At 70.5% G+C, this 57671-nt stretch carries 45 protein-coding genes (2 of these 45 cut by a window edge); 28 read left to right on the top strand and 17 right to left on the bottom strand.

Going from position 1 to position 57671, the window contains the following annotated elements:
* On the top strand, nt 1-523 hold the 3' portion of the coding sequence (locus K5L01_RS12845) for a calcium-binding protein (protein ID WP_250064926.1). The gene continues 278 nt to the left of window position 1, outside the view; the window shows 523 of its 801 coding nt (coding positions 279-801); its start codon lies beyond the left edge, outside the window; it ends in the stop codon at nt 521-523.
* A 36-nt stretch (nt 524-559) separates the two neighbouring features.
* Here K5L01_RS12845 and K5L01_RS12840 read toward each other — a convergent pair whose 3' ends face one another.
* The 6 genes from K5L01_RS12840 to rpsU form a co-directional block, all read right to left on the bottom strand.
* Complete coding sequence (locus K5L01_RS12840) at nt 560-1537, bottom strand: bile acid:sodium symporter family protein (protein ID WP_250064925.1); 978 nt, start codon at nt 1535-1537, stop codon at nt 560-562.
* Between the two features lie 33 nt (nt 1538-1570).
* Nucleotides 1571-2068, bottom strand: a complete 498-nt coding sequence (locus K5L01_RS12835; protein WP_250064923.1) for a protein tyrosine phosphatase family protein — start codon at nt 2066-2068, stop codon at nt 1571-1573.
* Between the two features lie 20 nt (nt 2069-2088).
* The gene (gene dnaG, locus K5L01_RS12830; protein WP_250064921.1) at nt 2089-3819 is read right to left on the bottom strand and encodes a DNA primase; all 1731 of its coding nucleotides are present in this window, start codon (nt 3817-3819) and stop codon (nt 2089-2091) included.
* 186 nt (nt 3820-4005) lie between these two features.
* A complete protein-coding gene (locus K5L01_RS12825; RefSeq protein ID WP_425603890.1) occupies nt 4006-4875 on the bottom strand; it encodes a YihY/virulence factor BrkB family protein in 870 nt (289 codons plus the stop codon).
* An 82-nt stretch (nt 4876-4957) separates the two neighbouring features.
* Nucleotides 4958-5404 carry a GatB/YqeY domain-containing protein gene (locus K5L01_RS12820; protein ID WP_250064920.1) on the bottom strand — a complete coding sequence of 149 codons (447 nt, stop codon included), beginning with the start codon at nt 5402-5404 and terminating at the stop codon, nt 4958-4960.
* 146 nt (nt 5405-5550) lie between these two features.
* Nucleotides 5551-5766, bottom strand: a complete 216-nt coding sequence (gene rpsU / locus K5L01_RS12815; protein WP_003465342.1) for a 30S ribosomal protein S21 — start codon at nt 5764-5766, stop codon at nt 5551-5553.
* 201 nt (nt 5767-5967) lie between these two features.
* Between rpsU and tsaD the strand changes: the two genes are divergently transcribed.
* From tsaD to K5L01_RS12795, 4 genes are all read left to right on the top strand, one after another.
* Nucleotides 5968-7005 carry a tRNA (adenosine(37)-N6)-threonylcarbamoyltransferase complex transferase subunit TsaD gene (tsaD, locus tag K5L01_RS12810; RefSeq protein WP_250064918.1) on the top strand — a complete coding sequence of 346 codons (1038 nt, stop codon included), beginning with the start codon at nt 5968-5970 and terminating at the stop codon, nt 7003-7005.
* A gap of 88 nt (nt 7006-7093) precedes the next feature.
* On the top strand, nt 7094-7450 hold the full coding sequence (gene folB, locus K5L01_RS12805) for a dihydroneopterin aldolase (RefSeq protein WP_250064916.1): 357 nt from the start codon (nt 7094-7096) through the stop codon (nt 7448-7450).
* A gap of 25 nt (nt 7451-7475) precedes the next feature.
* Nucleotides 7476-8744 (top strand): mechanosensitive ion channel family protein, encoded by a 1269-nt coding sequence (locus K5L01_RS12800; protein WP_250064915.1) that lies wholly within the window; start codon nt 7476-7478, stop codon nt 8742-8744.
* Between the two features lie 94 nt (nt 8745-8838).
* Nucleotides 8839-11013, top strand: coding sequence for a glycoside hydrolase family 3 N-terminal domain-containing protein (locus tag K5L01_RS12795; RefSeq protein ID WP_250064913.1), 2175 nt, complete (start codon nt 8839-8841; stop codon nt 11011-11013).
* A 39-nt stretch (nt 11014-11052) separates the two neighbouring features.
* On the opposite strand, the gene K5L01_RS12790 is transcribed toward K5L01_RS12795, so the two are convergent.
* The 6 genes from K5L01_RS12790 to K5L01_RS12765 all read right to left on the bottom strand — a co-directional run bounded on the left by K5L01_RS12790 (nt 11053) and on the right by K5L01_RS12765 (nt 18291).
* The gene (locus K5L01_RS12790; RefSeq protein WP_250064910.1) at nt 11053-12198 is read right to left on the bottom strand and encodes a PQQ-dependent sugar dehydrogenase; all 1146 of its coding nucleotides are present in this window, start codon (nt 12196-12198) and stop codon (nt 11053-11055) included.
* Between the two features lie 110 nt (nt 12199-12308).
* Nucleotides 12309-13601 (bottom strand): APC family permease, encoded by a 1293-nt coding sequence (locus K5L01_RS12785; protein WP_250064909.1) that lies wholly within the window; start codon nt 13599-13601, stop codon nt 12309-12311.
* Nucleotides 13598-14344 (bottom strand): L,D-transpeptidase family protein, encoded by a 747-nt coding sequence (locus K5L01_RS12780; protein WP_425603895.1) that lies wholly within the window; start codon nt 14342-14344, stop codon nt 13598-13600. Before K5L01_RS12780 ends, K5L01_RS12785 begins: the two co-directional genes overlap by 4 nt.
* 56 nt (nt 14345-14400) lie before the next feature.
* Nucleotides 14401-15255, bottom strand: coding sequence for a MurR/RpiR family transcriptional regulator (locus tag K5L01_RS12775; protein WP_250064905.1), 855 nt, complete (start codon nt 15253-15255; stop codon nt 14401-14403).
* A 502-nt stretch (nt 15256-15757) separates the two neighbouring features.
* Nucleotides 15758-16855, bottom strand: a complete 1098-nt coding sequence (locus tag K5L01_RS12770; RefSeq protein WP_250064903.1) for a dipeptide epimerase — start codon at nt 16853-16855, stop codon at nt 15758-15760.
* Nucleotides 16852-18291 (bottom strand): C40 family peptidase, encoded by a 1440-nt coding sequence (locus K5L01_RS12765; protein WP_250064901.1) that lies wholly within the window; start codon nt 18289-18291, stop codon nt 16852-16854. Before K5L01_RS12765 ends, K5L01_RS12770 begins: the two co-directional genes overlap by 4 nt.
* 182 nt (nt 18292-18473) lie before the next feature.
* Here K5L01_RS12765 and K5L01_RS12760 point away from each other — a divergent pair, with 182 nt between their 5' ends.
* The 15 genes from K5L01_RS12760 to K5L01_RS12690 all read left to right on the top strand — a co-directional run bounded on the left by K5L01_RS12760 (nt 18474) and on the right by K5L01_RS12690 (nt 39135).
* A complete protein-coding gene (locus K5L01_RS12760) occupies nt 18474-19901 on the top strand; it encodes a transglutaminase-like domain-containing protein (protein WP_250064900.1) in 1428 nt (475 codons plus the stop codon).
* Between the two features lie 51 nt (nt 19902-19952).
* Nucleotides 19953-22967 carry a TonB-dependent receptor gene (locus tag K5L01_RS12755; RefSeq protein ID WP_250064899.1) on the top strand — a complete coding sequence of 1005 codons (3015 nt, stop codon included), beginning with the start codon at nt 19953-19955 and terminating at the stop codon, nt 22965-22967.
* Between the two features lie 91 nt (nt 22968-23058).
* A complete protein-coding gene (gene lysA, locus K5L01_RS12750) occupies nt 23059-24339 on the top strand; it encodes a diaminopimelate decarboxylase (protein ID WP_250064898.1) in 1281 nt (426 codons plus the stop codon).
* Nucleotides 24336-25091, top strand: a complete 756-nt coding sequence (locus tag K5L01_RS12745) for an N-acetylmuramoyl-L-alanine amidase (protein ID WP_250064897.1) — start codon at nt 24336-24338, stop codon at nt 25089-25091. The genes lysA and K5L01_RS12745 overlap by 4 nt, the downstream gene beginning before the upstream one ends.
* Before the next feature lie 150 nt (nt 25092-25241).
* Entirely contained in the window at nt 25242-26801 is a 1560-nt protein-coding gene (locus tag K5L01_RS12740) for a serine hydrolase domain-containing protein (protein ID WP_250064895.1), read from the top strand.
* 531 nt (nt 26802-27332) lie between these two features.
* Complete coding sequence (locus K5L01_RS12735; protein WP_250064894.1) at nt 27333-30230, top strand: TonB-dependent receptor plug domain-containing protein; 2898 nt, start codon at nt 27333-27335, stop codon at nt 30228-30230.
* Between the two features lie 134 nt (nt 30231-30364).
* On the top strand, nt 30365-31099 hold the full coding sequence (locus K5L01_RS12730) for an N-acetylmuramoyl-L-alanine amidase (protein WP_250064892.1): 735 nt from the start codon (nt 30365-30367) through the stop codon (nt 31097-31099).
* Nucleotides 31100-31124: 25 nt separating this feature from the next.
* Complete coding sequence (locus K5L01_RS12725) at nt 31125-33188, top strand: hypothetical protein (RefSeq protein ID WP_250064890.1); 2064 nt, start codon at nt 31125-31127, stop codon at nt 33186-33188.
* A 71-nt stretch (nt 33189-33259) separates the two neighbouring features.
* Complete coding sequence (locus K5L01_RS12720; protein ID WP_250064888.1) at nt 33260-33964, top strand: M15 family metallopeptidase; 705 nt, start codon at nt 33260-33262, stop codon at nt 33962-33964.
* 672 nt (nt 33965-34636) lie between these two features.
* The gene (locus K5L01_RS12715) at nt 34637-35017 is read left to right on the top strand and encodes a hypothetical protein (protein WP_250064887.1); all 381 of its coding nucleotides are present in this window, start codon (nt 34637-34639) and stop codon (nt 35015-35017) included.
* A gap of 222 nt (nt 35018-35239) precedes the next feature.
* Nucleotides 35240-35572: an EF-hand domain-containing protein gene (locus tag K5L01_RS12710; RefSeq protein ID WP_250064885.1), complete on the top strand. Its 333-nt coding sequence runs from the start codon at nt 35240-35242 to the stop codon at nt 35570-35572.
* Nucleotides 35573-35704: 132 nt separating this feature from the next.
* Entirely contained in the window at nt 35705-36460 is a 756-nt protein-coding gene (locus K5L01_RS12705; RefSeq protein WP_250064883.1) for an HAD family hydrolase, read from the top strand.
* Nucleotides 36457-37011, top strand: coding sequence for a hypothetical protein (locus K5L01_RS12700; protein WP_250064881.1), 555 nt, complete (start codon nt 36457-36459; stop codon nt 37009-37011). The genes K5L01_RS12705 and K5L01_RS12700 overlap by 4 nt, the downstream gene beginning before the upstream one ends.
* Before the next feature lie 117 nt (nt 37012-37128).
* Complete coding sequence (gene hglS, locus K5L01_RS12695; protein ID WP_250064879.1) at nt 37129-38493, top strand: 2-oxoadipate dioxygenase/decarboxylase HglS; 1365 nt, start codon at nt 37129-37131, stop codon at nt 38491-38493.
* A 456-nt stretch (nt 38494-38949) separates the two neighbouring features.
* On the top strand, nt 38950-39135 hold the full coding sequence (locus K5L01_RS12690; protein ID WP_250064878.1) for a hypothetical protein: 186 nt from the start codon (nt 38950-38952) through the stop codon (nt 39133-39135).
* A 71-nt stretch (nt 39136-39206) separates the two neighbouring features.
* On the opposite strand, the gene K5L01_RS12685 is transcribed toward K5L01_RS12690, so the two are convergent.
* The 3 genes from K5L01_RS12685 to K5L01_RS12675 all read right to left on the bottom strand — a co-directional run bounded on the left by K5L01_RS12685 (nt 39207) and on the right by K5L01_RS12675 (nt 46825).
* Nucleotides 39207-42323, bottom strand: a complete 3117-nt coding sequence (locus tag K5L01_RS12685) for an efflux RND transporter permease subunit (protein WP_250064877.1) — start codon at nt 42321-42323, stop codon at nt 39207-39209.
* Complete coding sequence (locus K5L01_RS12680) at nt 42320-45556, bottom strand: efflux RND transporter permease subunit (RefSeq protein ID WP_250064876.1); 3237 nt, start codon at nt 45554-45556, stop codon at nt 42320-42322. Before K5L01_RS12680 ends, K5L01_RS12685 begins: the two co-directional genes overlap by 4 nt.
* A gap of 63 nt (nt 45557-45619) precedes the next feature.
* Nucleotides 45620-46825: an efflux RND transporter periplasmic adaptor subunit gene (locus tag K5L01_RS12675; RefSeq protein WP_250064875.1), complete on the bottom strand. Its 1206-nt coding sequence runs from the start codon at nt 46823-46825 to the stop codon at nt 45620-45622.
* Between the two features lie 221 nt (nt 46826-47046).
* Here K5L01_RS12675 and K5L01_RS12670 point away from each other — a divergent pair, with 221 nt between their 5' ends.
* A complete protein-coding gene (locus tag K5L01_RS12670) occupies nt 47047-48363 on the top strand; it encodes a M20 family metallopeptidase (protein ID WP_250064991.1) in 1317 nt (438 codons plus the stop codon).
* Here K5L01_RS12670 and K5L01_RS12665 read toward each other — a convergent pair.
* On the bottom strand, nt 48350-48745 hold the full coding sequence (locus K5L01_RS12665) for a protease inhibitor I42 family protein (RefSeq protein ID WP_250064874.1): 396 nt from the start codon (nt 48743-48745) through the stop codon (nt 48350-48352). The two genes, K5L01_RS12670 and K5L01_RS12665, sit on opposite strands and share 14 nt — an antisense overlap.
* 54 nt (nt 48746-48799) lie before the next feature.
* Between K5L01_RS12665 and queF the strand changes: the two genes are divergently transcribed.
* The 3 genes from queF to K5L01_RS12650 all read left to right on the top strand — a co-directional run bounded on the left by queF (nt 48800) and on the right by K5L01_RS12650 (nt 50541).
* A complete protein-coding gene (gene queF / locus K5L01_RS12660) occupies nt 48800-49612 on the top strand; it encodes an NADPH-dependent 7-cyano-7-deazaguanine reductase QueF (RefSeq protein ID WP_250064872.1) in 813 nt (270 codons plus the stop codon).
* 102 nt (nt 49613-49714) lie between these two features.
* Nucleotides 49715-50014 carry a LysM peptidoglycan-binding domain-containing protein gene (locus K5L01_RS12655; RefSeq protein ID WP_250064870.1) on the top strand — a complete coding sequence of 100 codons (300 nt, stop codon included), beginning with the start codon at nt 49715-49717 and terminating at the stop codon, nt 50012-50014.
* A 44-nt stretch (nt 50015-50058) separates the two neighbouring features.
* On the top strand, nt 50059-50541 hold the full coding sequence (locus K5L01_RS12650; RefSeq protein ID WP_250064868.1) for a hypothetical protein: 483 nt from the start codon (nt 50059-50061) through the stop codon (nt 50539-50541).
* 112 nt (nt 50542-50653) lie between these two features.
* Here K5L01_RS12650 and soxR read toward each other — a convergent pair whose 3' ends face one another.
* A complete protein-coding gene (gene soxR, locus K5L01_RS12645) occupies nt 50654-51115 on the bottom strand; it encodes a redox-sensitive transcriptional activator SoxR (protein WP_250064866.1) in 462 nt (153 codons plus the stop codon).
* A 119-nt stretch (nt 51116-51234) separates the two neighbouring features.
* Between soxR and K5L01_RS12640 the strand changes: the two genes are divergently transcribed.
* From K5L01_RS12640 to K5L01_RS12625, 4 genes are all read left to right on the top strand, one after another.
* A complete protein-coding gene (locus tag K5L01_RS12640) occupies nt 51235-51651 on the top strand; it encodes a DoxX family membrane protein (protein ID WP_250064863.1) in 417 nt (138 codons plus the stop codon).
* 12 nt (nt 51652-51663) lie between these two features.
* Nucleotides 51664-52755, top strand: coding sequence for an efflux RND transporter periplasmic adaptor subunit (locus tag K5L01_RS12635; RefSeq protein WP_250064861.1), 1092 nt, complete (start codon nt 51664-51666; stop codon nt 52753-52755).
* Entirely contained in the window at nt 52752-55838 is a 3087-nt protein-coding gene (locus K5L01_RS12630; protein WP_250064859.1) for a MexW/MexI family multidrug efflux RND transporter permease subunit, read from the top strand. Before K5L01_RS12635 ends, K5L01_RS12630 begins: the two co-directional genes overlap by 4 nt.
* 197 nt (nt 55839-56035) lie before the next feature.
* On the top strand, nt 56036-57671 hold the 5' portion of the coding sequence (locus K5L01_RS12625) for an NADP-dependent isocitrate dehydrogenase (RefSeq protein WP_250064857.1). 590 nt of this gene lie beyond the right edge of the window; the window shows 1636 of its 2226 coding nt (coding positions 1-1636); it begins with the start codon at nt 56036-56038; its stop codon lies off the right edge, out of view.

Here is a 57671-nt window from a genome sequence, read left to right as displayed (position 1 = left end):
GCGCACCGCGCTGCGAGGCACGGCGTACTGGAATGTCCGCGGCCGGTGGCATGACGGCCGTCGCAACGAGGACGTGCTCGACCTGGTCGAGGCGGCACGCGCGCTGCGTGCGCGGGGGCGCGATGTGCAGGCATTCGGTTTCGACCGCGTGCTGCCGGCTGCACTGGCCGGCACCGGCGCACGCGACCGGGCGATGGCCGGCAAGGTCCGCGCACGCGCACGGGCCTTGCCGGGAAACGGGCGGCTGCTGGTGCTGACCGGCAACCTGCATGGCATGCGCACGCAGCCGGAATGGCTTGCGTATCCACCGATGACGGCGCTGCTGATCTACAACATCCACATCGAAGCGCGCAGCGGAGAGAGTTGGGCATGCACCGCCGCGCAGCGGTGCGGTGCGCGGCCGGTGGGCAACGGCGGTGCGGGATCGTCCCGGCGGGATACCGCCGACGACCGCAGCTACGACCTGTCGGTCTGGCTGCCGGTGTTCAGCGTGGCCCGGCTCCTGGACGGCGGCCCGGGCTGATGCCCGGCCGGCGAGCCGGGCGCGCGGGGTCCGGCGTCATGCTCCACTGCCGCGGCGGGCGTAGCGTTGCGCCAGCATCGCGCAGACGATCAGCTGGATCTGGTGGTAGATCATGATCGGCAGCACGATCGCACCCAGGCTGCCGCCGGCGAACAGCACCTTGGCGATCGGAACCCCGGTGGCCAGGCTTTTCTTGGAGCCGCAGAAGACGATGGGGATTTCATCCTCGCGGCTGAAGCCCAGGCGCCGCGCGAGCCAGGTGATGCCCGGCATGGCGATGGCCAGCAGGACCGCCGCCACCAGCGCCGCGGCCAGCAGCGAAGCGACCGGGGTCTTGCTCCACAGGCCCTCGTTGACGGATTCGCCGAAGGCGCCGTAGACCACCAGCAGCACCGTGCCCTGGTCGGTGTAGCGCAGCAGCGCGCGCTGTTTCTCCACCCAGGCGGCGATCCACGGCCGCAGCAGGTGCCCGGCGACGAACGGCACCAGCAGCTGCAGCATGATCGCGCCGACCGCGTGCAGCGGATCGGCCATGCCGCCCTGGCTGCCGGCAAGCAGCCCCATCAGCAGCGGGGTCAGGAACACGCCGAGGATGCTCGACAGCGAGGCCGCGCAGACCGCCGCCGGCACATTGCCACCGGCCATCGAGGTGAAGGCGATGGAGGACTGCACGGTGGACGGCAGCGCGCACAGGAACAGCACGCCGAGATACAGGTCCGGTGTCAGCATCCACCCGGCCACCGGCTTGAAGGCCAGGCCCAGCAGCGGGAACAGCACGAACGTGCAGGCGAGGATCACCAGGTGCAGCCGCCAGTGCAGCATGCCGGCGATGATCGATTCGCGCGGCAGGCGTGCGCCGTGCAGGAAGAACAGCGCGGCGATGGCCAGGTCGGTGAAGCGGTCCAGCCCGTGCGCGGCCGCACCGGTCATCGGCAGGAGCGAGGCCACGGCCACGGTGGCCAGCAGGGCGAGGGTGAAGTTGTCCGGTCGCAGGCGCGACCACCAGCGGTTCATCGGTGGGGGATCCTTGTTCGGGCAGGGCGGTGTTCAGGGGGTCGGCGACGCCTCCAGCGCGGCGCGCACGGCCGGTTCCAGCGAGGTCAGGCCGGCATCGCGGCCCAGCTGCAGGGCCGCGTCGGGCGCGACGCCCTCCAGGCGCGCGCGCAGCAGTGCCAGCAGCGCGCCGGCGCGGTTGCCCGAGGCGCAGTGCAGCAGCGTGCGGCCGCCGTCCTGCTTCAGGATGCGGTCCAGCGCGCGCGCATTGGCCTCGGTGAGGTCGTCGGCGCCACCGATGGGCAGGCGCACATAGCGCAGGCCCAGCTGCTCGGCCGCGGCGGCTTCGTCGTAACCGCGGTCTTCCTGCGGCATGCGCAGGTCGATCACGGTGGTGATGCCGGACTGCGCGGCATCGTGCAGCTGCTGCGCGCTGGGCTGGCCGGCCGTGAACAGGTCCGGCAGCGGTTGCCTGAAGGCCGGTCCGCCCGCGCCGGCGGGTCCGGCCCAGGCCAGCAGCAGGAAGACCAGGGGTGTGGTGAATCCACGCATCGTGCCTCTCCTTCCGTCCATCAACGCATCGCCGCGCGCGCCCTGAGCAGTTCACGCAGCTCGTACTTGTCGGTCTCGTCCAGGCCCTGCTGCCGCTGTTTGGCCTGCAGCTCGTCCAGGCGCTGCTGCAACAGCTGCTTCTCCAGCTGGACGATGGCGTCGTGCAGCTCTTGGGTCCAGCTGGCCTCGTCGCCGGGCAGGGCGACCGCGGCCAGGCGGTGCAGCGCCGCCTGTTCCTCGCGGCCGTCGAAGTGCTGCAGCAGCGTGCCGGTGGCGATGTCCGGGCGCTGCCGCACCAGCTCCAGCAGCTCCAGCAGCAGCTCGATGCCGGGCAGGCGCAGGCCGGCGATGGCGTGGTGGCCCTCCAGCTGCAGCGCCAGGGACGGCTGCTGCAGCAGGAGGGCGATGGCGGCCCGCACCAGGCTGCGTTTCTGTACCGGAACGGCCGCCGCCCGCGGGCGGTGGCCGGGGCCGGCTGCCGGCCCGGCCAGGCGGCCGACGCCGGTCAGGCGCTGCAGCTCCTGCTTCATCAGGTCGCCGAAGGCGCCGTCGGGGATCTGCGCCAGCATCGGTCGCGCCCGCTCGGCCAGGCGCGCCTTGCCGTCGAGCGTGGCGAGGTTGACCTCGCCGCCCAGCTCGTCGAAGAAGAACTGCGACAGCGGGGTGGCCTGTGCGAGGCGCGTATCGAAGCCGTCCGCGCCCTCCTTGCGCACGATGCTGTCCGGATCCTCGCCGTCGGGCAGGAACAGGAAGAACGCCTGGCGTCCGTCCTTCATGCGCGGCAGCACCGATTCCAGCGCGCGCCACGCGGCCCGGCGCCCGGCGGCATCGCCGTCGAAGCAGAAGTACACGTCCGGTGCGTTGCGGAACAGCAGCTCGGCATGGTCGGGCGTGGTCGCCGTGCCCAGTGTCGCCACCGCCTGGGTGACCCCGAACTGGAACAGGCTGACCACGTCCATGTAGCCCTCGACCACGATCAGGCGCTCGATCTTCTGGTTGGCCTGGCGCACCTGCCACAGGCCGTACAGTTCGCGGCCCTTGTGGAACAGCGCGGTCTCGGGCGAATTGAGGTACTTGGGGCCGTCGTCCTTCTGCAGTACCCGGCCGCCGAAGGCGATGACCCGGCCACGGCGGTCGAAGATCGGGAACATCACCCGGTCGCGGAACTTGTCGTAGACGTGGCCGCGGTCGTTCTTGGAGAACAGGCCGACCCGGTCGAGCAGCTTCATGCGCCGCTCGTCCTTGCCCAGCGCGTCCTTCAGCGCGCTGAAACCGTCCGGCGCGTAGCCGATGGAGAAACGGATGCGGGTATCGGCATCCACGCCGCGTCCGTCCAGGTAGGCCAGCGCCTTGGCGTTGCCCTCCAGGTGCTTCTGGAAGAAGCGGCTGGCGGCATCCAGCGCCGAGTACTGGTCACGGCTGTCGTCCTGCTGCTGCGCGCTGCGTGCCGGTGCCGTGCGCGGGACGTCCATGCCGGCGCGGCTGGCCAGCTCCTCGACCGCGTCCAGGAACTCGAGGCGGTCGTAGTTCATCAGGAAGCTGATCGCGGTGCCGTGCGCGCCGCAGCCGAAGCAGTGGTAGAACTGCTTGGTCGGGGAGACCGTGAACGAGGCCGAGCGTTCGTCGTGGAACGGGCAGCGTGCGGCGTACTCCTTGCCCTGGCGCTTGAGCGGCACGCGCGTGCCGACCACTTCGACGATGTCGGAGCGGGCGAGCAGCTCATCAATGAAGGCGTCCGGGATCCTGGCCATTTCAGTCGTCTGTTCCGCCAGCGCCGGCGGCCGGCGCGCGGATGCGGGCCGCGCGCGCGCCGGGCCCCGGCAGGGGTGCGATCAAGGTGGGGTGCGTCGGGAGCGGGGGCTTGGCGGACGCATAGGATGCCATGCGCGCCGCCTGCATGTAGGCGGCGTGCCGTGTCATGCCGGCGGCCGGGGCACTCAGGGTGCCGGCGCGGGCACGTCCGGGCCGGCGCGCTCGTCGATGACCGCGGTGACCAGCGCGCCGCTGAAGAACACCACGCTGGCGTAGTAGATCCACACCAGCATGATCACCAGGGTGCCCATCGAGCCGTAGGCGCTGCCGGGCGCGGCATTGGCGATGTACAGGCCGATGCCGTAGCGCCCCAGGGTGAACAGCACCGCGGTGATCGCCCCGCCGCCCAGCGCCTGGCGCCAGGCCACCGGGCGGTCCGGCAGGTAGTGGTAGAGGAAGGCGAAGCCCAGCGCGTACAGCACCAGGGTGGACAGGTACCCCACCGCCGGTAGCAGCGAAGGCAGGTGCGCGAACACCACCTGCAGCGCGGTGGTGGCGACCATCGACACGATCAGCAGGAAGCCCAGCGCCAGCACCACGCCGGCGGAGAAGATGCGCTTGCGGAGCCAGCCGATGGCGCCGTCGAAGCGCTGCAGGTCGGTGCGGAAGATGCGGTTCAATGCGCCCTGCAGCTGCGCGAACACCACGGTCGCACCGATGAACAGCAGCAACAGGCTCCATACCCCGGCAAGCGAGCCCAGGTCGGGCTGGGCGCTGGCGTTGGCGATCACCGTGCGTGCCACCTCGGCGACGCTGCTGCCGGCCAGGTCGGCGATCTGGCCGATCAGCGCCTGCTGCGCGGGCGGGTACAGCGAGGCGGTGAGCCACAGCAGCAGCACCAGCAGCGGTGCCAGCGACAACAGGGTGTAGAACGCCAGCGACGCCGCCTGGGTCATCACGTCCGCTTCGACGAAGCGCCGGACCAGGGTGGCGGGAAGGCTGTGCTGCAGCCGCTCCAGGCGCTGCTTCAGGGCATCGGACGACGGTAGGGCCATGGCTGCAGGATCGCACACCCTTCCCGGCGGTGGCCGTGACGGGGCGGGCCCCGGCGCGGGTGGCCGGGGGGCGGGGCGGAGATCAGCCGGCCAGGGCCTGCTTGACCAGCCGGGACACCAGGCCCATGTCGGCCTGGCCGGCGAGTGCCGGCTTGAGCACGCCCATCAGCTTGCCCATGTCGGCGGCACTGGCGGCGCCGGTCTCGGCGATGGCCGCGGCGATCGCCGCGCTGATCGCCGCTTCGTCCATCTTGGCCGGCAGGTAGCGCTCGATCACCCCGATCTCCGCGCGCTCGATCGCGGCCAGGTCCTCGCGGTTGGCGGCCGCGTACTGGGTCACCGAGTCCTTGCGCTGCTTGACCATCTTGTCCAGGACCGCGATGACCGCGGTGTCGTCCAGCTCGATGCGCTCGTCCACTTCCCGCTGCTTGATCGCCGCATTGATCAGGCGGATCACGCCCAGCGAGTGCTTGTCGCCGCCCTTCATGGCGGCCTTCATGTCGTCGGTCAGTTGCTGTTTCAGGCTCATGGGATCACCTCTTGCGGGATCGGGTAGGGGCGTGCGCGGCGCATTCCGTCGCCGGGTGGGAACGCAAAAAGCCGGCTCCGCTTGCGCGTGCCGGCTCCTGCTCCGCCGCGGAGGGCCGTGGCCCCCCGTTCAGCGTTTGCGTCCGATCAGTACAGGCGCTGACGCTTGGTGACGTCGCGCGAGGTGCGGCGCAGCTGGCGCTTCACCGCAGCAGCGGCCTTGCGCTTGCGTTCCTGGGTCGGCTTTTCGTAGAACTCGCGCTTGCGGGTCTCGGCCAGCACGCCGGCCTTTTCGCAGGTGCGCTTGAAGCGGCGGAGCGCAAACTCGAAAGGTTCGTTCTCGCGGACTTTGACGCTGGGCATGGAATCTCCGGGACACAGTGAGACCGGGTCACGCCCGGTGAGCCGCGCATTATATCGCCTCCACGGGAGCGCGCAAGGGGGCAATACCTGTCCTGTCCCGGGCAGGCCGGCCAAGGCGGGACGCCGGGCGCCCAGTGCAGGGCCCAATGTGTGCGCCCGGGCGGGTTCGTAAACCGCCGGCGAGGGGTTCACAATGGCGGGATGAAAGTCCTCGGCATCGAATCCTCCTGCGACGAGACCGGCGTGGCGGTCTACGACACCGGCCTGTCCGGCGCGGCGGCGCTGCGCGCGCACGCGGTGTACAGCCAGATCGCGCTGCACGCCGAATATGGCGGCGTGGTCCCGGAACTGGCCAGCCGCGACCACGTGCGCAAGACCCTGCCGTTGATCCGCCAGACCCTGGACGAGGCCGGTATCGCGGTCGGCGACATCGACGGCGTGGCCTACACCGCCGGCCCCGGGCTGGTGGGGGCGCTGCTGGTCGGCGCCGGGGTCGCGCGTGCGCTGGCCTGGGGCCTGGATGTCCCGGCGATCGCCGTGCACCACATGGAAGGGCACCTGCTCGCGCCGCTGATGGAGGACGACCCGCCGGCGCCGCCGTTCGTGGCGCTGCTGGTCTCCGGCGGCCACACCCAGTTGGTCGCGGTGGAGGCCATCGGCAGCTACCGGCTGCTGGGCGAGACCCTGGACGATGCGGCCGGCGAGGCCTTCGACAAGACCGCCAAGCTGATGGGCCTGCCGTATCCGGGCGGCCCGCAGCTGGCCCGGCTGGCCGAGAGCGGGACGCCGGGGCGGTTCCGGTTCGCGCGGCCGATGACCGACCGGCCGGGCCTGGACTTCAGCTTCTCCGGGCTCAAGACCCAGGTGCTGCTGGCCTGGCGCGACAGCGACCAGAGCGCGCAGACCCGCGCCGACATCGCCCGCGGCTTCGAGGATGCGGTGGTGGATACCCTGGCCATCAAGTGCGAGCGCGCGCTGGATGCGGCCGGCTCCCGGGTGCTGGTGGTCGCCGGCGGTGTCGGCGCCAACACGCGCCTGCGTGCCCGGCTGCAGGAGGCCGCGCGGCAGCGTGGCGGCCGCGTGTGTTTCCCGCGTCCGGCCCTGTGCACCGACAACGGCGCGATGATCGCGTTCGCCGGCGCGCTGCGGCTGCAGGCCGGCCAGCACAGTCCCGCGCAGGTGACGGTCACGCCGCGCTGGGACATGGCGACGCTGCCGCCGCTGCGTGCCGCCTCCTGACCGGCGCGGCGCCCGCAGCGTGCGCGCGTGCACGGCAGGCTCGCCGGCGGGTCGTTACCATGTCCCCACATCCACCGTGACGGACGCAATGGACAAGGTATTCATCGAGGGGCTGGAGATCGACGCCCTGATCGGCATCTACGACTGGGAGCGGCGTATCCGCCAGACCCTGGTGTTCGATCTGGAAATGGGCTTCGACAACCGCCGGCCCGCGGAAACCGACGACATCGCCGACACGCTCAACTACAAGGCGGTCAGCAAGCGCCTGCAGGACTATGTGCGCGGCTCCGATTTCGGCCTGGTGGAAACCCTGGCCGAGCGCTGCGCGCGGATCGTGCTCGACGAGTTCGATGTGCAGTGGCTGCGCCTGAAGCTGAGCAAGCCCGGCGCGGTGCGCGGCGCGCGTGCGGTGGGCGTGGTGATCGAGCGCACGCGCGCACCCTGAGAACACAACGTAAGGAGGCAAACGGATGCTGGCAGCGGTAACCACGGCACCTTGGCTGAACCACCTGCAGGCCACCCTGCAGTCCTACCCCCTGGCCTATACCGGCCTGGCCCTGGCGGTCCTGCTGCTGGCGGCGATCCTCGCCAACTGGGTCACCAAGCGGGTCCTGCTGCGCGGGCTGCGGCGGCTGCTGAGCCACCTGCCCGGTGCCGAGACCGGCCGCGGCAGCCACCTGATGCGGGTGATCTCGCGGCTGTCCAACGTGGTCCCCAGCCAGGTGATCGCCGCCGGCATCAAGGTGGTGCCTGACCTCCCGCCGGGCCTGGTGGGGTTCGTCGTCGGCGCCTGCCAGGCATGGGCGGTGCTGACCGTGACCCTGGCGGTGGCGCATGCGCTGGACGCGGCCAACGTGCTGTACGAACGCCGCCCCGACGCGCGCAACAAGCCGATCAAGGGCTACCTGCAGGTCGCCAAGATCGTGATCTTCGTGATCGCCGCGCTGTCCATCGTCGCCACCCTGGCCGGCGTGGACCTGCGCTACCTGGTCACCGGCCTGGGCGCGGCCACCGCGGTGCTGATGCTGGTGTTCCAGGACACGATCCTGTCGCTGGTGGCCAGCGTGCAGATCAGCGGCGACGGCCGCATCCGCATCGGCGACTGGATCGAGATGCCCAGCCAGGACGCGGACGGCGACGTGATCGACATCGCCCTGCACACGGTGACGGTGCAGAACTGGGACAAGACCATCACCACCATCCCGACCAAGAAGTTGGTCACCGAGGCGTTCAAGAACTGGCGCGGGATGCAGGAGGCCGGCGGCCGCCGGATCAAGCGCTCGCTGTACGTGGACCAGCACAGCGTGCGCTTCCTGGACGCGGCGGGCCTGGAACGCCTGGGACGCTTCGGCCTGCTCGACGACTACCTGGCTGGAAAGCGCAACGAGCTGGAGCAGTGGAACAACCAGGTCGCGCGGTCGCACCCGGAGGAGGTCAATGCCCGCCGCATGACCAACTTCGGCACCTTCCGCGCCTATGTGGAGCGCTACCTGCGCAGTCATCCCGGCATCCACCAGGACATGACCCTGCTGGTGCGGCAGATGGCGCCGACCCCGCAGGGGCTGCCGCTGGAGCTCTACTGCTTCACCCGCTCCATCGCGTGGGACGACTACGAGGCGGTGCAGTCGGACGTGTTCGACCACCTGCTGGCGATCCTTCCCGAGTTCGAACTGCGGGTGTTCCAGGAGTCCAGCGACGCGATGCTGATGGCCGTGCGCGGGGCCAACGCCGCCGGCTAGCCCGGCGGCGCGCGATCCTGCCGTCGCGCTTCACGGCGCCGACGGTAGAATCCGCGCGTTCAATCGCGTTCGCAGACCCAAGGACAGACAGACGGTGGCAGCCGACCGTATCGAAGCGTTGATCGCGCGGATGACGCTGGAGGAGAAGGCCGGGCAGCTGGGCGTGTTCGCCGACATGGTGCGGCCGTTCGCGCCGGACGTGAATCCCGACGCCAACGTGCGCAATGCCGGCCAGGTGCTGGAGCAGGTGCGCGCCGGCCGCGTGGGCACGCTGTTCAACGGCGTGGGGGCGGCGGCGGGCCGCGAGATCCAGCGTGTGGCGGTGGAGGAAAGCCGCCTGGGCATTCCGGTGCTGCTCGCCGCCGACGTCATCCACGGCATGCGCACGGTGTTCCCGATCCCGCTGGGGGAGGCGGCGAGCTTCGAGCCGGCGCTGGCCGAGCGCAGCGCCCGGGCCACCGCCATCGAGGCGACCGCGGCGGGCCTCCACTGGACGTTCGCGCCCGCGGTGGACATCGCCCGCGACCAGCGCTGGGGGCGGGGCGCGGAATCGTCCGGCGAGGACGTCACCCTGGGCTGCGCGTTCGCCGCGGCGCGGGTGCGCGGCTTCCAGGGCGACGACCTGCGCGCGCACGATGCGCTGCTGGCCACGCCCAAGCACTTCGCCGCCTACGGCGCGGTCGCCGCCGGGCTGGAGTACGCGCAGGTGGACCTGTCGCCGCAGACCCTGCACGACGTCCACCTGGCCCCGTTCAGGGCGGCGCTGGCGGCCGGCGCGCGGACGCTGATGACCGCCTTCAACGACATCAACGGGGTGCCCGCCAGCGCCAACCGCTGGCTGCTGACCGACCTGCTGCGCGGGCAATGGGCATTCGACGGCGTGGTGGTGTCCGACTACACCGCCGACATGGAGCTGATCGCGCACGGCTATGCCGCCGACGAGCGGGATGCCACCGCCAAGGCCTTCCTGGCCGGGCTCGACCTGAGCATGCAGAGCGGCTTCTATGGCGCGCACCTGCCGGGGCTGGTGGAAAGCGGGCAGGTGCCGATGGCGGTGCTGGACGCATCGGTGCGCCGCCTCCTGCGGTTGAAGGAGGCCATCGGCCTGTTCGACGACCCCTACCGCTCGCTGGACCCGGCGCGCGAGGCCGACACGGCGCACCTGCCCGCGCACGATGCGCTGGCCCGCGATGCCGCACGGCGGTCGATCGTGCTGCTGAAGAACGAAGGCGCGCTGCTGCCGCTGCGCAGGGGCGGGCAGAAGATCGCGCTGATCGGTCCGTTCGCGCAGGACCGCGACAACCTCGAAGGCTGCTGGACGCTGTTCGGCGACAAGACGCGCTACGTGACGCTGGAAGCCGGCGTGCGTGCGGCGCTGGAGGCCGCCGCGTTGCTGGAGGTGGTGCCGGGCTGTGCGCTGGAAGCGCCGCTGGACGGCGGCATCGAGGCGGCGGTGGCCGCGGCGCGGCGTGCCGACGTGGCGGTGCTGGCGCTGGGCGAACCGCAGCGCTACAGCGGCGAGGCGCAGTCGCGGCTGGAGATCGTGCTGCCGGCCGCGCAGCAGGCCCTGGCCGAGGCGGTCGCCGCCACCGGTGCGCCGCTGGTGGTGCTGTTGCGCAACGGCCGCGCGCTGGCGCTGCACGGAGCGGTGCGCGATGCCGCGGCGATCGCGGTCACCTGGTACCTGGGCACCCAGACCGGGCATGCGGTCGCCGACGTCCTGTTCGGCGCCTACAGCCCGTCGGCGCGCCTGCCGGTGAGCTTTCCGCAGCACTCCGGGCAACAGCCGTTCTTCTACAACCGCCCCCGCAGCGGCCGCCCGGAACTGCCCGGCATGGCCGAGTTCAAGTCGCGCTGGCGCGAGATTTCCGATGCCCCGCTGTACCCGTTCGGGCATGGCCTGGGCTATGCCCGCTTCGCCTACGCCGCGCCGCGGCTGAACACCCCACAGCTGGCATGGGACGGGACGCTGGTGGTCACCACCCGCGTCGCCAACACCGGCGCGGTGGCCGGCGAAGAGGTGGTGCAGCTGTACGTGCACGATCGCGTTGCCAGCCGGGTGCGCCCGGTGCGCGAACTCAAGGCGTTCGCCAAGATCGCGCTGGCGCCGGGCGAGGCCCGCGACGTGGTGTTCCACATCGACCGCGGGCACCTGGCCTTCAGCGGCGCCGATGGCGCGTACCGGGCCGAGCCGGGCGTGTTCGATCTGTGGGTGGCGCCGTCGTCGGCCACCGGCGAGCCGGTGGACTTCGAGCTGCTGCCCGCCTGAGCCGGCGCGGGCAGCGGGGGCCGCCCGCCCGCGGCGCGGTCAGGGCGCCGGGGTCAGCTTGAGCAACCGCGCGCCGCTGCCGTCCTCCAGCAGCCACAGGGCGCCGTCGGCGTCCTCCGCCACCGCACGGATGCGCTTGCCCATGTCGAAGCGCTCGGCTTCATGCGCGCGTTCGCCCTCCAGCGCCACCCGCACCAGCGATTGCGAGGAGAGGCCGCCGATGAAGGCGTCGCCCTTCCACTGCGGGAACAGCGCGCCGCGGTAGACGATCAGGCTGGAAGGCGAGATCACCGGGGTCCAGCTCACCGCCGGCGCGATGAATTCCGGCCGGGTGGCATGGTCGGGAATCGGCCGGCCGTCGTAATGGTCGCCATTGGAGACCAGCGGGTAGCCGTAGTTGCCGCCGCGCCGGATCAGGTTCAGCTCGTCGCCGCCCTTCGGCCCCATCTCGTTCTCCCACAGCCGGCCATCGGCATCGAAGGCCAGCCCGAGGATGTTGCGGTGGCCCAGCGACCACACCTGGTCGGCCGGCGGGCCGTCGGCGGCGAACGGGTTGTCGGCCGGCACGCTGCCGTCGTCGTTCAGGCGCACGAGCTTGCCGAGGTTGCCGCCCATGTCCTGCGCGGGGTCGAACTTCTGGCGTTCGCTGGAGCTGATCCACAGCTTGCCGTCGGGCCCGAACAGCAGGCGGTGGCCGTAGTGGCCGTCGCCTTCGACCTTGGGCGTCTGCCGCCAGATGACCTGCGGATCGACCAGGCGTCCGCCGCCATCGGCGTCCAGCACCAGCCGCGCGCGCGCGACCGCGGCGCCGCGCGTACGGCCATCGCCGGCCTCCGCATAGCTGTAGTAGACCAGCCCGTTGTCGGCGAAGCCGGGGTGCAGGGCGATGTCGCCGAAGCCGCCCTGGCCGCCATAGGCCACGCCGGGTACCCCGGTGATCTCGCCGCGCACGCCGCTGGCGGGATCGAGATGGATCAGCCGGCCGGCCTTCTCGGTGACCAGGAGGCTGCGGTCGGGCAGGAACGCCAGCGCCCAGGGCTCGTCGAAGCGGGCGGCTTCCATGGCCGTGAACGGCCAGTCGGCCGGTCCGACCGCGGCCGGCGCCGCTGGGCCGGCCGCGCAGGCCGCGGTGGACAGGACGGGCGCCAGGCCCAGGGCCAGGCGGAGCAGCAGTGCACGGGACATGGCGTCCTCCTCGGTGGCAGGTACCGGAGGAGGTATAGCAGAGCCCGGCGTCCGCGGCACGAGCGGCGTGCCCGTCCCCGCACCGCCGGGGTGCGGGGACGAGCGGGGGCTCAGTGCTTGCGCGGGAACAGGTAGATCACGCCACCCACCAGGAAGGCGACCCCGGCCGCCGCCAGGTTCTGCCAGCTGGCGCTGGCGAACAGGGCCAGGCACAGCAGCAGTGCCAGCGCCGGAATCAGCGCACCGCCGGGCAGGCGCAGTGCGCCGGGGCGGTCGCCATAGCGCCGGGCCAGCACCAGCACCGCCGCGGCGGTACCGATGTAGGCGAACAGGCGGGTGGTCATCGACAGCAGCGCCAGCTGCACGAACGAGCCCGACAGCGCCAGCCCCAGCGCGATCACGCCCTGGCAGACGATCGCCGCGGCCGGCGTGCGGAAGCGTGGGTGCACGTTGGCCAGCACCTTCGGGCCGTAGCCGTCCACCGCCAGCGCGAACAGGAAGCGCGGGCCCATCATCATCGTGTTGCTGTTGGTGCCGAGGATGGAGATGGTGGCGCCGACGGTGAGGATCAGGGCCAGCGCTTCGCCGCCGAAGCGCGCGGCGGCATCGGCGAGCGGCGCCGCCGAGTCGGCCAGCCCCGGCAGCGTGCCCTGGGCCACCAGCTGCACCGCGGCGTAGATCACGGTGACGCTGACGATCATGGTGATCAGCGCGAAGGGAATGTCGCGCCGCGGGTTGCGGTACTCGCCGGCGGCGGCCGGGATGTTCTCGAAGCCGGCGTAGGCGTAGAGCAGCAGCAGCGCCGCCTCGCCCATGCGCCGCAGGTCGCCCGGATCCGGGCGCTCGCCGGAGAACGCCAGCGACCAGTCGATGTACAGCGAGCCGATCAGCACGAACAGCAGCAGGGGCAGCAGCTTGCCGATCACCAGCACGACGCCGGTGCGCGCGGCCGAACGCACGCCGACCACATTGACCGCGGTAAGGAACCCCAGCGACACGACGATCACCGCCACCCGGCCGAGGCCCTCGCCGGCCAGCGGCCAGAAGCGCGCCATGGCATCGGCCAAGGCGTTGCTCAGGGCAGCCGCGGAGCTGATCCGGGTCAGCCAGATCATCCAGCCGACCTGGAAGCCGGAGAACGGGCCGAACGCCTCGCGGGTATAGAGGTAGCTGCCGCCGGGCTGATCGAAATAACTGGCCGCCTGCGCGTAGCAGAGCACCAGCAGCGCCACTACGAGGCCGGCCAGCACCACGCCCCACAGGCTCAGCGGGCCGAGCAGGGCGACGGTGGCGGCGGGCAGCAGGTAGATGCCGCTGCCGATCACGTCGTTGATCGACAGTCCGACGATCTGCCAGCGGCTGACCGCGCGGACCAGCGTCGGGTCGTTGCCCTGCGCGCTCATGGGGCGGCTCCGGCGGTGGCGGGCAGTCCCCAGCTCTGCTGCAGGCGCCGGTATTCCGCCTCCGGCAGCAGTACGAACAACGGGTGCACGGCAGGGTCGAGCCAGGCGAGCAGGGCGGTCATGTGCCCGGGCTCCATGGCGGTGCAGCCGGCGGTGGCTTCGCCGGGCTGCCGCCACAGGTGGGCGAAGATGCAGCTGCCCTGGCCGGGCACGGCCTGCGGGTTGTGCTCGATCACGAAGCCTTCGCGGTAGCGGCGGTCGCCGTCGTTGTGCAGGTCCAGGCGCATCGGCTCGGTGGAGCCGGCCACCGCCTCGCTGCCGACCGCTTCGGCATCGACGATGCGGTTGTACAGCGGCGAATCGGGAACATCCATGCAGTAGTTCGATGCCAGCATCGGCCGGTACGGCAGCGCGCCGCCGATCCGCGAGGCATAGCCGAACGCCTCGCCGATGCCGAACACGCCGGCCGGGCTGCGGCCATCGCCTTCGCGCTTGTGCGGACCGTCCTGCTGCGACGGGTGCAGGCCCAGGCCCCAGGCGCTGCCGTTGCGGCCCAGCGCGACGTCGAAGCCGTCGCCGTGCGGGCGCCAGCCGCCATCGCCGCGCTCGTAGGCCTGCAGGTGCCCGGCGGGCGCATCCCACGACGGCGCGGTGACCACCACCAGTTGCCGGGCTTCATCCACCGGCGTGGCGGCGAGCGCGGCCGTGGTCCAGAACGTGGCTAGGACGGCCAGCGACGACAGCAGCCGCTGGGCGGGAGGACGAAACGGGAATGGCATGGTGGGGTTGGCTCCGGCAATCAGTTGTCGATCAGTTGCTGGATGCGTTCCTGGTTCATCGCCAGCTGGCGTTGACGGTCGGAATTGGCATGGCACAGCAGCACGAATACGAAGTCCAGCAGGTACTGCAACGAACAACGGTACAGCAGTTGCGCCACCGGCGGCTGCGGGTCCTGCGCGCAGATCACCAGCGACGCATCGGCATGCGCGCGCAGCGGATTGGCGGTGTGACGGGTGATGGACACCACCTTGCCGCCCATTTCCTGGAACTGCCGCGAGAGCTGCCACAGCTGCGGCAACTTGCCGAATTCGGAGAACACCAGCAGCACGTCGCCGGGCCGCGCCGCCGACAGGTTGGCGGTGATCAGGATCGGATCGGCGTGCTGCACGGTGAGGATGCCGAGCAGTGCCAGGCGCATCGCGAATTCGCGCGCGTACAGGCCGTCGTCGCCGAGCCCGTAGACGAACACCTTGGGGGCGGCGTCGACCAGCGCGATCACCGCCTCGACCTCCTCCTGCGGATTGGCGACGCGGGTTTCCTCTTCGGCCGCCGCCTTGCTGCGGCGCAGGCTCTCGGCCACCTGCAGGTAGCCGTGGGGATCGCTTTCCGGCGGCCACTCGGCGACGTCGCCGTTGCCGTTGGTGGCCACCGCGACCGCCGCGCCGACCGAGTACTTCAGGTCGGGATAGCCGCGGAAACCCAGCTTCTGGCTGAACTTGACCACGCTCGACTGGCTGATGCCCAAGGCGTTGGCCAGCTGCTGGGACGAGTAGTCGCGCAGCAGGTGAGCGTTGTCGAGGATGAAGTCGGCGATGCGCCGTTCGATCGCCGACATCTGTTCGCGCTCGGAGCGGATTTTTACCAGCGGTGGCATGGGGGTGCGGTCGGCTGCGGAGGGGAGACTCTAAAAGGATTTTCCCGAAGCGGTAAGACCCCCGTTGCGGGGCCGCGCCGTGTGCGGATGCAGCATCGGTGGGAGCGGCGTGGCCCCCCTGGGCATCGCGGGTCGGCTGCCGTCGGGCGGCGTTCGGCAGGGCGGCGGCGCGCACCGGCCATCGTTTCCCCTGCAACAGAAGGGCGACGGTAGAGTCCGTCCTCCGATGCGGGCACCGGCCCTGGCGTGATCGTCGCGGCACGGCGGCCGGCGCGTGCGCGGACGGCCGGAAACGCCGGCGGGCGGGGATGCCGCGGGCGCGGGAAAATGCGCACCGCGGCGGTCGGTGCGATGGCATGGGGCAGGGGTGCGGCAAGCTGCCTGTAGCGCCGGCAGGCGGCGGTGCACGCGCGCAGCAGGCGGAGGAGCGGCCGCGGCGGGGACGCGCGCGGGGCTTGCCGGAGGACGGCGACAACCGCATCGGTTGCCGCCGCCCGGGGGCTCACAGCTTGATCATCTCCAGCCCATGCACCTCGGTGATGCCCAGGCCGGGAGCGTCGGTGATGCTGATTTCCGACTCGTTGAAGATGACGCCGCCGCGGACCGGGTTGAACTGGATAAGCGACGGCCCGTCCAGGTCGACCTTGGTGATCGCGCCGGACTTGGCCACCGCCACGTGCACGGCGGCGGCGACGCTGATGCTCGATTCGAGCATGCAGCCGATCATGCAGGGCACGTCGTGCAGCGAGGCGATGTCGGCGACCTTGATGGCGTTGGAGATGCCGCCGGTCTTCATCAGCTTGATGTTGATGATGTCCGCCGCGCGCTGCTGGATCAGGTCGAACACCTGGTGCGGGCCGAACACGCTCTCGTCGGCCATCACCGGGGTGTTGACGCGTTCGGTGACGTACTTCATGCCGTTGATGTCGGCGGCCTTGACCGGCTGTTCCAGCAGCTCGAGCACCACGCCGGCGTTCTCCAGCGCGTTCATCGCGTACACCGCCTGCTTGGCGGTCCAGCCCTGGTTGGCGTCCAGCCGCAGCAGTGCGCGGCCCTCGACCGCGGCATGGATCGCCTTGACCCGCTCGATGTCCAGGCCGATGTCCTTGCCGACCTTGATCTTCAGCGACTCGAAGCCGCGCTCGATCGCCGACAGCGAGTCGGCCACCATCTTGTCGATGTAGTCCACGCTGATGGTGATGTCGGTGGTGATCACCGGGTCGCCGCCGCCGAGCATCTGGTACAGCGGTGCGCCGTGCAGCTGCGCCCACAGGTCGTAGATGGCGATCTCCACCGCGGCCTTGGCGCTGGTGTTGCGTTCCAGCGAGGACTGGATCAGGCCGCTGACGCGGTTGAGGTTGGCGATGTCCTCGCCGATCAGGCGCGGCTTGATGAAGCTGGTGATGGCCTCGATGATCGAGCCGTGGGTGTCGCCGGTGATCACCGCGGTGGCCGGTGCTTCGCCGTAGCCGGTATGGCCGGTGTCGGTGCGTACCAGCACCACGATGTCCTCGACCTTGTCGACGGTGCGCAGGGCGGTCTTGAACGGGGTCTTCAGGGGCACGCAGAGCATGCCCAGTTCGATGTCGGTGATCTTCATTTGTCGGTGTGTGGGCGGATACGCTGGATGTTGGTCATACGGTCGACGTAGCTGGCGGTGTCGCTGGCCATCATCGGCTGCAGCGGCGTCACCGACACGCCATTGAGTTGGGCGGGAATCCGCTTGCCGTCGACGTCGAACCAGCTGCCGCCCGCGGTGTCGTGGATCATCCAGGCCATGCCGTCGGCGTGGCCGATGGTCATCATCACATGGCCGGGGATGTAGACCAGGTCGCCGACCTGCAGTGCATCGACGGCGGCATCGCGTGGCGCCCTGGTATCGCGCTCGCCGAAGGCGATGCGGTCCAGCGCCGGGCTCACCGCCTGCGCGCTGGTGTTGCGCGGCAGCAGCACGCCCGCGCTGCGGTAGATCTCCGAGACGAAGCCGCTGCAGTCGCGGGTGTCGTAGGCATGGCCCCAGCCGTAGCGCTCGCCGAGGAACTTGTAGGCCTGGGTGATCAGCGTGCGCGGGGTCAGCGGCAGGTAGTCGTCGCTGCTGTCCTGCGAGCGCGGCAGCAGCGCCGGCACCAGGGCCAGGCTGCCATCGTCGTTGCGCACCGGCAGCTGGATGACATGGGCGGCGTGGCCCTGCTGGCCGTTGACCGGGGTCATCGCCGGCCAGTCCTCGAGCACCGGCACGCGCACGCCCATGTCCAGCTGCAGGCGCGAGACGCGCGGCTCCTCCGGTGTGTAGGCGGTGGTGGCGGTGGCGCCGGTGATCACCCGGTAGGGGCCCTCCTTGCCGTACCCGAACACCTGTCCGGCATCGCCGATGCCGACGTGGCGCTTCTCGATCCAGGCGACGTAGCGTTCGCTGGCGACCAGCAGCCACTGGCCGTCCGCGCTTTCATGCAGCACGGCCACCGCGTCGCCGGGGAACAGCGCCGATTCCTGGAAGCGGTCGATGTCGGTGTCGCCCTTGCTGGAGAACACGCGCAGGGCGGTGGGGAAGGCGCGCAGGTCGGCGCGATGCACCACCAGCCCGTACTGCAGCGGGCGGCTGGCCGGCACGCGGTCCGCGGCGAGGTTGTCGCCGATCGCCCGCAGCTGCGCCGCGTCGACGACCCTGCCCTGTACGTCGTACAGGGTGCGCGTGGGCAGCGACGAGGTGTCCGCGATCTGCTTGCGCACGAACGCGGCGCTCAGGTCTGCGGGCAGGGCCTGCAGATCGTGGATGGAGCCGTCGAGCGCCCGCATGCGCGCGTTCTGCGCGGCGACGCCTGCGCGGTCCAGGATCGGCCGGTCCGGTTCGGGCAGCTGGGCGACCCAGTGCGCGGCGGACAGGTAGTCCTCGCGCAGGCCGACCACGCCGGCGTAGTCCTGCGGCGAGGCCACCACGGACGGGGCCGCCGAGGCGGAGAGGGGAAGGATGGCGAGCAGCGACCAGCAGGCCAGGGCGAGATGACGGCGGCGGGGCCGCACGGGGACGACGTTCATGAGGACTCCCATGGGGTGCATTGGAATACTTATTCCTTTCTTCTCTGAAATCAAGAATAAATTATTGACCGGCTGCCATGTGCGTGTTACACAACCGTTACCCGCGTGTTCGTGGAAGTGTTGCCGTGGATCCAGCTTTTCGCCACATCCCAGTCGCTTTCAGGCGTGCCCGGTATCGGTGCATGGCCGGCCTGCTGTGTTTTCTGTCGACCGTCGCGGTCGCCGCCGACGGCTTGCCGGAGGTGACGGCGCGCGTGGACCGCGGCGATTTCGCCGGTGCGCAGGCGCAAATCGACGCTGCACTGCAGCAGCCGGCGCTGACCGAGGCGCAGCGCGAAGGCTACCGCTTCCAGCGCGAACGCATGCGCCGCATGCGCATGGATTTCGCCCTGGACCGTGAGCAGGCGATGGCGGCGGTGAAGCGCTACATCCCGGATCTGCGCGACGACGAATTCCGCGCCTGGGACGACGCCGGCCTGATCGAGCATCTGGACATCGACGGTGAGCGCCGCTGGTTCACCCGCGCTCCGTCCAACCTGTTCCGTGTCAGCGACGCCGCGGTCGCCCGTCGCGCCCCGTCGATCGCGCCACCGGCCCCGGGCCCGTTCGAAGTCGTGACTCCGCACCACGTGGAGGTGCTCAAGGCGGCGCAGGCCACCGGTGCCACCAGCGTCGCGCCGCGCCGCATCCGCGTCACCCAGTCGCTCAGGGTCAAGGCCGACGCGGTGCCGGCCGGCGAGACCGTGCGCGCCTGGATCCCGTACCCGCGCGCCATCGCCGGGCAGCAGGAGGACATCCGCTGGCTGGGCAGTGTTCCGGAGGGCGCCCAGGTGGCGCCGGAGGCGACCCTGCAGCGCACCGCCTACCTGGAGCGCACGGCGGTGGCCGGCACGCCGACCGAGTTCTCGGTCAGCTACGAAGTCACCGTGTACGCACGCCACATCGCCATCGACCCGGACGCGGTGCAGCCCACGCCGCAGGATCCGGCACTGGCACCGTACCTGGCCGAGCGCGCGCCGCATGTCGTGTTCACGCCGGCGCTGCGCGAGTTCTCGCGCCGGGTGGTGGGCTCGGAGACCGATCCGTACCGGATCGCGCGCAAGCTGTTCGACGCGGTGGACCGCATCCCCTGGGGCGGTGCGCGCGAGTATTCGACCATCAGCAACATCAGCGACTACGCGCTGCATGCCGACCATGCCGACTGCGGCCAGCAGACCCTGCTGCTGATCAGCCTGCTGCGGCTGAACGGCATTCCCGCGCGCTGGCAGTCGGGAATGGTGTACTCGGACGACGCGGTGGGCTACAGCAACCTGCACGACTGGGGCGCGCTGTACCTGGCGCCGTACGGCTGGGTGCCGATGGACGTGACCACCGGCGCGCTGGACAGCCCGATCCCGGCCGTGCGCGATTTCTACCTGGGCGGGCTGGATGCCTACCGCATCGCCTTCAACGACGATTACGCACAGCCGCTGGTGCCGGCGAAGCGCCATTTCCGTTCCGAGACGGTCGACTCGCAGCGGGGGGAAGCCGAGTGGAGCGGCGGCAATCTCTATTTCGACCAATGGGACTACGACTTCCAGTGGCAGGTGCTGAGGCTGCCGGAACGTTGACGTTGTGCACTACCGCAATACCTCCAACATCTGCAGGAGAGGGGCAGAGAAATGAATAGGAAAATGCTGAAGAAGGCGGCACTCTGTGTCGCCCTGGGCGCGTGCCTGGGCGGTCTGGCGGTTCCGTCCGCACTGGCGCAGAGCGTGACCGGCGCGGTTGCCGGCCGTGCCAGCGCGGGCGACACCATCACCATCACCAACACCGCCACCGGGCTCACCCGCAGCGTCACCGTGGGCCGCGATGGCAGCTACCGCATCGGCCAGCTGCCGCCGGGCGACTACCGCATGCAGGTCAACCGCGACGGTCGCGGCGACGCCGAGCCGCGCGAGGTCAATGTCTCGCTGGGCGGCACCACCACCGTCAACCTGGGCGGCAGCGAAGGCGCGGTGACGCTGGATTCGGTGCAGGTGGTCGGCGCGCGGATCGTCAACCGCGTGGACGTCTACTCGACCGAATCGTCGTTCAACATCAACCGCGAGGAACTCTCGCGCATGCCGGTGGCGCAGTCGCTGGATTCGGTGGCGATGCTGGCACCGGGCGTGGTCGGCGGCAATTCGTCGTTCGGCGGCATCAGCTTCGGCGGCTCCTCGGTGGCCGAGAACGCGATCTTCGTCAACGGCCTGAACGTCACCGACATCTACGACCGCCAGGGCTATTCGGCGCCGCCGTTCGCCTTCTTCAAGGAGTTCCAGGTCAAGACCGGCGGCTACTCGGTCGAGTTCGGCCGCTCCACCGGCGGCGTGATCAACGCCGTCACCCGCTCCGGTTCCAACGAGTTCGAGGGCGGCATGCAGGCGACCTTCGAGCCGAGCGCGTGGCAGTCCCGCGGCCGCGACCACTACCACCCGGGCAGCACCACCGACGGCCACTTCGCCAGCCGCGACGCGTCCTCGTTCATGAAGACCAACCTGTGGGCCTCCGGTCCGCTGGTCAAGGACCGGCTGTTCCTGTTCGCGATGTACGAGGACCGCGACAACCGTTCGCGCTACACCAGCGGCCAGAACGGCTGGGGCACCGGCAAGACCGGCGACGGGTTCTGGGGCGGCAAGCTGGACTGGAACATCACCGACAACCACACCCTGGAACTGCTGGCGTTCTCCGACGACAGCGAGACCAAGACCAAGAGCTACGAGTACGACTGGGCGTCGGCGCGGGTCGGCGACCTGACCGGCACCGGCACCAGCGAGAGCGGCGGTACCAACTGGTCGGCCACCTACACCGGCCACTTCGGGCAGAACTTCACCGCCAAGGCGATGATCGGGCAGAACGAGCGCAAGGCCAACACCCGCGCCGGCGGCGATGACATCTGCGACTTCATCACCAGCAACTCCACGTACAGCAGCGTCCTCGCCTCGATGCCGAACAAGACGCTGGGCTGCGCACCGCAGCGCGGCGTGGACGACATGAAGAACACCCGCGACGCCGCGCGGCTGGACTTCGAATGGGCGCTGGGCGACCACCTGCTGCGCTTCGGCGCCGACCGCGAAGTGCTGACCACCAAGCAGATCTCGCGCTACTCGGGCAGCGGCACCATGTACACCGCCTATGTGCCGACCCCGGGCTCGGAAGTGTTCGGCGGCGCCGGCGTCTACATCCCGGCGGGCGTCACCGAGATGCTGATGGGGCGCTACAACGTGTCCGGCGGCGAGTTCGAGACCGTCTCCAACGCCTTCTACATCGAAGACCAGTGGAACGTGACCCCGAACCTGCTGCTGACCCTGGGCGTGCGCTCGGACAGCTTCAACAACAAGGTCGCCGACGGCAGCTCGTTCATCAAGCAGGACAACCTGATCGCACCGCGCGGCGGCTTCTCCTGGGACATCAAGGGCGACGGCAGCACCAAGCTGTTCGGCAACGCCGGCCGCTACTACCTGCCGGTGTCCAACAACATCAACGTCAACTTCGCCGGCGGCCTGACCGACGAGTACAGCTACTTCGTGCTCGACGGCTGGAGCGAGCAGGTCAACCCGGTGACCGGCAGCCGCTACATGGCACCGATCTTCGGTCCGCAGATCGGGCCCACCGACACCAGCATGAACACCGGCTCGGGCGACCTGCGCCAGAGCGTGTCGCGCGACATCGATCCGGTCTACCAGGACGAGTTCATCCTCGGCTTCCAGTCGATGATCAACCAGGCCTGGTCGTGGGGCGTCAACGCGACCTACCGCCGCATGCACCACGTGGTCGACGACGTGCTGATCAACCACACGCCCTGCGGTCCGACCGGCCGCAACCTGTGGGTGATCGGCAACGGCGGCGAGAACATGACCATCTGGGGCGACCCGTCGATCGGTTGCGCCACCGAGGGCTGGATCACCATCGACACCTCCAAGGACGGCTACATCAAGGGAGGCAGCAACGAGGTGGTGGGCTACAAGAAGCCCAAGCGCACCTACAAGGCGGTGGAGTTCCAGATCGACCGCGCCTGGGACGACAAGTGGATGTTCAACGCCTCGTACCTGTGGTCCAAGAACGAAGGCAACCTGGAAGGCCCGGTCAACTCGGACACCAACTTCGGCTCCACCGGCATGGTCCAGCACTACGACCACCCGGCGGTGAACGAACGCTACGGTGTGCTGTTCAACGACTTCCGCCACCAGTTCAAGTTCCGCGCCGGCTACCAGATCAACGAACAGTGGTCGGTCGGTTCCACCCTGCAGGTGCAGTCGGGCGGCCCGATCACCGCCTTCGGCGTGACCTGGCCGGACGACAGCCTGGCCGCCGGCAGCTTCGCCACCGAGGGTTCGGGCGGCGGTTCCGGCTGGCTGTGCAAGGCCCAGTGCGGTTCCTGGGACACCCGCGAGCTGGAGTACAGCCCGCGCGGGGCCTTCGGGCGCCTGCCGTGGACCTGGAACATGGGGGCGAACGTGACCTGGCGCCTGCCGGTCGACGGTGTCGACCTCAGCGCACGACTGTCGGTCTACAACCTGTTCAACAACCAGACCGTCATCAACGTGCACCAGCGCTACGAGGCCGCACCGGGCCAGATGCGCGATACCTTCGGCACCGGTACCCGCTGGCAGTCTCCGCGCTACACTCAGCTGGTCGTGACCTGGAACTTCTGACCAGGTCCCGCGCAGTACGTCCGCGGAACTGCGGTTGTGAGTTCCCCCACTGGCGGCCCCTCTAGGGCCGCCATCTTTTTGGAGCGCTACCTTGGAACAAAGGGTTACACGACTTGGCACGAACGGCCTGCCGGAAGCATTCCAGCAGGTGGACCTGGCCGCCCTCGCCGCCCGCGAAGGCACGCCGCTGTATGTGTATGCGGCGCCGGCGATCCGGGAACGGGTGCGGGGGCTGCGCGAGGCCCTGGCCGGACTGGACGCGGGCATCCGCTACGCGGTCAAGGCCAACGGCAACGGCGCCGTGCTGCGGCTGCTGGCCGAGGAGGGCGCCGGTGCGGACATCGTGTCCGGCGGGGAACTGCAGCGTGCGCTGAGGGCCGGGATCGCGGCGGCCGACATCGTGTTCTCCGGGGTCGGCAAGTCCGATGCGGAGATCGCGCTGGCGCTGGAGGTCGGCATCGGCCGGTTCAACATCGAGTCGCGCGCCGAACTGGACGCCATCCAGCGCATCGCCGCCGCCCGCGGCGACCGCGCGGTCGCGTCGGTGCGGATCAACCCGGACGTGGACGCGCAGACCCACGCCAAGATCTCCACCGGCAAGGCCGAGAACAAGTTCGGCGTCTCCATCGACGAGGCCCGCGCCTGGTTCGCGGCCAAGGCGCAGTGGCCCGATGTCCAGCTGGACGGGCTGCACATGCACATCGGCTCGCAGCTGCTGAGCCTGGACCCGGTCCGCGAGGCGCTGGCGCGCATGGCCGCGTTCTGGAAGGAACTGGACGCCGCCGGCCACGCCATCGCCAGCATCGACGTCGGTGGCGGCCTGGGCGTGCGCTACCGCGAGGGCGAACACGCCCCGGACGCGCGCGAGTACGCCGACGCCATCGCCCGCGCGCTGGCCGGCTTCCGCGGCCGCATCCTGGTGGAGCCGGGCCGCTGGCTGGTGGCCGAGGCCGGCCTCGTGCTGACCCGCGCGATGCTGGAGAAGCACGGCGAGCAGCGCAGCTTCCTGGTACTGGACGCGGCCATGAACGACCTGCTGCGGCCCAGCCTGTACGACGCCTGGCACGACATCGTGCGCATCGGCGGTGCGGACGGGCGCGACGCCACCACCTACGACGTGGTCGGCCCGGTGTGCGAGACCGGCGATACCTTCGCCACCGGCCGTACCCTGCCGCGCTGCGAGGCCGGCGACCTGGTGGCGATCCTCGGTGCCGGCGCCTATGCGGCGTCCATGGGCTCGACCTACAACTCGCGGCCGCTGCCGGCCGAGGTGATGGTCGACGGTGCCCGCTATGCGGTGGTGCGCCGCCGGCAGAGCCTGGAGGAGATGCTGGGCGGCGAGCAGCCGGCCACCGACTGGAAGACGCCGTGAGCCAGGCGGGGTCCCGCGCACGGCCGCTGCTGGCCGTGCCGCTGGTGCTGTTGCTGGCGGCCTGCGCCCACCACAACCCGCTGGCGACGTGGGCGCCCTCGCCGAACTTCGACGCCCGCGGACCGGCGCTGGTGGTGCTGCACTACACCGCCGGGCGCAGTGCGCAGGAGAGCCTGCGCACCCTGCAGACCGCCAACAGCGGCGGCCGCGTCAGCGCGCACTACCTGGTGGCCCGCGACGGCACGCTGTACCAGCTGGTCGACGAGCACAAGCGTGCCTGGCATGCCGGCCCGGGGCGCTGGGGCACGATCACCGACGTCAACGCGGCCTCGATCGGCATCGAGATCGACAACGACGGCCGGTCGCCGTACAGCGAGGCGCAGATCGCGCGCCTGATCGTGCTGCTCGAGGACCTGGTCCAGCGCCTGGGCATTCCGCGCTGGCAGGTCATCGGCCACGAGGACATGGCGCCGGGGCGCAAGATCGATCCGGGCCCGCTGTTTCCCTGGAAGCGCCTGCACGATGCGGGTTTCGGGCTGTGGCCGGCGCCCGCCGCGGCACCGGCGCCGCCCGGGTTCGACGGCTGGCTGGCGATGGCCGCGATCGGCTATCCGCTGGACGACCGCGCGGCCGCACTGCGCTCGTTCCGCCACCGCTTCCGTGGCATCGATGTGCAGGGCGCGGAGCTGGATGCCGAGGACCTGCGCATCCTCCACGACCTGGCCCGGCAGCGCCTGCACCCGGGCGGTTGAACGGCGCCCCGCGGCGGCCGGAGCCGCCGTGGGGTGATCGTTGCGGCGGCAACTTTCCGGCGCGCGCGACCGGGCCTTTTGGCACCTGCCGGCATGGCCGCGGCTGCGGCAGCATCGGGACCACGACCGCTGTTCCCGGATTCCGACCCCATGCCGTTCAAGCCTCTCCTGCTGTGCCTCGCCCTGCTTCCCGGCCTTGCCCATGCCGCCGCTCCGTCCGCCGCCGATGCGGCGTTCTACGACAGCGCCGTGCAGCAGGCCTTCGACCATTACCGGTTGCCGGGCATCGCGGTGGGCGTGATCGAGGACGGCAAGGTGGTGCAGGTCGTCACCCGTGGTGAACTGGCCGTCGGCGAGGGCCGCAAGGTCGGTGCCGACAGCCTGTTCAAGATCGCGTCCAACACCAAGGCGATGACCGCGGCGGTGCTGGCGCGGCTGGTGCAGGACGGGCGCCTGCGCTGGGACGATCCGGTGACCCGCCACCTGCCGACGTTCCGCATGTACGACCCCTGGGTGACGCGCAACATGCAGGTGCGCGACCTGCTGATCCACAACAGCGGCCTGGGCCTGGGCGCGGGCGACCTGATGCTGTGGCCGGAGCCGAACCACTTCAGCCGCGAGGACATCATCGCCGGCCTGGCGCACCTCAAGCCGGCCGGCAGCTTCCGCGCCGACTACGCCTACGACAACCTGCTGTACGTGGTGGCCGGCGAGGTGGCCGCGGCCGCCGCCGGCACGCCGTACGCGCAGCTGGTGCGCGAGGAGGTGTTCGCGCCGCTGGGCATGGACCGCTGCCAGGTGGGCGAGTGGTCGCCGGCGGCGGTGGGCGACGTCGCCCAGCCGCACTACCGCCAGCAGGACCGCAACGTGGTCGGCGGGCGCGACGGCGCGCACGCGACGGACTTCCCGTCGATGGCCGCCGGCGGCGTGCGCTGCAGCGTCAACGACATGCTGCGCTGGATGCAGGCGCTGCTGGATCCGGCGCGGGCGCCGGGCTGGCTGGAGGCCGACCAGCGCCGCGCGCTGTGGACCGCGCACATGCCCATGCCGATCGGCCAGCGCCAGCGCGACTGGGACAACGCGCACTTCAGCGCCTATGGCTACGGCTGGCGCCTGTCGGACATGGACGGGCAGTGGAAGGTCGCGCATACCGGCACCCTGTCCGGCATGTACTCCTCGGTGGCCCTGCTGCCGGACCTGCGCAACGGTGCGGTGGTGTTGATCAACGGCGAGGGCGAGGCGGCGCGGACCGCGCTGATGCAGGCGCTGCTCAAGCACTGGACCGCGCCGGCCGCCGGGCACGACGTCCTCCACTATGCCGGCCTGCTGGACCGCGACGCCGCGCAGCGCCGTGCCGACGGCCACGTGCGTCCGGCGATGTCGCCCGCGACCGCGGTGACGGCGGACGATCTCGGTGGCGATGCCGGGATCTGGGCCGACCCCTGGTTCGGCCGGATCACGCTGTGCCCGGCCGACGGCGGCGTGGTGTTCGCCGCCGAGAAGTCGCCGGCGCTGCGCGGAGAGGTGATGCGCTCCGACGGCCGCCCCTGGGTGCAATGGCAGGACCTGGGCGAGGACGCGGAGGCCTGGCTGCGGTTCACGGGCGAGGGCGCGCAGCGGCGGCTGGAAATGCGCGCGATCGATCCGGACATCGACTTCAGCTACGACTACCAGGACCTGGCGTTCCGCCGGGTCGGCGACTGCCCCTGAGGGCGGCCGGAGTACGGCGGACGGGGAGCGCGGGTGCCGGCCCCGTTCCCGGGGCGAGCGCACACGGAATTTGTGCGGCGCATCGCGAAAACGGCCTTATCCCCTATTCAGCAAGCGCATGTACGGCGTTTATTGACCGTCTGATCGGCGACATGTTAAACAGATGTGAATCCAGGTTGAACGCGGTGCGTGAGCCTTCACGCACCGGGTCGCACGACCGTCCCGCCTGCCGATCCGGCCGGAGGGAAGGGCGGTGCGCCTGGGTCGGGACAGGCCGTCGCAGAGCCGTCCTGTGGCGGGCCGGCAGTCAGGGAAGCGTCCCGGCACAGTGATCCATGGAAGGCGAGGTGCGGCCCCGGGGAGGTGGCGCGTATCCATGCAATGCCTTGGCGGCCCGGTGCCGCCCCGTAGGACGGATCCAGAGCGGACCTTCCGGCCTGATGTTCCCGCCCGCGCGATGCCGGCGGGGCGGGCCGATCCCCATCGATCCGGTAGCAGCTGCAGTACCCCCCCTTTGGAGAGAGATAACGCATGTCCGTCCTGTCACGTCCCCCACGACGCCACCACCTGAGCGCGGCGCTGCTGCTGGCGCTCGGCACCCCGGCCGCCGCCTTCGCGCAGACCACCGACGCGGGCGCATCCGACGCCCGCACCCTGGACCGCGTCTCGGTCACCGGCTCGCGCATCCAGCGCACCGACATCGAGGCCGCGCTGCCGGTCACCATCATCCAGAAGGCCGAGATCGAGGCGCAGGGCATCACCTCGGCCGAACAGCTGCTGCAGCAGCTGAACATCGCCAGCAGCGGCCCGGACAGCCTGGCCGCCAACAGTGGCATCGCCCCCCCGGGCACCCGCGGCAACAACGGCGTCTCCGGCGCCAACTTACGCGGCCAGGGTGCCGACGCGACCCTGGTGCTGCTCAACGGCCGCCGGGTGGCCGCGCACGGCCTGGCCGGCCAGGTCGTGGACCTGAACTCCATCCCGTTCGCCGCGATCGAGCGCGTGGAAGTGCTGCGCGACGGCGCGTCGGCGGTCTACGGCACCGACGCCATCGGCGGCGTGATCAACTTCATCACCCGTGACAACTACCAGGGCATCACCCTGACCGGCGGCGCCGACGTCACCCAGGAAGGCGGCGGCAACATCTACCACGCCAGCGTGCTGGGCGGCTGGGGCGACCTGGACGACGACCGCTGGAACGTGTGGGCCGCGGTCAACGTCAAGAAGAACAAGATCCTGCGCGGCAACCAGCGCGATTTCGCCAACAGCTTCCAGCCCAGCCGCGGCCTGTCGCCGGATTCGCGCGGCACCCCGTTCGCCACCCTGGTCACTGGCAGCGCCGCTTCCAACAGCGACGACAACCTCATCGGCACCGGCCTGATCGATCCGGTCACCGGCCTGACCAAGACCTCGATCAACACCCTGGACCTGCCCGGCGGCCCCGGCTGCGAGAGCGGCGGCGACATGATGGGGCCGTACGACGACAAGATCTGGGCCAGCCCCGGCGCCAGCTTCGCCTGCGCCTGGGACTATGGCCGCGCGCGCACCATCCAGCAGCCGGTGGAAAGTGTGCAGGGCATCGGCCGGGCGACTTTCAAGATCGGCGACAACCATGAGTTCTTCGCCGAGTTCATGGGCTCCAAGGTCACCTCCAAGCGCCAGTTCGAAGCGCTGCAGATCACCACCCGCACCAACCCCAGCGACAGCGCGCTCGATGCGTACGAGCTCAACGCCAACACCCAGGCGACCTACGACGCGATCTACGACCAGCTGCTGGGCTACTTCGGCAACCAGGCCGGCCTGAACTACGGCAGCCCGATCGCCTACCGCTGGCGCTGCGAGATCTGCGGCACCCGCCAGATCGAGACCAGCACCAAGGCCTACCGCCTGCTGTTCGGCCTGAACGGCAGCGTCGGCAGCTGGGACTACAACCTGGGCCTGTCGCGCGCGCAGAGCGATGCGGAATCGCGTACCGCCGGCGGCTACTACTACACCCCGCAGCTGAAGGCGGCCCTGAAGAACGGCGTGCTCAACCCGTTCCTGATGCCCGGCCAGAGCCAGTCGCAGGCGGCCTACGACGCGCTCGCCGCGGCCGATGCCAGCGGCCTGCAGCTGTACAGCGGCACCACCGCCACCACCACCTTCGATGCCAGCTTCAGCGGCAGCCTGGGCTTCAAGCTGTGGGGCGAGGAGGACGTGCAGGCCGCGGCCGGCGTTGACCTGCGTCGCGAGGAGTACGAGTTCACCGGCCCTCAGGAATGGGCGGACGGCGATGCCTACGTCTACGGCCCGCCGGGCGACTCGGCCAACTACATGCCGAAGAAGACCCGCAACGTGAAGGCGGTGTTCGCCGAGTTCAACCTGCCGGTGGTGGACAGCCTGGAGGTCAACCTGGCGGTGCGCCATGACCGCTACGACGGCTTCGGCGGCACCACCAATCCGAAGTACTCGTTCAAGTGGCAGCCGATCGACTGGCTGGTGTTCCGCGGCTCCTACAGCACCGGCTTCAAGGTGCCCGACTTCGCCAAGCTGTTCCGCGGCGTCACCGAGACGCTGTACACCGGCCTGGACCTGGCCGATCCGGCGGTCTGCCCGAACGGGCAGTACAACCCGGACGTGCCGGCGTGCAGTGCGCAGATCCGCCCGGACATCATCTCCGGCGGCAACGTGCACCTGAAGCCGGAGGAAGCCGAGCAGCGCAGCCTGGGCTTCGTGCTGGCGCCGAACGGCAACTTCAACGTCAGCGTGGACTGGTGGGAGATCGAGCGCACCAACACGATCCGCAGCGGTTTCAAGCTGACGGACATGACCGCCAACTACCCGCTGTACGCGGAGAACTTCATCCGCGACGCCAACGGCAACATCACCGCGATCGACAACCGCTACATCAACACCGGCGGCACCCTGACCCGCGGCATCGAGCTGGACGCCAACGTCCGCGGCGAACTGGCCGGGGGCAACTGGAACGTCCACCTCAACGGCAACTACCTGGACACCTTCAAGACCAAGAGCTTCGACAGCGTGCCCTACAGCAGCAACCTGGTCGGCGAGTACGAGCGCTACTTCAACCTGCCGATCAAGTGGAAGCACACGCTGGGCCTGGGCTGGGCCAAGGGCGACTGGGCGCACACCCTCACCCAGGTCTACCGCGGCGGCTACAAGGACTGGCGTCCGGGCGGCGTCGTCAACGGCTATACCCCGGAGCACTGGGAGCCCAAGGTCGATGCCTATGTCACCTACAACTACAGCGTGACCTGGCGCGGCATGGACAACCTGAAGGCGACCTTCGGCATCCGCAACCTGCTCAACACCGACCCGCCGTTCACCGTCCGCTACCTGGACGATGGCGATGGCGCCGGCTGGGAAGCGCGCGTGGCCGATCCGCGCGGGCGTTCCTTCAACGTGCTGCTGGAATACACTTTCCAGTGACGCGTCCACGGGCCTGACGTCGAGGCCCGGGCGCCGCCGCCGGGAAACCGGCGGCGGTGTCGCCCCCCTTCCGGCCGCGGCAGGCGGCGGTCCTGCCCGGCATCGCGCACGCAGCGTCCGCAAGCGAGGCCCTGATGAACCCGTTCTCCCGACTGTTGCTTCCCGCCACCCTGCTGGCCCTGCTCGCGGCCTGCGGACACGCGCCGCCACGCAACCCGCTGGCGACCTGGGTGCCGTCGCCGAACCAGGACGAACGGCGCCCTAACCTGATCGTCATCCACTTCACGCAGCAGCAGTCGGTCCAGCAGAGCCTGGACACCCTGCGCGGCCGCAACAGCGGCGGGCCGGTCAGTGCGCACTACCTGATCGGCAGCAACGGCGAGCGCTACCAGCTGGTCAGCGATGCGCGCCGGGCCTGGCATGCCGGTGCCGGCAGCTGGCGCGGCCTGACCGATCTCAACTCGGCCTCCATCGGCATCGAGCTGGACAACGACGGCCGCTCGCCGTTCCCGGACGCCCAGGTGCAGAGCCTGCTGGTGCTGCTGGAGGACCTGTGCACGCGCCTGCGCATCCCGCGCAGCCAGATCATCGGGCACCAGGACCTGGCGCCCATCCGCAAGCCCGATCCGGGCCCGCTGTTCCCGTGGAAGCGCCTGGCCGAGGCCGGGTTCGGCCGCTGGCCGGCCGCCGATGCGCCGCCGGCGCCGTCCGGCTTCGACCCCTGGTCGGCGCTGCGCGTGATCGGCTATCCGCTGGAGGACCGCGCCGCCACCGTCCGCGCCTTCCGCAACCATTTCCGTGGACAGGACGGTACCGAGCTGGACGCCGAGGACCTGCGCATCCTGCACGCGCTGGCCGGCGACGGCTGAGGGCGCGGCCGTGGCAGGCGGGCGCATGGCATTTTCCTACCGCAACGGGTGTCTGGCGATGAGCACCTTCCTGGGCATGGCGATCGGTGCCACGGCCGCGGCCGACGGTGGCCGCCTGGGCCTGCCGCCGTCGCCGGCCTCGGCCGAATTCGTGCAGCAACGCACCCAGTTCCAGCTGCATGCGCTGCTGACCGAACAGCGCCATCCCCGGACCTGGAACCTGAGCGAGGTGGCGGCGGACGATCCGGCACAGGCGCTGGCGCAGCTGTTCGCGGTGGACGAGGACGTGGCCCGCGCCTTGGCCGCGCTGGCCGACGACCCGCAGCGCAGCGCCGACCTGCATGCGGCCTCGGCGGCGGTGCAGCGCGCGCTGCGCGAGGGCCACCGCCTCTATTTCTACGGCACCGGGTCCACCGGCCGCCTTGCCGAGACCCTGGAGAGCGGCCTCTGGCGTCCCTTCTGGAAGCGCATGCAGGCCGACCCGGCCTGGCCGCACCTCGCCGGCCGCCTGCCGGCGGACCTGGGCGACCGCGTACGCGGGCAGATCACCGGCGGCGACCGCGCGCTGATCAGTTCGCTGGAGGGCTTCGAGGACCTGCAGCTGATCGGCGCACTGCAGATGCGCGACGACGGCATCGGCGCCGACGACGTGGTGTTCGCGGTGACCGAAGGCGGCGAGACCTCGGCGGTGATCGGCACCGCGCTGGCCGCCGCGGGGCAACGCGGCGAAGGCAGCGACCGTGTCTGGTTCGTCTACAACAACCCGGACGACGTGCTGCGCCCCTTCGAGCGCAGCCGCCAGGTGCTCGACGACGCGCGCATCCGCAAGGTCGCGTTGCCGACCGGGCCGCAGGCGATCACCGGCTCCACCCGCATGCAGGCCACCACCACCAGCCTGTACGTGCTGGGCCTGGTGCTGGAAGACGCGCTGCGCGCGCTGCTGCTGCCGCAGTTGCCGGCAGCCGACGCGCAACGCCTGGGGCTGGACCCGCGCGACAGCATCGAAAGCCGCCTGCGCGGCTTCGCCGCACTGCAGCGCAGCGTGGCCGCCAGCGCGCCGCAGTTGGCGCAGTGGACCGTGCGCGAAGCGCAGGCCTATGCCGACGGCCGCCATGCCACCTACCTGGCCGGCGACACCCTGATGCCGGTGTTCGTGGACGTCACCGAGCGCGCGCCGACCTTCCGGCTGGCGCCGCTGGACCGCACCGACACCCGGCCGCCGGCCTCGTGGATCCGCGTATGGGCGCCGGTGGCGACGCCGCAGGCGGCCTGGGACGCACTGCTGCACCGTCCATTCCACGGGCTGAATGCCACGCGGTACGGCCCGCAGTTCGCGCAGAACGTGGACGATCCGGCGCTGCGCGACACCGCGCTGCACAGCCTGGAGCGTGCCGGCGCCGAGCAGCAGGCGCTGTACGACCTGTCCTGGTCGCCGGGCAACCGCGCGCGCCTGGCGCCGCAGCCGGGCGACCTGGGCGTACTGCTGCGCTACGCCGACGAGCCGGTGGCGGCGCTTGCACGGCAATGGTGGCAGGCCGTCGGCAATGCCGGCGCCGGCCGGCTCACCGTCACCGTGGGCCAGGGTGCGGCGTCCGGCGACGCATCGGAGACACTGGACGGTGCCGCATCGGGCATCGCCCTGGACCTGCCGCGGCGGAACGATCCGCTCGGCCTGGACCGTACCCTGGCGTTGAAGATGCTGCTCAACGCGCACTCCAGCGCGGTGATGGCGCGGCTCGGCCGCACCGTCGGCAACACCATGACCGCGGTGCAGCCGGGCAACCTGAAGCTGATCGGGCGCGCCACCTACCTGATCCAGTCGCATGTCAACGCCACGCTGGACGCCCCGGGCTGGCGCGCGCGCCACGGCGCGGTCGCTGCGCTGACCTACGCCGAGGCCAATGCCGCGCTGTACGAGGCGATCGCACAGCGCCCGCGGTTGGCCGGCGCGACGCCGCTGCCGGAGGTGGAGCTCGCGATCGTGGCGCTGCTCGAGCGCCTGCGCGGCGACGCGCCGCTGGACTGGGACGCGGCCGCCCGGCAGCTGCGCGCACAGGGCTTGAACGCCTACCTGCGCGCACAGCAGTGAATTCCGGCGCCGGCTTGCGCGCGCGCGGACGCGCATCGATGATGGAGCGGCACCCCTCACGAGGTACCGCCATGTCCATTCCCCGCTGCCTGGGGCTGTCGTTGTTGTCCGCGTGCGCCGCGACCGCGGCCGCCGCTCCTGCCGTGTCGCCCGCCACCACTCCGGCCGAGGCCGGCATGCTCGACGTGGCCACGCTGGCGCCCGGGTTCTCGCTGGACATGCGCTATGCCGGCAGCGACAACTTCACCGGCCGGCCGGTGCCCGGCTACGACGCGCCGCGCTGCTATCTGCTGGCGCCGGTGGCCCAGGCGCTGGCGCGCGTGCAGCGCAGCCTGCAGGCGCAGGGCCACGCGCTGCGCCTGTACGACTGCTACCGCCCGGTGCGCGCGGTGCAGTCGTTCGTCGTCTGGGCGCATGATCCGGCCGACCAGCAGGCCAAGGCACGCTATTACCCGAACGTGGACAAGGACCGGCTGCTGGACGGCTACATCGCCGAGCACTCCGGCCACAGCCGGGGCGCGACCGTGGACCTGGGCCTGCTCGACTGCCGCAGCGGCACCTGCGAAGAAGTGGACATGGGCACCGGCTTCGACCGTTTCGACCCGCTGGCGCACACCGACAACCCCGACATCAGCGCCGCGCAGCGCGACAGCCGGCGACAGCTGCTGGATGCCATGGAAGCCGAAGGCTTCGCCAATTACCCGATGGAGTGGTGGCACTACACCTTCCAGCCCGAGCCGACCCCCGGCACCGCCTACGACTTTCCCGTGCGCTGAGCGCGGACCGCGGCAGCTTGCCCTGCGGCGCGGGCAGCGCCCCGCCGCAACCCGCCCGCGAACGCCCCGCCGGGCAAGGCCCGGCGCTACAGAGCGGGGGGCTTTCCATGGAAGCCGGGTTTCCCGGGCCCACCCGCCATCGGTCCACTCCCCGGTAGAGCGGGGCAGCGCTCCGCTGTGGCCTGCGCATGAACGCCCGCCGGGCAAGGCCCGGCGCTACAGAGCGGGGACTTCCATGGAAGCCGGGTTTTCCGGGCCCATCCGCCATCGGTCCACTCCCCGGTAGAGCGGGGCAGCGCCCCGCTGTGGCCTGCGCATGAACGCCCCGCCGGGCAGGGCCCGGCGCTACAGAGGGGGGGCTTCCATGGAAGCCGGGTTTCCCGGGCCCAGCCGCCATCAGTCCACTCCCCGGTAGAGCGGGGCAGCGCCCCGCTGTGGCCTGCGCATGAACGCCCCGCCGGGCAGGGTCCGGCGCTACCGAGGGGGGGCTTCCATGGAAGCCGGGTTTCCCGGGCCCAGCCGCCATCAGTCCACTCCCCGGTAGAGCGGGGCAGCGCCCCGCTGTGGCCCGCGCGGGGTCCTCCCGCCGCAGGCCCTCCACCGCCGCGTCCCGGAGGGCGCCGGCGTTGCCGGCTACACTGCGGCTCCCGTCCGTTGCCACGACCGAAACCGATGAACCTGGAACTGCACTTTGGCTTGTTGGGCTCGCTGGAGGCGGCGGCGATCGCGCTGGGCCTGGGCTTCGTGCTGTTCGCGCTGTGGTGGCCGGTCTGCCGCCGCGCCGGGTTGTCGCAGGGGCATGCGCTCGGCTGGGCCAGCCTGGCGGCGATCGCCCTCGGTGCCGGCGTGGATGCATGGAACCTGTTCTATCTGGGCATGGTGCGGCTGGAGTCGCCGCTGTACGCGCGCCTGGCGCTGGCCGGCATCCACGATCCCGACCAGCTCGGCACGCGGGTGCTGCTGGAGATCACCGGCGCGCTGGTCGGCGTGGGCCTGGGATGGCGCGCGTTCAGTTACAGAAACGCGGCGGAAAGGGACAACGCGGCCGGCTGAGCGGTCATGATCGGCGCGTTGCGGCCATGGGTGGAACGATCGAATGACGGTTTTACCTGCGACTCACGCCGCACTAACCGAGGGGGTAGCGGCTTGCCGCGGCGGAGTGGTTAAACCGGTGTCTGCATGGCGGTCGCGGGGGGCGGGCGATTCAGGCCGGGCTTGCGAGGGTGGGGCCGTGCGGATTCACCGCGCTTCCCCCAAACCGCAGGAGGACACCTGATGACCGTTCGCAACCGCAACCCGCTGATCGCCCTCGTTGCCGCCGCCGGCGCCGTGCTGGCCATGCCGGCGATGGCCCAGCAGGAGATGCAGGCGCAACCGACTCCCCAGGCGCAGGAACAGGCGCCGGCCGCGCAGCCGGCGCAGGCCGCGGCCAGCGGCAACGACCAGTCCTGGGACAGCCTGGACACCGATGGCGACGGCAAGATCAGCCGTGCCGAAGCCCAGGCGCACCCGGGCCTGGCGCAGATCTTCGATGCCGCCGACACCGACAAGGACGGCCAGTTGACCCCCGAGGAATACCGGGCCTACACCGCCTCGCAGCAGAAGTAGGCCGCGGCGGCACACCCACCGATGGACGAGGGAGGAAAGCGGCCGCAGGGCCGCTTTCCTCTTTCCGGCGACGCCCGGCAGGCGCCGGCCGCGGCGGTTACGCCGGCACCGGGCGGTTGCTATGCTCCGCGCATGACCCACCGTGCTTCCCCTCCCGTCCCGGTAGCGCCGTCCATCGGCCTGGTCGGCTTCGACGGCGACGACACGCTCTGGAAGAGCGAAGACTATTACCGCCAGGCCGAACAGGACTTCGAAGCCGTCCTCGGCCACTACATCGACCTGCACGATGCCGGCACCGCGCGCCACCTGCTGGCGGTCGAGCGCCGCAACCTGGAGGTGTTCGGCTACGGCGCCAAGGGCATGACCCTGTCGATGATCGAGGCCGCCATCGAATTGACCGGCGAGCGCATCTCCGCCGCGCACCTGCGGCAGATCGTTGAGATCGGGCGCCGCACCCTGCAGCATCCGGTCGAGGTGATCGATGGCGTGCGCGATGCGGTGGCGGCCATCGCCGAGCGCTGGCCGGTGGTGCTGATCACCAAGGGCGACCTGTTCCACCAGGAACAGAAGATCGACCGCTCCGGCCTGCGCGACCTGTTCCCGCGGATCGAGATCGTCTCCGAGAAGGACCCGGCGACCTACGCCCGGGTGCTGGCCGAGTTCGCACTGCCGGCCGAGCGCTTCGTGATGGTCGGCAACTCGCTGCGCTCGGACATCGAGCCGGTGCTGGCACTCGGCGGCTGGGGCGTGCACACGCCCTACGCGGTGACCTGGGCGCACGAGGCCGAGCACGGCGTGTCCGAGGACGAGCCGCGGCTGCGGCTGGCGGATACGGCGCGGCAATGGCCGGGCGCGGTGGCCGCGATCGAGGACGGGCCGGCGCGGTGAGGCTGCCCGTGCCGCTGCCGCGCAGGGCCGTCCGCGCCGCGCTGCTGTCCGCCCTGCTGGCATGCTCCGCGTTGCCGGCGGTTGCGGCGGACGAGGAGGAAGGGGCCGCGTTCGGCTATGTCGCCGGCACCGGGGATGCCTGGCTCGACCGCCAGCTGGCCGACGTCAACCTGTATGCCGAGCGCTATCCCGAGGCCTTCGTCGACGAGGTGGTGCGCTATGGCGGTGCCCGGCGCGGCTATGTGGAGGCGCTGATGCAGCGGCACGGCTGGCTGCCCGGGGACGTCTGGTTCGCCTGTTTCTGGGGCCAGGCCATCGGCGCCAGCTGCCGCGAGCCGGTGCAGGCGCGCAGCCGGCACCCCGGCGACGGGTGGCGCCAGGTGGTGGAGCAGCTGGCGGTCGCGCCGGACAACCTGCACTGGCGTGCGGTGCGCCAGGCGCTGGTGGCCAGCTACGACCACTGGGACCGGCCGCTGCGTCTGGACGCGCTGCTGCAGCGGCAGCTGGGCGACCGCGCCCAGCGCGATGCCGCCGCCCGCGAACGCGACTGAGCGCCCGCCGGCGCACTTCCGGCCTGCGGCCGGAAGTAACCGATGCAATGGATGACCCGGCCCCTGCATCCGGGCGAAAATGGGCGTTTCCCCCACTGCTGCGCCGCGCGCCCCGACATGACCGCCGAACGTTTCGCTTCCCCCGACCATATCCGCAGCCTGTTCTCGCAGGCGATGTCGCACATGTACCGCACCGAAGTGCCGCTGTACGGCACCCTGATGGAGCTGGTCGGTGCGGTCAACGACGACGTCCTCGCCGCGGAGCCGGCGCTGGCCGCGCAGATGGCGCGCAGCGGCGAGCGCGAGCGCCTGGACGTGGAGCGGCATGGCGCGATCCGCGCCGGCACCGCCGAGGAGCTGGCCACCCTGCGGCGGCTGTTCGCGGTGATGGGCATGCAGCCGGTGGGCTACTACGACCTGTCCGTGGCCGGGGTGCCGGTGCATTCCACCGCGTTCCGGCCGGTCGATGGCGAGTCGTTGAACCGCAACCCGTTCCGGGTGTTCACCTCCCTGCTGCGGCTGGAGCTGATCGAGGACGCGGCGCTGCGCGCGCAGGCCGCCGACATCCTGGCGCGCCGCCGGATCTTCACCCCCGGCGCGCTGCAGCTGATCGAGCAGTGCGAGCGCGACGGCGGCCTGGGCGAGGACGATGCCTGGCGCTTCGTGGTCGAGGCGCTGGAGACCTTCCGCTGGCACAACGCCGCCACCGTGTCGCTGGAGACCTACCACGCGCTGCATGCCGCGCACCGGTTGGTGGCCGACGTGGTCAGCTTCCGCGGCCCGCACATCAACCACCTGACCCCGCGCACGCTGGACATCGACGCCGCGCAGGACGCGATGCACGCGCGCGGCCTGGCCGCCAAGGCGGTGATCGAGGGTCCGCCGCGCCGCGCCTGCCCGATCCTGCTGCGCCAGACCAGCTTCAAGGCGCTGGAGGAGCTCGTGCACTTCCCGTCGGGCGCGGACAATGCCGCCGGCACCCATACCGCCCGTTTCGGCGAGATCGAACAGCGCGGCCTGGCACTGACGCCCAAGGGCCGGGCGCTGTACGACACGTTGCTGGCCCAGGCCCGCGAGAGCGGCGGCGCCGGCAGCACCGGCGGCGACTACCCGCAGCGCCTGCAGGCCGCGTTCGCCGGGTTCCCCGACGACCATGCCACCCTGCGCCGCGAGGGCCTGGGCTATTACCGCTATGCCCTGACCGACGCCGGCCGCGCCGCGCCGGCGGCCGAGCGTGCGCTGCCGGCCGAGGTGCTGATCGAACGCGGCCTGGCCCATGCCGAGCCGATCATCTACGAGGACTTCCTGCCGGTCAGCGCGGCGGGCATCTTCCAGTCCAACCTCGGCGGGGAGGAGCAGCGCGCCTATGCCGCCCGCGCCAACCGCGACGCGTTCGAGCAGGCGCTGGGCGCACCGGTGGCCGACGAGTTCGCAATCTACGAGCGCCTGCAGGCGCAGTCGCTGGCGCAGTTGGCGGCCTGATCCACGGCGGGCCTGTGCCGGGCAAGCCCGGCACCTACGCGACTCCGCCACCTCGCAGCCAGCGGGGCTTGCCCCGCTGGCCGCTGTCTTGGTCTTGGCTGCCGCTTCGGTTGTTGCCGCGGCTTTCGACCTCCCGGCCGTAAAGCGAGCCGAGCACCGCCGTGGGGCGGGGACGAAGAGGCGCAGGTATTTGGGCGAAGCGAGGGGTGCGCCGTCCCCCGGCCCGCGAGAAGCGCAGGGGACCGGTGCGGCGCAGCCGCATCGGCTCACGTCCCGGCTGTGCGTGACCCGCCATTCGGCTGTTGAAAAGGCTCCTCTTTGCTCGTGCAAAGAAAAGGTAGCCAAAAGAAAGCACGCCCTGCCTTCGCGCCCAACGTGCTATGCGCGTCGGGTCCACCCCGTTGCCGGGATTTTTCGACACGAGATCCCTGTCGTGTCGAAAAACGACGTGGATCCATGCACGTCGCCCTTCGGGTTTTTCCCGCCGGCTCCGTCGCTGCGAAGGGAGCCCGGAAGTCGAAAGCGAGGAGCAACGGCACAATCACGGGCAACGGCAACGGCAACGGCAACGGCAACGGCAACGGCAACGGCAACGGCAACGGCAACGGCAACGGCAACGTGCCGCGACGACGACTTGCGTAGTGCCGGGCAACGCTCCGGCAGAGGCGTTCCCGGCTACGTTCCAGTAGGGCGTTGCGCCCTGCAGGGGACGATCAGGCCTGCGCGATCTGCCGCTGCCGCTTGCGCTCGCGGCGCCGCGCCCGCCAGCCGCGCCAATGCTGCTGCAGGCATGAGAAGACCACGTACAGCGCCGGGGTGCTCAGCAGGGTCAGGCTCTGCGAGATCAGCAGGCCGCCGATCATCGCGATGCCCAGCGGGCGTCGCAGTTCGGAGCCGTCGCCCAGGCCGATGGCCAGCGGCAGCGCCGCCAGGATTGCGACCATCGAGGTCATCATGATCGGGCGGAAACGCACGATGCTGGCCTCGCGCACCGCTTCCAGCGGCGACTTGCCGTGCTCGCGCTGTGCCACCAGGGCGAAGTCGATCATCATGATCGCGTTCTTCTTGACGATGCCGATCAGCAGTACCAGCGCGATCATCGAGATCACCGACAGGTCGGTGCCGGTGGCCCACAGCGCCAGCAGTGCGCCCATGCCCGCCGCGGGCAGGGTGGAGAGGATGGTCACCGGGTGCACCAGGTTCTCGTAGAGCATGCCCAGCACGATGTAGACCGTGGCGATGGCCGCCAGGACCAGGACCAGCATCGCGCCGGGGTCGGTGCCGCGCCGCCAGCCGCCGCGCTCGGCCTGGCGGATGTCGCCGGGCATGCGCAGGCCGGCGATGGCGGCCTTGACGATGGCGTCGCCCTCGCCGCTGCTGACGCCAGGGGCCAGGTTGTAGCTCAGGTCCATCACCGTGTACTGGTTCTGGTGGGTCACCTGCGAGGGTGCCAACCCGGGCTCCTGATGGGCGAACGCGGTGAGCGGAATCATCTGTCCGCTCTGTGAGCGCACATGCAGGTCCTCGATGGCGGCCGGGCTGGCGGTCTGCCCGGGCAGGGCGTTGACCACCACGCCGTACTGGTTGAGGTCGGCGTAGATGGTGGAGATCTGGCGCTGGCCGAAGGCGCCGTACAGCGCGCCGTCGATGGCGCCGATGCTCACGCCCAGGCGCGAGGCCTTGTCGCGGTCGATCACGATCTTCTGCATCAGCCCGCCCTTGTCAACATCCGAGCCGACGTCGCGCAGCTTCGGGTTCTGCCGCAGGACCTCCACCAGCCGTGGCAGCCACTGCGCCAGCTGTGCGCCGTCGTTGCCCTGCAGGGTCACCCGGTTCTGCGCGCCCTGGGAACCGCCGCCGCCATCCGACGGCAGGTCCTGGATCGCGCGCAGGCGCACCTCCAGGTCGGGAAAGCGCGCGGCCTTGGCGCTCAGGCGGGCGACCGCGGCGTTGGTCGGCTCGCTCCGGCCTTCCTCGCGGGTCTTCAGCTCGATGTTGAACTGCACGCTGCTGCCCTGCCGGCTGGAGCCCAGCCGCGACCCGACCATCTTCACCGCCGGGTCGGCCAGGAACATGTCGGCCAGGCGCCGCTGGCGCGCGCTCATCTCCTGGAACGACACCGTGGCGCTGGAGTTGGCGCGGCCCCAGACCAGGCCGGTGTCCTGCTCTGGGAACGAGCCCTGGCGCACGCTGCCGGCCAGCACGTAGGTGGCCACGATCAGCAGCAGCGGGGTCAGTGCCAGCAGCAGGCAGTGGCGCAGCGAGAAGTCCAGCGCCACGGTGTACACGCGCAGCATGCCGGCGTGCGCGCGGTCCAGCAGCGGGCCGATGCGCGAAGGCCGCACCGGTGCCGAGTGCGGCTGCAGGAAGCGGGCGCACAGCGCCGGGGTCAGGGTCAGCGACACCAGGGCGGAGACGATGATCGCCGCCACCAGGGTCAGGGTGAACTCGCGGAAGAACGCGCCGATCATTCCCTGGGCGAACAGGATCGGCAGGAACACGGCGACCAGCGAGGCGGTGATCGAGACGATGGTGAAGCCGATCTCGCGCGCGCCGGCCAGTGCCGCCTCGCGCCGCGCGACCCCGGCATCGAGGTGGCGCATGATGTTCTCGATCACCACGATGGCGTCGTCGACGACGAAGCCGATGGCGACCACCAGGGCCAGCAGGGTCAGGTTGTTGAGGGTGAAGCCCAGCCACGACATCACCAGCGCGGCGCCGGCCAGCGACAGCGGCACGGTCACCGCCGCGATCAGGGTCGGCGCGAGCCGGCGCAGGAACAGGGCCATGGTCAGCACCACCATGGCCAGGCTGATCATCAGCGTGATCTGCACTTCGGCCAGCGAGGCGCGGGTGGTCGGGGTGCGGTCGAAGTAGGGCGTGAGCTCGGTGCCGCCGTCCAGGTAGCCGGACAGCGCCGGGATGGCGGCCTTGACCCGGTCCACGGTAGCCACCAGGTTGGCGCCGCTGCGCAGGTACACGTACATCAGCACGCCGCGGCGGCCATTGAACCAGGCCGCCTGGTAGGCGTCCTGCTGGCCGTCGTAGACGCTGCCCACGTCCTTCAGGCGGACCACCGCGCCGTCGTGCGTGGCGATGGCGACGTTGGCGAAATCGGCGGCCTTGCGCACCTGGTCGTTGAGGACGATGGCGGTCTGGCTGCTGCCGTCGCCGAGGAAGCCCAGCGGCGAGGCCACGTTGGCCGCGCGCATCGCGTTGCGCAGGTCGTCCGGGCTCAGCCCCAGCGCGTTCATCGCGCGCAGGTTGAGGTCCACCCGCACCGCCGGGGTGGAAGCGCCGGCGATGTCCACCTGCGATACCCCGGGCAGCTGCCGCAGGCGCTGCGCCAGCAGCGAGTCGGCCAGGTTGTAGAGCTCGGCCACCGACTGCGTGTCCGAGGTCAGCGCCAGCGCGATCACCGGGTCGTCGTTGGGGTTGGCCTTCTCGTAGGTGGGGGTGCCGATGCCGGCCGGCAGGTCGGCCATCGCCGCGTTGATCGCGGCCTGCACGTCCTGGGCCGCGGCGTCGATGTCGCGGCCGCTGTTGAACATCAAGAACACCATGCTGCGGCCGTCGCTGCTGCTGGAGCGCATGGTGTCGATGCCCGGGACCTGGCCCAGGTGCCGCTCCAGCGGCGCGGTCACGGTGGCGGCCATGGTGTCGGCGTCGGCGCCGATGTTGGCGGCCTGCACGAAGATCACCGGGATGGTCAGGTTCGGCAGGGCCGCCACGCCCAGCCGCAGGTAGCAGAGCAGCCCGGCGAAGAACAACCCGATGGCCAGCAGGGTGATGCCGATCGGCCGCTTGATGAAGGGCGCGGAGAGGTTCATTCCGGAGCCTGCAGGGCGGCCTGCGGGCGGGCGCTGGCCCGCTGCGCGCGGCGCCGTGCGGCCCAGGCGGACAGCCGCTCGAAATACAGGTAGATCACCGGCGTGGTGTACAGCGTGACCAGCTGCGACAGCAGCAGGCCGCCGACGATGGCCACGCCCAGCGGGCGCCGCAGCTCCGAGCCGATGCCGCTGCCCAGGGCCAGCGGCAGCGCGCCGAGCATGGCCGCCGCGGTGGTCATCAGGATCGGCCGGAAGCGCAGCAGGCAGGCGCGATGGATGGCGTCGAAGGCCTTGGCCCCGGCCCGCTGCGCGTCCAGCGCGAAGTCGATCATCATGATCGCGTTCTTCTTGACGATGCCGATCAGCAGCACGATGCCGACGATGCCGTCCACCGACAGGCTCATGCCGCACAGGTACAGCGCCAGCAGCGCGCCGACGCCGGCCGGCGGCAGCGTGGAGATGATGGTCAGCGGGTGGATCCAGCTCTCGTAGAGCACGCCCAGCACGATGTAGATCACCGCGATGGCCGCCAGCAGCAACAGCACCACGTCGGTCTGGCTGCTGGAGAACTCGGCGGCGGTGCCGACGAACTGCGCCTGCATCTGCGCCGGCAGCCGCAGCTCGGCCACGGCCTTCTCGATCGCGGCCACGCCTTCGGACAGCGAATAGCCCGGTGCCAGGTTGAAGGACACCGTGGCCGACGGCAGCTGCTGCTGGTGGCTGACGATCAGCGGCGCGGTGCCCGGCGTGGCGGTGGCGATCGCCGACAGCGGGATGCTGCCGCCGCCGCCCAGGGCGATGCCGGTGTTGCTGTTGCCGATGCCGGTGGCGGTGGAGGAGTTGCTCGAGCTGACCTGGCCCAGCATGGTGGCGTTGCTGCCGGTCAGGGCGCCGCCGCCGTTGCTGCCGATCGCCAGCTGGTTCATCAGCGCGTTGGCGGTGCGGAACTCCGGCGCCACCTCCAGCACCACCCGGTACTGGTTGAGCTGGGTGAAGATGGTGGAGATCTGGCGTTGCCCGTAGGCGTCGTACAGGGTGTCGTCGATGGTCTGCATGGGCACGCCGTAGCGCGCGGCCTTGTCGCGGTCCACCTCCACATGCAGGGCGCGGCCATGGTCGGCGAGGTTGTTGTCGACGTCGGCCAGCTCCGGCAGCCGCCGCAGTGCGTCGGTGACGCGTCCGGCCTGGGCCACCAGCTCGGCGCTGTCCATGTCCGACAGCGAGAACTGGTAGGCGGTGGCGGCCACGCGCGTGTCCAGGGTTACGTCCTGCACCGGCTTGAGGTACAGGGCGACGCCGGGGATGTGCGCGGCGGCGGCCTGCAGCCGCGGCAGGATCTGCTCCAGCCCCCCGCGCTCGTCGCGGTCCTTGAGGACGATGCTCAGCTGGCCCTGGTTGAGCGTGGGGTTCATGGTGCCGGCGCCGATGTAGGCGGCCACGCCGGTGACCGCCGGGTCCTGGTGCAGCGCCGCGGCCACCGCCTGGGTGCGCTGCTGCATCTGCTCGAAGGCGACGTTCTGGTCGGCGATGACCACGCCGGTGATCATCCCGGTGTCCTGGTCGGGCAGCAGGCCCTTGGGGATGACCAGGTACAGCAGCACGGTCAGCGCCACCGAGGCCAGCGCGATGCCCAGGGTCAGCGGCTGGTGGCGCAGCACCCAGTCCAGGCTGCGCTCGTAGGCGCCCACCAGCCGCGACCACGCGGTGACCTTGCCTTCGGCCGCGGCGCGCTCGTGGGCGTCGTCGCCCTCGGGCAGGGCGTCGGGCCGGAGCAGGTAGGCGCACATCATCGGAGTGAGCGTCAGCGAGATCAGCATCGAGATCGACACCGCGATCGTCAGCACCCAGGCGAACTCGTGGAACAGCCGCCCGGTGACCCCCGGCATCAGGATCAGCGGCAGGAACACCGCCACCAGCGACACCGTCAGCGACAGCACGGTGAAGCCGATCTCGCGGGCGCCAGTCTCCGCCGCGTCCTGGCCGTCCTTGCCCTGCTCGATGTAGCGGACGATGTTCTCGATCATCACGATCGCATCGTCGACCACGAAGCCGGTGGCCACGGTCAGCGCCATCAGCGACAGGTTGTCCAGCGACATGCCGGCGAAGGCCATCACCCCGAAGGTGCCGAGCAGCGACAGCGGCACCGCCACCGAGGGGATCACCGTGGCCCACAGCCGGCGCAGGAACACGAAGATCACCGCCACCACCAGGCAGATGGTGAGGATGAGCGTGAACTGCACGTCATGCACCGAGGCGCGGATGGTCACGGTGCGGTCGGCGAACACGTCCAGCGCCACGTCCGCCGGCAGCATGTTGCGCAGCCCGGGCAGGATCTGGCGGATGTTCTCCACCGTCTTGACGATGTTGGCGCCGGGCTGGCGCCGCACCTCCAGCAGTACCGCGGGGCTGCCGTCGGCCCAGGCGGCGATCTGGTCGTTCTCCACCCCGTCGACCACGCGGGCGACATCGCGCAGCCGCACCGGCGCGCCGTTCTGGTAACGGACCACGACATCGTTGTAGTCGGCGGCATTGCCGAGCTGGTCGTTGGTTGACAGCGTGTAGCTCTGGGTCCGGCCGTTGAGCGACCCCTTGGGGGCGTTGACGTTGGCCTGGGTGAGCGCGCTGCGCAGGTCCTCCAGGGTCATGCCCATGTTCGACAGCTGCGCCGGGTTGGCCTGGATGCGCACCGCCGGGCGCACGTTGCCGGCGATCGAGACCAGGCCGACGCCGTCGATCTGCGACAGGCGCTGGGCGAGCACCGAGTCGGCCAGGTCGTTGACCTCGCGCAGCGGGCGCGTGGCGGACGCCAGCTTCAGGGTCAGGATCGGTGCGTCGGCCGGGTTCACCCGGTTGTAGACCGGCTGGTAGGGCAGCGAGCCGGGCAGGGTGGCCTGGCGGATCGCGGCCTGCACGTCCTGCGCGGCGGTATCGATGTCGCGCTCCATCGAGAACTGCAGCACGATGCTGGACAGCCCGGCCGAGGAGTCGGACGTCATCATGTCCAGGCCGGAGATCTGGCCCAGCTGCCGCTCCAGCGGCGTGGTCACCAGCGCGGCCATGGTCTGCGCGCTGGCGCCGGGGTACTGCGTGGTCACCACCAGGCTGGGCGCCTGGATCTCCGGCAGCGCCGCCACCGGCAGGCGCTGGTAGCCGAGGATGCCCAGCAGCATCAGGCCGATCATCAGCAGCGAGGTGGCGATCGGGCGGCGGATGAAGATGGTCGAGAAACCCACGGGCGAGTCCTGCTGCGTGCGAAAGGGGCGTGGCGGTGCGTGGTGCGGGGGGCCGGCCGGGCGCTAGCGCGCGCCGGGGCGCTGCGGGCCGTCCGCCGGGGCGGCGGCCGGTTCCGGGGGCGCCTGTCCCGGCGCCAGCGGGGTCACCGCGCTGCCCTCCTTGAGCCGGAACTGGCCTTCGGTGACCACCTTGTCGCCGGGCTGCAGGCCATGGCCGATCACCACGTGGCTGTCGTCGACCTGGCCGCCCTGCACCACCTCGCGCAGGGTGACGGTGTCGTCGGCGGCGACCAGGTACACGAAATCGCCGGTGCTGCTGCGCTGCACGGCCTCGGCCGGCACCACCACCGCGTCGGGCAGTTCGGACAGCTGCATGCGCACGTTGACGAACTGCCCCGGCCACAGCGCGCCATCGGGGTTGGGGAACTCCGCGCGCAGGCGGAACGTGCCGCTGTTGCTGCTGATCTGGTTGTCCACCACCTGCAGGCGGCCGTCCTCGTTGACCGCCTCGCCGCCTTCGCGGTCGAGCGTGGCGGTCCGCAGCGGACCGTCCTGCTGCGCGGTGCGCACCGCCTCGAGCTGCTGCTCGGGGAGGTTGAAGAGCACATGGATGGGATGCAGCTGGGTGACGGTGACGATGGGCGTGCCGGCGCCGACCACGTTGCCCGGGTCGACCGCGCGGATGCCGGTGACGCCGTCGATCGGCGAGCGGATGCGGGTGTAGTCCAGCTGTACCCGGGCCTGGTCCATGGACGCCTGCGAGGCGGCCACCGCGGCCTGGTACTGCGCGACCTGGTTGCGCAGCGTGGTCAGGTCGGTCTGGGCCACGAACTGGCGGTACTCCGGCGAGTTGGACCGCTCGAAGTTGGACTGCGCGGTGGCCAGCAGGGCCTGGTTCTGGCGCTTGCTGGCGGCGGCCTGGTCGTACTGGGCCTGGAAGGTGCGCGGGTCGATCTGCGCCAGCAGCTCGCCCTTCTTCACCGCCTGGCCCTCGCGGAAGTTCACGCTCAGCAGTTCGCCGCCCACCTGCGGGCTCACGGTGACGGTGCTGTAGGCGGTCACCGTGCCCTGGGCGGTCACGTAGACGGGTACGTTCCTGCGTTCGGCGGCGACCACGGTGACCGGCACCGGCTCCCTGTCCTGGCCCGCGGCGCGCCCGATGGCCGCGGATCCGCCCGCCTGCTTGCCGCCCCCCAGGGCCCGGTAGCCGATTCCGACGACAAGCAGGACCGTGACGGTGAGCAGCACGATCTTCCAGAAACGCGACATGCGGAAACTCCTGAGGAACCGGGGGCGGAAGGGGACGGGAAGGTCCAGAGCATAACGCCGGGATCGCCGGGCCCGTCCATGACCGATGGGCCACGCAGGCGGGCCCGTAGTGAGGTTGAACGGCCGGGAGCCGGATCGGTTGACGGTCGTCGCCGGCCGCCGTTTGCCCTACATTCACCTGACCGCCACCGAAGAGAGCAAACCGGATGAACTGTAGGAAGATGCTGTCGGTCGTACTGGGCTGCGCGCTGCTGCCGGCCACCGCCGCGGCCGCGGACCCGCGCCCGGAAGTGGCCGCGTCCGCGCAGCGGCTGCAGCGGCAGGTGGTGGAGTGGCGCCGCGACTTCCACCGGCACCCGGAGCTGTCCAACCGCGAGGTGCGGACCGCGGGCAAGGTTGCCGCACACCTGCGCGCGATGGGCCTGGAGCCGCGCACCGGGGTGGCGGTGACCGGCGTGGTCGCGATCGTCAAGGGGGCACTGCCGGGGCCGCGGATCGCCCTGCGCGCGGACATGGACGCGTTGCCGGTGACCGAGCAGACCGGGCTGCCGTTCGCCTCCACCGCCACCGCCGAATACCGCGGCGAGCAGGTCGGGGTGATGCATGCCTGCGGGCACGATGCCCATACCGCGACTCTGCTGGGCGTGGCCGACGCGCTGGTGGCGATGCGCGACACCCTGCCCGGCGAAGTGATGCTGATCTTCCAGCCGGCCGAGGAAGGCGCGCCGCCGCCGGAGCAGGGCGGTGCCGAACGGATGCTCGCCGAAGGACTGTTCAAGGACTTCAAGCCGGAGGCGGTGTTCGGCCTGCATGTGTTCTCCAACGTCCAGGCCGGCAAGATCGCGGTGCGCGGCGGACCGTTGATGGCCGCCTCGGACCGCTTCGCGATCACCGTGGACGGCCGCCAGACCCACGGCTCGGCCCCGTGGAACGGCATCGACCCGATCGTCGCCGCCGCCGACCTCATCGGCACCGCGCAGAGCATCGTCAGCCGCCGCGCCAACCTGTCCAAACAGCCGGCGGTACTGACCTTCGGCGCGATCAAGGGCGGCATCCGCTACAACATCATCCCCGACTCGGTGGAGATGGTCGGCACCCTGCGCACCTTCGATGCCGGCATGCGCGAGCAGATCTTCGCCGACCTGCGCCGCGTCGCCGAGCACACCGCCGCCGCGCATGGCGCCCGCGCGACCACCGAGATCTACGAGAACGACGGCAACCCCGCCACGGTCAACGACCCGGCACTGACCGCGCGCATGCTGCCCAGCCTGCAGGCGGCGGTCGGCCGCGACAACGTCTACGAATCGCCGCTGCAGATGGGGTCGGAGGACTTCTCGCTGTACGCGCAGCAGGTGCCGGCGATGTTCTTCTTCGTCGGCGCCACCTCCGAGGGCATCGATCCGGAGACCGCGCCGAGCAACCATTCGCCGAAATTCCTGCTCGACGAAACGGCGCTCGACGTGGGCCTGCGTGCGTTGCTGCAGGTATCGCTGGACTACCTGCACGGGGCCGGCACGGCGCCGCTCAGCGCACGCTGACCGCATACTCGGCGCTGCGCGCGGCCGGCCCGGCGGGTTCCCAGGGGCGCCGGTATTCCAGCCGCAGCCGCGCCTGGCCGGGCTGCACGGCGCGGAAGCGCAGGTGCTGGACGGTGGCGCCGCCGGGCATCGCGGCGGCGGTGTCGTCGGCCGCGGCGGCCGGCAGTGCGGCCAGCTGGGGGTGGCCGTCCTCGACCACCTGCCATCGGTAACCGGTACCGGCGTTGCCTTCCAGGGCGACGTCCAGGACCTGCCCGACCCGCAGGACCTGGAGGGCGCCGGCGCGGGCCTGCACGGTGGCCGGGGCATCGGCGGGCGGCGCCGGCACCCGGCAGGCGGCCAGGCCCAGCAGCAGGGTGACGGCCGGGAGGCCTCGGATCATGGCGGCGGCTCCTGCTCGGGACCCGGCCACGCTAACAGCTTCTACAATCGCCGCATGAACACGCCATACGATTCCAGTCTCGGCCGCGAGGTCGCCTATCCGGCCCACTACGCTCCGGAGCTGCTGTTCCCGATTCCGCGGACGGGCGCCCGCGAAGCACTGGGCCTCACGGGCGCATTGCCCTTCTCCGGCCACGACCGCTGGCACCTGTACGAACTGGCGTGGCTGGATCCGCGCGGCAAGCCGCAGGTGGCCACCGCGACGCTGTGGGTGCCGGCCGATTCGCCCAACCTGGTCGAATCCAAGTCGCTCAAGCTCTATCTGAACTCGCTCAACGCCACCCGCTTGGAGAGCCTGGAGGCGGTGCTGGAACGCGTCGCCGTGGACCTATCCGGCTGCGCCGGCGCCACGGTGAGGCTCGCCGCCGGACTGCCGCCGGTGGCCGACGCCGGCGGCGAGTCGCTGGACGGCCTCGCGCTGGACATCGACCACTACGGCCCGCCGCGGCCGGGCTTCCTGCAGGCCGACGCAGGGGCCACGGTCACCGAGACGCTGACCTCGGCCCTGCTCAAGTCGAACTGCCCGGTGACCGGGCAGCCGGACTGGGCCAGCGTGAGCATCCGCTACCGGGGGCCGCGCATCGACCGGGCGGGAGTGCTGCGCTACCTGGCCAGCTTCCGCGACCACGCCGAGTTCCACGAGCAGTGCGTGGAGCGGATCTTCCTGGACCTGGTGCAGCACTGCGGCTGCCTGTCGCTGGACGTGGAGGCCCGCTATACCCGGCGCGGAGGGCTGGACATCAATCCGCGCCGGGCCACCGCCGACTGGGCGGCCGCGCACCGGCCGCTGCGCGATCCGCGGCAGTGAGCCGCTGAACGGCCGCTGCGGTACACGCCGGCTTTACGCCGGCGCGATGGTTCCTTAACGCCGACGGTGCAATCGTTGCCCACAGGCGAGGAGGAACGACCCATGAGCAACGACAAGAAAGCCGATTTCTCGGACGTGACGTCCCAGGTCGACAGCACCGCCGGCACCGCTGCGAAGGCGGATTTCTCGGACGTGTCGGCAAGCGTGGACTCGACCGCGGCGACCGCCGGCGGCCAGCAGTACACGGTGCAGAAGGGTGACAGCCTGTCCCGTATCGCCCAGCAGCTGCTGGGCGACGGCAACGCCTGGAAGCGGATCTTCGAGGCTAACCGCGATGTGCTCGACGATCCCGACCGCATCCAGCCCGGGCAGGTGCTGAAGATCCCGCCGCGCCAGGCGTGACGCGGCCCGGCCGCGCCGCCCATCCCTTCCTACCGGAGCATTCCATGAACAAGACGTCGCTGAGCAGTGTCCTGATGATCGCCCTGGCCGGCACGCTGGCCGTGGCGGGTTGCAAGAAGAAGGACGAAACCGCACCCGAGCCGATGGCGACCAGCCCGGCGCCGATGACCGAGCCCGCCCCGCCGGCACCGTCCGCGCCGGCATTGAGTGTCGCCTCGATCACGGTCGGCAACGCCGCGGCGGCCGACAAGTCGGTGACGCCGATGGCGGTGCTCGGGGCCAAGGACAAGATCATCGTGTCGGTCCGCACCGAAGGCGCCGCCGCCAATGCGCAGCTGACCGCCAGGCTCACCTACCAGGATGGCCAGCTGGCCGGCGAGCAGAGCGCGGCACTCAGCACCCGGGGGGGTGAGACCACCAATGTCACGTTCGAGAAGGCCACCGGCTGGCCGGCGGGCAAGTACCGCGCCGAGGTGGCGGTGGACGGGCAGCCGGCCGGCAGCGCGCAGGAGTTCGAAGTGAAGTAGCGGCACCGGGGAGCTCCGCCGTCCCTCTCTCCCGGCGGAGGCAACCCATGGGCGCAGTCGCAAGGCTGCGCCCTTTTTTTACCGGTCGTCGGCAGCGTGCGGGCGGCCATCATCATGCCCGCTCCAGGATCCGCGGGCCGGGGCCGTCGGCGCCCAGGGCATCCTGCGGGTTGCGCAATGGGCATTGGTTCAGCGACAGGCAGCCGCAGCCGATGCAGCTGTCCAGCTCGTCGCGCAGCCGCGTGAGTATCTGGATGCGTTCGTCCAGGGACGTACGCCAGCCCGCAGACAGCGTACGCCATTGCGCGGCGGTGAGCTTGCTGCCCACCGGGAAATGGCTCAACGCCTGCTTGATCTCCTCCAGCGGGATGCCGGTGCGCTGGGCGACCTTGATCACCGCGATATAGCGCAGCACCACCGAGGAGAAGCGCCGCTGGTTGCCCTCGTTGCGGGTGCTGGAGATCAGCCCCTTGGCCTCGTAGAAGTGGATCGTCGAAACCGCGACTCCGGAACGCCGTGCGACCTCGCCGACCGTCAGCAGGCGCGAAAAATCGATGGACGGTGGCTCCGGCATGGCTTGACCTCAACATTGGTTGAGGTTTTATAGTGCCGCACGCCAGTCTTGGCAACCCCATCCCTTTGCTATCCGGCCGGCGCGGCTTCCAGCGTCCGGCCGTTCAGGAGTGAACGCACGTGCGCCATGTTGTCGATACTGCGCTGGACAGCCGCTGGCTTTGGCTGGCCGCGCGAATTCTTCTTGCGGTGGTCTTTCTGTCATCCGGGCTGGCCAAGCTCGTGGATTTCCAGGGTGGCATGGCGGAAATGCGCGCCGCCGGGCTTGCGCCGGACTGGTTGTTCAACGGCCTCACCGTGCTGGTGCTGCTGGGCGGTGCTCTGCTGCTGCTGCTGGATCGCGCGCTTTGGCTGGGTGCCGGTGCATTGGCGGTGTTCCTGCTGCTCACCATCGCGCTGGTGCACCGCTTCTGGGCGCTGCCCGCGCCGCAGGACAAGTTGGCGATGTTCTGGGCGCTGGAGCACCTCAGTGTGGTCGGTGGGCTGATCGCCGCGGCGATCGCCAGCCGCGCGCGCCGTCGCACTGCACGCACTTGAGAGGAGTCGGGCATGCGCATGAGAACTTGGCCGTGGACGCTGTTGGCGGTCATGGCGCTGTCCGGATGCGACGGAAGCGAATCCGGGGGCGGTGGCTGGCCGCTCACCAAAGTCGCATTGGCCACGGTGCAACGCAGCCCCGCCCCGCGGTCGGTGCGCGGCGTGGGTGAACTGGAGGCGGTGCGCCAGGTGGTGCTGTCGTCGGAGACGGCCGGCCGCGTCACACGCATCGCCTTCGCGTCGGGGCAGAGGGTGCGCCAGGGCGAGCTGCTGGTGCAGCTCAACGATGCACCCGAGCAGGCCGAACGCCAACGATTGCGGGCGCAGGTGCGCAATGCCGGAAGCGTGCTGGCACGCACGCGCCAGCTGCAGAGTGGGCAGCTGGTCGCGCGGCAGCAGCTCGATACCGCACAGGCCGACTACGACATGGCCAATGGCGAGTTGCGACGGATCGAGGCGTTGATCGCACAAAAGGCGATCCGTGCGCCGTTCGCGGGCGTGGTCGGCATCCGTCGGGTGCATCCGGGGCAGTATCTGGAGGCCGGCGACGCCATCGCCAGTCTGGTGGATGCGGACACGTTGCAGGTGAACTTCACGCTGGACGAGCAGGCGCTGCCGCGGCTGCATCCGGGCCTGCCGGTGAGGATCCGGGTGGATGTCTGGCCGCAGCGCACGTTCGAGGCGCGGTTGAATGCGGTCGATCCGCTGGTGGGCACGTCGCGTACGGTGCAGGTGCAGGCGCGGGTCGACAACCCCGACGGTGCGCTGCGGGCCGGCATGTTCGCCAACGTGCTGGTGGCACCACCGGAACCGGCGGTGGTGATGGCGGTGCCGGAGACCGCGGTGACCTATGCCGCTTACGGGCAGACGGTGTTCGTCGCCCGCGAGCAGTCACCGCAGAGATTGCGCGTGCAGCGGGTCGCGGTCCGGACCGGCGAACGCTGGGATGGCAGGGTGGAGATCCTGTCGGGCCTGGAGGAGGGCGAGCGGGTGGTGGTGTCAGGCCAGCTCCGCTTGAGCGATGGCCTGGCCGTGGAGGCGGTCGCGCTCGATGCGCTGCACGAAGGTACGGATGCCGGCGCGGCGGCGGCACCGGCGCCATGAGCGTGACCGATGTCTTCGTGCGCCGCCCGGTGCTGGCGCTGGCGACCGGCTGCCTGATCGCGCTGCTCGGCCTGTTCGCGCTGGGCAAGCTGCCGGTCCGCCAGTATCCGGCCCTGGAGACTTCCACGATCACCGTGGCCACCGAATACCCGGGCGCGTCCGCCGAGACGATCCAGGGCTTCGTGACGCAGCCGATCGCACAGGCGCTCTCTTCAGTGGAGGGTATCGACTATCTGTCCTCCTCGTCGGTGCAGGGGCGCAGCCTGGTGACGCTGCGTATGCGCTTGAACCGCGACTCCACCCAGGCGCTGACCGAGGCCATGGCCAAGGTCAACCAGGTGCGCTACCGGCTGCCGGAGCGTGCCTATGACCCGGTGGTCGAACTGTCCGCGGGCGACGCGACCGCGGTGGCCTATGTCGGTTTCTCCACCGGTGAGCTGTCCATTCCCGAGCTGACCGATTACCTGGCACGGGTAGTGGAACCGCTGCTGGCGGGTGTCGATGGGGTGGCCAAGGTGAAGGTGGACGGTGGCCAGGGTCTGGCGATGCGCCTGTGGCTGGATGCCGAGCGGCTGGCTGGGCGCGGCCTGACCGCCGGCGATGTCGCCGAGGCGGTGCGCCGCAATAACTACCAGGCGGCGCCCGGCCAGGTACGCGGGCAGTACGTGGTCGCCAACGTGCGGGTCAATTCGGACCTGGGCGGGGTCGAGGAATTCCTAGACCTGGTGATCCACAGTGGCGCGGACGGCCTGGTGCGTCTGCGCGATGTCGGGACCGTGGAGCTGGGCGCGGTGGCGACCCGGACCAGTGCGCAGATGGATGGCGAACCGGCGGTGTACCTGTCGCTGTTTCCGACTCCCAAGGGCAACCCGCTGGTCATCGTCGACGGGGTCCGCGCGTTGCTGCCCGAGATCGAGAAGACCCTGCCGCCCGGAGTCAGGGTCGATCTGGTGTACGAACGCGCGCGCTTCATCGAGGCCTCCATAGGCGAGGTGGTGAAGACCCTGCTGGAAGCGGTGCTGATCGTGGTGCTGGTGATCTGGTTGTGCCTGGGATCCCTGCGCAGCGTGCTGATTCCGGTGCTGGCGATACCGCTGTCGATGCTGGGCGCGGCAGCGCTGATGCTGGCGGCCGGCTTCAGTGTCAATCTGCTGACGCTGCTGGCGATGGTGCTGGCCATCGGCCTGGTGGTCGATGATGCCATCGTGGTGGTGGAGAACGTGCACCGCCATATCGAACAGGGACGGACGCCGGTGGCCGCGGCGCTGGTTGGCGCGCGCGAGATTGCCGGGCCGGTGGTGGCGATGACCCTGACCCTGGCGGCGGTGTATGCACCGATCGGCCTGATGGACGGGCTGACCGGTGCGCTGTTCCGCGAGTTCGCGCTGACCCTGGCCGGCGCGGTGCTCATTTCCGGGGTGGTGGCGCTCACGCTGTCGCCGGTGATGAGTTCCATGCTGCTCACCGACGCGGCCCCGGGGCGGCTGGCATGTCTGGCCGAGCGGACATTCGGTGCGCTCGGTCGCTGCTATGGGAGGCTGCTGCGTTACTCGCTGCGGCGTCGCTGGCTCGGTGGCGGCGTCGCGGTGCTGGTGTGCTGCAGCCTGCCGTTGCTGTACCACCTGCCGCAGCGCGAGCTGGCGCCGGCCGAAGACCAGGCCGCAGTACTGACGGCGGTGAAGTCGCCGGAACATGCCAGCCTCGACTACGCCGAGCGCTTTGCCGATGAGCTGCACCGGAAGATGGCCGCCATTCCCGAGACCACCGGCACCTGGATCATCAATGGTACCGATGGTCCGGCCGCCAGCTTCGGCGGCATCAACCTGTCCGACTGGGGTCAGCGCAAGCGGCGCGAACCGGCGATTGTCGCGGAACTGCAGGCGGCGGTGGGCGACATCGCTGGCAGTGACATCTTCGCCTTCCAGGTGGCGCCGCTGCCCGGCGGCAGCGGTGGCCTGCCGGTGCAACTGGTACTGCGCAGTGCACAGGACCACGCGGTGCTGTACGAAGCGATGGAGGGACTGAAACAGCGTGCCCGCGACAGCGGCCTGTTCATTGTGGTGGACAGCGACCTGGAATACGACAGCCCGGTGGTGCGGGTGGACATCGACCGTGCCAAGGCCGGCAGCCTGGGCATCACCCTGCAGGACATCGGTGATTCACTGGGCATACTGGTCGGCGAAAACTACATCAACCGGTTCGCGTTGTTCGGTCGCGCCTATGACGTGATTCCGCAGAGCATCGGCGACCAGCGGCTGAGTCCGCAAGCGCTGGCGCGCCAGTACGTGCGCACGGCTGCCGGAGCGCTGGTGCCCCTGTCGACCGTGGCGCGCCTGGGCATGGACGTGGAACCCAACCGCTTGAGCCAGTTCGACCAGCAGAACGCTGTCACCCTGCAGGCGATCCCGGCGCCGGGCGTGTCGCTGGGGCAGGCGGTCGACTTCCTTGCGCGCGAGGCGGATGCCTTGCCGCCGGGCTTCAGCCACGACTGGCAATCCGAAGCACGCCAGTACGTGCACGAGGGCAGTGCGCTGATGTTCGCGTTCCTGGTGGCGCTGGTGGTGATCTACCTGGTGCTGGCAGCGCAGTACGAGAGCCTGGTCGATCCGCTTATCATCCTGATCACGGTGCCGTTGTCGCTGTGCGGCGCGCTGCTGCCGCTGGCGCTGGGATGGGCGACGCTCAATCTCTACACCCAGATCGGACTGGTGACGCTGATCGGGCTGATCAGCAAGCACGGCATCCTGATGGTGGAGTTCGCCAATGCGCTGCAGGGCGAAGAAGGCCTGGACCCGGCTGGCGCGATCGTGCGCGCGGCGCAGATCCGTCTGCGCCCGGTGTTGATGACCACGGGCGCGATGGCATTCGGGGTGCTGCCGCTGTTGTTCGCCAGCGGCGCCGGCGCCAACAGCCGGTTCGGCCTCGGCGTGGTGATCGTCTGCGGCATGCTGGTCGGTACCCTGTTCACCCTGTTCGTGCTGCCCACGGTCTACACCTGGCTGGCGCGCGATCACCGGGTGCGGAGTCCGCGGGCCCGGGCACTGGCCGAGGCGTCCGGCGGCGAGGGCGTGGCCACGACGTGACTACGCACGGGAGCGCGGCCACCGTGCCCTACGTCCCGGTATGGCCGGTTTTTGCCGGCTGCCGGCGAAAACGCGACAATGCGGAGGTTTCCCTACGCAGGCCGTGCCGGCCCGCGCGTACCGGCCGGTCCACCGCCGGCAGGCGCCGGCCACGGCCGCTTTCTTCCGACGCCGTCCTCCAGAGAGTCCATACCCCCATGTCGAATACGCCGAAGATCATCTACACGCTCACCGACGAAGCCCCGTTCCTGGCGACCCAGTCGCTGCTGCCGATCATCGATGCGTACGCGACCACCGCCGGCATCGCGGTGGAGACCCGCGACATCTCGCTGTCCGGGCGCATCCTGTCGCAGTTCCCGGACTACCTGCAGGACGACCAGAAGGTCGGCGACCACCTGGCGGAGCTGGGCGAGCTGGCGACCCGTCCGGAAGCCAACATCATCAAGCTGCCCAACATCAGCGCCTCGGTGCCGCAGCTCAAGGCGGCGATCAAGGAGCTGCAGGAGCAGGGCTACGCACTGCCGAACTATCCGGACGCACCGAGCGACGACGTCGCCCGCGACATCAAGGCGCGCTACGACAAGGTCAAGGGCAGCGCGGTCAACCCGGTGCTGCGCGAAGGCAACTCCGATCGCCGCGCGCCGTTGTCGGTGAAGAACTACGCACGCAAGCACCCGCACCGCATGGGCGCGTGGAGCGGCGACTCGAAGTCGCACGTGGCGCACATGCAGGCCGGCGATTTCTACGGCAGCGAGAAGTCGGCCACGCTGGCAAAGGATGGCAGCCTGAAGATCGAGCTGCTGCAGGGCGACGGCCGTACCGTGGTGCTCAAGGAGAAGACCGCGGTCAAGGCCGGCGAGATCGTGGACGCCGCGGTGATGTCGCGCCGCGCGCTGGCCGCGTTCGTCGCCGAGCAGATCGCCGACGCCCGCGCCCAGGGCGTGCTGTTCTCGCTGCACCTGAAGGCGACCATGATGAAGGTCTCCGACCCGATCATGTTCGGCGTGGTGGTGGAGGAGTTCTACAAGGACGTGCTCGACAAGTACGCCGCCGAGCTGAAGCAGGCCGGCTTCGACGCCAACAACGGCATCGGCGACCTCTACGCGCGCCTGCCGTCGCTGCCGGAGGCGACGCAGAAGGCGATCGAGGCCGACATCGCCGCCGAGTACGCGCGGCGCCCGGCCGTGGCCATGGTCAATTCGGACAAGGGCATCACCAACCTGCACGTGCCCAGCGACGTGATCGTCGATGCGTCGATGCCGGCGATGATCCGCGACAGCGGCCGCATGTGGAATGCCGAGGGCAAGCTGCAGGACACCAAGGCGCTGATCCCGGACCGGTGCTATGCCGGCGTCTACCAGGCGGTGATCGAGGACTGCAAGGCGCATGGCGCCTTCGACCCGGCGACCATGGGCTCGGTGCCGAACGTGGGCCTGATGGCGCAGAAGGCCGAGGAATACGGCAGCCACGACAAGACCTTCCAGATCCCCGCCGACGGCACGGTGCGCGTGAGCGACGATGCCGGCAACGTGGTGTTCGAGCACCCGGTCGAGGCCGGCGACATCTGGCGCATGTGCCAGGCCAAGGACGCGCCGATCCAGGACTGGGTCAAGCTGGCGGTCTCCCGCGCGCGCCTGAGCGGCACCCCGGCGGTGTTCTGGCTGGACGCCGCCCGTGCCCATGACGCGCAGGTGATCGCCAAGGTCGAGGCCTACCTCAAGGACCACGACACCGACGGACTGGACATCCGCATCCTGGCGCCGGTGGAGGCCACCCGGTTCTCGCTGGAGCGCATCCGCAAGGGCCAGGACACCATCTCGGTGACCGGCAACG

It is taken from the genome of Stenotrophomonas mori, assembly GCF_023556335.1.
GTDB lineage: Bacteria > Pseudomonadota > Gammaproteobacteria > Xanthomonadales > Xanthomonadaceae > Stenotrophomonas > Stenotrophomonas mori.
Note: the sequence above shows the minus strand (reverse complement) of the source record. Positions and strands in the feature narration are given on the sequence as shown.

Bases quoted from the DNA above. Each gene is read 5' to 3' on its own strand.
- K5L01_RS12760 (WP_250064900.1), top strand. From the start codon at position 18,474: ATGGCCGGCCTGCTGTGTTTTCTGTCGACCGTCGCGGTCGCCGCCGAC.
- K5L01_RS12735 (WP_250064894.1), top strand. From the start codon at position 27,333: ATGTCCGTCCTGTCACGTCCCCCACGACGCCACCACCTGAGCGCGGCG.
- K5L01_RS12820 (WP_250064920.1), bottom strand. From the start codon at position 5,404: ATGAGCCTGAAACAGCAACTGACCGACGACATGAAGGCCGCCATGAAG.
- dnaG (WP_250064921.1), bottom strand. From the start codon at position 3,819: ATGGCCAGGATCCCGGACGCCTTCATTGATGAGCTGCTCGCCCGCTCC.
- K5L01_RS12775 (WP_250064905.1), bottom strand. From the start codon at position 15,255: ATGCCACCGCTGGTAAAAATCCGCTCCGAGCGCGAACAGATGTCGGCG.
- K5L01_RS12720 (WP_250064888.1), top strand. From the start codon at position 33,260: ATGTCCATTCCCCGCTGCCTGGGGCTGTCGTTGTTGTCCGCGTGCGCC.
- K5L01_RS12650 (WP_250064868.1), top strand. From the start codon at position 50,059: ATGAACAAGACGTCGCTGAGCAGTGTCCTGATGATCGCCCTGGCCGGC.
- K5L01_RS12755 (WP_250064899.1), top strand. From the start codon at position 19,953: ATGAATAGGAAAATGCTGAAGAAGGCGGCACTCTGTGTCGCCCTGGGC.
- rpsU (WP_003465342.1), bottom strand. From the start codon at position 5,766: ATGCCCAGCGTCAAAGTCCGCGAGAACGAACCTTTCGAGTTTGCGCTC.
- K5L01_RS12790 (WP_250064910.1), bottom strand. From the start codon at position 12,198: ATGTCCCGTGCACTGCTGCTCCGCCTGGCCCTGGGCCTGGCGCCCGTC.
- K5L01_RS12665 (WP_250064874.1), bottom strand. From the start codon at position 48,745: ATGATCCGAGGCCTCCCGGCCGTCACCCTGCTGCTGGGCCTGGCCGCC.
- K5L01_RS12725 (WP_250064890.1), top strand. From the start codon at position 31,125: ATGGCATTTTCCTACCGCAACGGGTGTCTGGCGATGAGCACCTTCCTG.
- K5L01_RS12655 (WP_250064870.1), top strand. From the start codon at position 49,715: ATGAGCAACGACAAGAAAGCCGATTTCTCGGACGTGACGTCCCAGGTC.
- K5L01_RS12740 (WP_250064895.1), top strand. From the start codon at position 25,242: ATGCCGTTCAAGCCTCTCCTGCTGTGCCTCGCCCTGCTTCCCGGCCTT.
- K5L01_RS12730 (WP_250064892.1), top strand. From the start codon at position 30,365: ATGAACCCGTTCTCCCGACTGTTGCTTCCCGCCACCCTGCTGGCCCTG.
- K5L01_RS12800 (WP_250064915.1), top strand. From the start codon at position 7,476: ATGCTGGCAGCGGTAACCACGGCACCTTGGCTGAACCACCTGCAGGCC.
- queF (WP_250064872.1), top strand. From the start codon at position 48,800: ATGAACACGCCATACGATTCCAGTCTCGGCCGCGAGGTCGCCTATCCG.
- K5L01_RS12715 (WP_250064887.1), top strand. From the start codon at position 34,637: ATGAACCTGGAACTGCACTTTGGCTTGTTGGGCTCGCTGGAGGCGGCG.
- K5L01_RS12785 (WP_250064909.1), bottom strand. From the start codon at position 13,601: ATGAGCGCGCAGGGCAACGACCCGACGCTGGTCCGCGCGGTCAGCCGC.
- K5L01_RS12825 (WP_425603890.1), bottom strand. From the start codon at position 4,875: ATGGCCCTACCGTCGTCCGATGCCCTGAAGCAGCGCCTGGAGCGGCTG.
- hglS (WP_250064879.1), top strand. From the start codon at position 37,129: ATGACCGCCGAACGTTTCGCTTCCCCCGACCATATCCGCAGCCTGTTC.
- tsaD (WP_250064918.1), top strand. From the start codon at position 5,968: ATGAAAGTCCTCGGCATCGAATCCTCCTGCGACGAGACCGGCGTGGCG.
- K5L01_RS12840 (WP_250064925.1), bottom strand. From the start codon at position 1,537: ATGAACCGCTGGTGGTCGCGCCTGCGACCGGACAACTTCACCCTCGCC.
- K5L01_RS12630 (WP_250064859.1), top strand. From the start codon at position 52,752: ATGAGCGTGACCGATGTCTTCGTGCGCCGCCCGGTGCTGGCGCTGGCG.
- K5L01_RS12710 (WP_250064885.1), top strand. From the start codon at position 35,240: ATGACCGTTCGCAACCGCAACCCGCTGATCGCCCTCGTTGCCGCCGCC.
- K5L01_RS12770 (WP_250064903.1), bottom strand. From the start codon at position 16,855: ATGAAGATCACCGACATCGAACTGGGCATGCTCTGCGTGCCCCTGAAG.
- folB (WP_250064916.1), top strand. From the start codon at position 7,094: ATGGACAAGGTATTCATCGAGGGGCTGGAGATCGACGCCCTGATCGGC.
- K5L01_RS12690 (WP_250064878.1), top strand. From the start codon at position 38,950: ATGCACGTCGCCCTTCGGGTTTTTCCCGCCGGCTCCGTCGCTGCGAAG.
- K5L01_RS12635 (WP_250064861.1), top strand. From the start codon at position 51,664: ATGCGCATGAGAACTTGGCCGTGGACGCTGTTGGCGGTCATGGCGCTG.
- K5L01_RS12675 (WP_250064875.1), bottom strand. From the start codon at position 46,825: ATGTCGCGTTTCTGGAAGATCGTGCTGCTCACCGTCACGGTCCTGCTT.
- soxR (WP_250064866.1), bottom strand. From the start codon at position 51,115: ATGCCGGAGCCACCGTCCATCGATTTTTCGCGCCTGCTGACGGTCGGC.
- K5L01_RS12685 (WP_250064877.1), bottom strand. From the start codon at position 42,323: ATGAACCTCTCCGCGCCCTTCATCAAGCGGCCGATCGGCATCACCCTG.
- K5L01_RS12835 (WP_250064923.1), bottom strand. From the start codon at position 2,068: ATGCGTGGATTCACCACACCCCTGGTCTTCCTGCTGCTGGCCTGGGCC.
- K5L01_RS12705 (WP_250064883.1), top strand. From the start codon at position 35,705: ATGACCCACCGTGCTTCCCCTCCCGTCCCGGTAGCGCCGTCCATCGGC.
- K5L01_RS12670 (WP_250064991.1), top strand. From the start codon at position 47,047: ATGCTGTCGGTCGTACTGGGCTGCGCGCTGCTGCCGGCCACCGCCGCG.
- K5L01_RS12765 (WP_250064901.1), bottom strand. From the start codon at position 18,291: ATGAACGTCGTCCCCGTGCGGCCCCGCCGCCGTCATCTCGCCCTGGCC.